The organism is Acidimicrobiales bacterium, from assembly GCA_035547835.1.
GTDB lineage: Bacteria > Actinomycetota > Acidimicrobiia > Acidimicrobiales > Iamiaceae > DASZTW01.
On record DASZTW010000011.1, the window covers coordinates 1 to 55912 of the forward strand.

The window sequence follows — 55912 nt, forward strand, 5'->3', positions numbered from 1 at the left end:
AACACGCCGGCAGCCACGGCCAACGGACTTCGAGGGCATCTCCGGCCTTTCGCTGGTCGCACCGAACGAGATGCCGGACTATCACCGACTTCAGAAGGATGAGGTCTGGACCCTGCTCGGAGCGGGGATCTCCCGCATGAGCCGCGCGGACCGCCGTGCTCAGAGAGGAGACCAAATGTCCTACCCACTCGGCACCAGAGCCCGAACCGGCGAGGTCTGTCCGGTGTCCGGCGTATGGAAGTCGCTCGACACCCCGAGCACCACGGCACCAATCGCCAAGGGGAATCGGATGCCGCCCCACAACAGCGTGGCAGTCACATGGGAGTTGACCCGCTTCGCCTGATCACAGTCCCCGCCTGGCGTCCGCGAAGGAACCTGTCCGAACGGCTCTCCAGGCGGGGATGCTTACAGTGAGGGCCCAAGCTGGCCGCGAGAGCGGAATCAGCATGCTAAGTTGGCTCTGACAACTGAATTGAAGGTCGTTACCTCGGACGAGGCCGCAAAGGCTTCATAAGTAGGAACGGCATACCGCACCTGCACTCATCGGCTGCGACCTTCCACGAGAGAAGGGTCGAACGATGAGTTCTTCTGTTTTTGATGAGTTGCCCGCGGATGGGCGCTTGCGCACCAAGGCCCACCTTGAAGCGTGTCACGCCACGGTACGCGCAGCTAGCCCGCGGTGGTGCGCCAAGGACGCCGACTTTGAGGGCGTAGCCGATGAGGTGGTCGTATCAACCGTGCGCAGCTTCGATCCGAAGCTCGGCGACTTCGCACCACACCTCTTCGCCCGTGCATCGAACCGCGTTGCCCGCAGCCTGAGTCGGCAGATGCCAGTCTTCGAACGCTCACGCACGAGGGAGTCCATCGATGGCCTGGCGCCCAGCGTTCTCGATGATGTCCGCTACGCGGCCCCCGGAGCTGACGAGGAGTTGGCATCCGCGGACGAGTTCACTGTGCATGACTTCTTCGATGGGCTGCCGAAACCGCTCGAGGCGGTCGCCCGACTTCTCTATGCCGGATCGACTCAGGCCGCCGCGGCGGAGCAACTAGGTCTATCGCCGAAGGCAGTCAGTCGACTGGTCGCCCGCCTCAGGCCAATTGCCGCCTCTCATTTTGGCCGCCCCGATCTCCTTGCCGCGTAGCCCCCAGTTCACCTACCTTAAGGATACCAAATGTCACGCGATACCGCGAGTAAAGCCCACAAGCGCCAACTTGATTATGTGTCCGGTTTGCCGGGCGAGGAGGGCAAGCTCGACCTCATCGTTGCGCAGGCCTTCGTACGGTCGATCCGAGATCTTGGCTACCGGAGTGCCGCCACAGCGCTCGATGAGTTGATCGACAATTCGATTGAGGCTGGGGCGGCGAACGTCCACGTAGCGCTAGGCTTCAATGGTAAATCGGATGCTAAACCAACCCAGATTGCTGTTCTTGATGATGGCTTTGGCATGGTTCCCGGGATGGTTGCCGCAAGCGCCCAATGGGGTGGGACGGACCGTGAAGGCAGCCGCAACCTCTTCGGTCGCTATGGATACGGGTTGCCGAGCGCCTCGGTGAGTCAGGGGAAGCGCTTCTCCGTGCTCTCGCGCATCGATTCGGGGACGTTCTACGGCGTGACTCTCGATGTGGAAGAGATCGGCAAGGCGAAGACTGGCAGCCGAGTTCTGATGCCGGAAGCCGCAACCCAAGAGCTCCCTCAATGGATTCAGATGCACGCCGAAGAAGCCTTCCCTGGTGGTATGGATGCTGTTCGCACCGTCATCGTCTGGGACAAGCTCGACCGCATCACCTGGAAGACGGCTAGTTCATTGGAGCAGAACCTGCTCCAACACTTCGGCCTTGTCTACCGCGGGTTTCTTCGACAGACCGCGATCTCGGTCAACCGAAAGGTGGTCGAGCCTATCGACCCCTTGTTCATCACGCCTGGTTATCGCCTCTACGATGTCGATGATGACCGAGCGGAGGCTCTGCCCCCACTCGCCCTAGAGGTCCCGGACGATAACGGAAAGCTGCTCGGCACCGTCACCTTGCGGATCTCATACATGCCACCGGGATTTCTGTCGAAGGACAAATCCAAGAAGGCTACTGGCAAAAACCAGAACGCGCGGTTCGGGGTTCGCAAGGACAACAACGGTTTCATCATCTGCCGTAACGGCCGGCAGATTGACACGGTCACCAAGAACAAGCTCACGACCTTCGTCAACAATGATCGCTACATCGGGCTAGAGCTCGACTTCCCAGCGGCCCTTGACGAAGAGTTTGGTGTCACCACAGCAAAACAACAGATCACGATCTCGGATCGCGTCCTCGATCGGCTACAACAGGCCGGCTTCCTTCGGATCATGGAGCAGCTGCGCAAACGCGTGAAGGAGGAGGTTGCAGATACGGTCACCACGATTGAGGGATCGGACAGCGTGGCGAGCGCCTCTGAGGCAGTCATGGCGGAGGTGTCCGACCTCGTCCGCCAGCGGCCTCCGTCCCCCGAGGCGGAAGAGATCGCCCGCGAGAATCTTGATCGTGAGATTGAGCGGGTTGCGAAGGAGGAGGGTCTCCCTGAGGCGCTGGTCAGGGATGCACATGAGGAGGCGGCGGCTGCGCGCCCCTTTCGGGTGCACCGAGAGAGCGTTGCCGATGCCCCCTTCTACCGGGTCGAGCAGCGTGGTGGACAGTTCATCCTGATCTTGAACACGGCCCACCGATTCTTCACGGACGTGTACGCGGTCGTGGAGGGGCTCGAAGGGGCCAGGATCCGCGCATCGCTTGACTTGCTGCTGTTCATCCTCGGACAATGCGAGTTGGACGCCAACACCCAGGGTCAGATCTGGTATCAGAGCGAGCGTATCGAGTGGTCCCGCCGTCTGAACGCGGCGTTGACCCTGCTCGAGGATCATCTCGATCTCCTCATCGATGAGCCAGACACGCTGCTCGACTCCGAGTAGCGTCCTCCTCGAACGAGACGAGTGCCGTCCGACCCCGGCTCGCGCTCGCGCCTAGCCTGCCTTGCAGTTCGGCGTCACGAACTGCCTCGACCGCCCAGGCAAGCGAAGGTACAGGAGCATGGTCAATCTCAGCGAGCTGCGCCGCATGGTGATCGGCGAGCTGATGGCGGCGGGCTTCGAGTCGAGCGGGGGCCTTCTCGTCCCGCCAGCCGACAGCGACAAGCAGAGCATCCGTGCGCTTCATCAAGCTCAACGCTCTCAGGTACTTGCAAAGGCGGCCAACTTCATCGAGACCTGGGAGAATCGGGTTCTCGGCTCCTTCGCGGATGGCGATGAAGTCGACCCAGAGCAAATAAATCCGGCCGTTGTACAGGTAACGACAGAGGAGGAGGCCGCTATATTTCGGTATGCTTCGCTCCATTGGTCTGTACCTGTCTCGCAAGGTTACGGCCGGCGAACGCGCTTCCTGATTATGGATCAGTCGAATGGGAAACTCATTGGTATCTTCGCTCTCGGAGATCCCGTGTTCAATCTCAAGGTCCGGGATGATCTTATTGGCTGGGGACCCGAGCAGCGTAAGAGGCGTCTGTACAACGTCTTCGATGCGTTCGTTCTAGGCGCCGTGGAGCCCTATCGTCAGCTAATTGGCGGGAAGCTTGCAGCGTTGTGTGCCGTCAGTGATGAAACCCGGATTTTCCTAAAGGAGAAGTACGATGGTACTCGCACCATCATCGATCAGCAGGTGAAGATCGCCACTCCCGTTCTCATCACGACCACATCGGCGCTCGGTCGCTCCTCTGTCTACAACAGGCTTACTTTCGGCGACCGCAAGGTCCTGCAGCCAATCGGTTTTACGGAAGGCTTCGGACACTTCCAGTTCTCGGATGACGTCTTCACCGAACTTGTTGAGCTGGCGAGGCGGGATGACCCGCGGCGCGGCAATGAGTACGGTGATGGGCCCAACTGGAAGATGCGGACGATCCGGAGCTCGCTGCAGAAGCTTGGCTTGTCCGGAAACCTCCTCAAGCACGGGATCAAGCGGGAGGTGTTCATCGCGCCGCTCTCGTTTGGATGGCGGGCATTTCTACGTGGTGAGACAGATGTGATCAGGCCGGTTGCCTACCCACTCGGAGACATTTCCCGTTATTACAGCGAGCGCTGGGCGATCCCCCGTGCTCAGCGGATGCCAGGATTCAGGTCCTGGGATCACCATGGCATGCGGCTGTCTTCGCAAATGGTGACGCTGCGCCGCTAGCCACAGGGCTGCAGAACGGATGCGAGACTGCCGATCATAATGCGAACGATGTCGAAATCGCTCCGAGCTTGACCTCGCCGATCGACCGCCGCCGCGGCCTACGTTGTGGGCGCGGCCAGCCCCTTCACCAGCTCCCCCGCATCCACCTCGAGCGCCTCGGCCAGCTTGAGGATGTTGTGCAACGAGATGTTGCGCTGACCACGCTCGGTTTGTCCGATCATCGTCCAGTGCAGCTGTGCCCTGGCTGCCAGCGCCTCCTGGCTCAGCCCGAGCTCCTGCCGGCGGGCGCGGACGCGCTCCCCGAAGGCCTTGGTAGCAGGTGACAGCGGAGGAGCCATGGCAAGCCCCAACGACATACGCCCCATGGGTCAACATCCAGAGAACATATGTCCCAACTGTTTGCATCCTGGTACGCTCAGGCTCGGACAGCAGGCGCTCTGTCTGCCCGGGCTGAGGGGAGGTGGCACCGTGAGCGGTGGCGGCAACGGCTAGTTGATGGCCGACTCTGAACCCGCGCAGGCGTGCACCCACGAGTCCGGCCGGCTCCCGGTGCAGGCGGCGAGGGGGAGTGACTGATCCCGGCGCGCACGGTGCACCTGCCGCTTGGGGTCGGTCGCTACACGCTATGGAATGTCATGCATGTTTGATACAATTGACACTAGAACATGCGCGACATTCTCGGCCGGTTGTACCGCACCAAGATGGTCCTCAGCTGCCTGATCCTGATCACCAGTGGGACCCTCTTGATCGTGGCCGGCCACCAGGTTGACGCCATGCACGGTTGGGCCTGGCTCAAGACCCTGCCCTTCGGGGAACTCGGCGGCATCCTGATTGGCGCCGGCGTACTCAGCGTCTGGCTTGACCACTTCTTTCAACGCGAGCAATCCGAGATCGATGAGCTCAGGCTCCGCCGCCTGCTCCACGACCAGGCACCCGCCATGCGGGATGCCGTGCTCGAGGCCTTCGCTGCCAACCAGGCCGATCTACGGCGGGTAGCCACACCCGACACCCTCGACCGGATCATCACCAACAGCCTGGCCCTGCGCCTCGATGACGAGCAGTTCGCAGCCGAGGTGTACGCCGACATTCGTGACCAGGCAATCGGTGCTGCTGAGCGTTGGCACGATGCCAACCTGTCTATTCAGCTGTCGCCCCTGCCTGCAGGCAGGGGTACGGCCAAGGGCCGTACCCCTCACCACCCGGGTGGTGGCTTCTTCAGCGTTACCGTTCGCTGGGAGTACACCGTGGTGCCTAAGCATGCCCAGCGCCGCTTCGTCTGCCTGTCCGACCGAACCGAGTACGCCGAGCTGGCAGCCGAGCGAGGCGCGACCTCCGCCTGGTACTTGAAACCCGATCCAGGAGTCGAGGCGGGCTCGCCTGACTCCTTCGAACTGCTGCGCTTCAGTGTCGATGGCGAGGAACGGGCGATCCGGCGCACGGCCCGGAAGCACAGCCAGCTCTACACGGTCAATGTGGGCACAGAGCAGATCGAGGCCGAGGAGCCGGTGACGATCAGCTACACCTACCGCACCATCACGCCAGCCAACGCCCACCTGCTGTTCTTTGACATCGAGCAGCCCACCCGGGACCTGCGGGTCGACTTCGACTACAGCGACTGCGACCTGGCCAGCGTCAGCACGCTCGACCTCATCCCCTCGGTGAGACCAACCCGCATCGAGAAAACCCCCGCTCAACTACCTGACGGGGTCATCCGCGTGGACATCGATGGCTGGGTGTTTCCACGGTCGGGGGTGGCGTTCGTGTGGACAAGTGGCAGCGAGACGACATTGGTCCCGGTCTCAACTGCGAACCACGAGCAGCGAGCTAGGTTACGCAGCGGTGGAGCGACAAGCCGCTCCGGGAGGTGGGCCGATGGCACGCAGTGACGAAGGGGCGCCGACCAACCCGCAGGTGTCGCTGCCGGCCCTGCCCAGCAAGAGCACTCTGAAGTATGGTCGCCGGATCTTTGACCTGAACTTGACGGACCACGTTCAGGGCGTCTGGGATGAGTCAATCCCTCTGGTCCAGCAATGCACGGTGGAAGCGGTTGGAATTTCATCCGACCTCCTCACCGATGGAGAGTTTCTTGCCGATACCTGCGAACGGCTCTGCAGCTCGCTACACCTGACCATTCTACGCTCAATTGCTGAGCCGTTGCCGCCCGGCCACACGCTAGTGTTCATTCTCTCCGAAAGCCACCTTGCGCTTCACTCCTGGCCCGAGAAGGGATACATCAATATCGATCTTGTGACATGCACAAAACGCGGAGTTGACCCAATTCGGTTCTCCGACCTCATTACAGATGCCTTTAAGCCATCAAGCATACGCGTTCACAAGATCTACTTTTAGGCGGAGGAGAGTATGACAGACGATACTTCGGAGCATCAGAGAGCCAAGGGAAAGTCGGTAGTCAGTTACCGGTCTATCGGTGAGTTGGCTGCTGCATTAGACTCCTTGCGTCCGGAACCGGATCCTCAGCTAGAGCAATTCCTAATGATGGCTCCGAACCTCGCCGATCAGGCAGAGTACCTTGGGCGGATCTTCGCCGACCGCAGAGTGCTATTCCTGGGTGACGATGACCATGTGTCCATCCTGGTTGCCGCGTTCTCAACTGTCTCGCCAGTCGTCTACGAGGTCGACCATCGGGTTGTGGCGAGCTTGAAGTCATGGGCGGACCGGCTGCCGCTGCCGAGCTACTCAGTCGCATTGCACGACATACGAGAACCGTTCCGCCAGCCGCCCGAGTGCGATGCGTTCTACATAAATCCGCCATATTCGTCAAAGACTGACGGATATGGTATCAAATTCTGGATCAGCCGTGCGCTTGAGGGTTGCGTCCCATATTGCGAAGGCGTGATTGTCTTGCCCGCCGATAGTGATGGCGGATGGATAGATCAGAACTGGTTGTCAGTCCAGGACTTCCTTACCGCGAACGGGTTCCGGATCGTTAATCCACATAATGATGTGCGCCACATGTACCATGGGACGAACGACCTGGGACTCCGATCCGAGAATTTGCGAGTGAGACGAGTCGACCCATCCCGCCGCCTCCCAATCGAGCCGCGACCTGGTACGCACCTATACCGTTGACGTCCCGGGAGTTGTTTCTTCGTGAGAAGTCTACTAGCGAGTACTTCGCCTGCTCTGGAGCAATGGTACTGGGTATCCCAGATCACTCTGTCGATTATTCTGACGGTATCGGCGGTAGCTGCGGTCGTTCAGATTGTCGGACTGCGCAGGACGTTGCTCAGCCAGGGATTTGAGGAGGACGCAGGTCGGATCAGGCGGCTATCCGACCTCATGTTGAACTACCCGCGAGAACTCAATGAGCTAGGCACATACAATACTTCTGGGAAGCAACTCTCAACTTCAGCCTGCGTTCTGGCGGAAGCCATTCTAGATGAACTAGATACGGTTCTACTCCGTAAGGGCACCTTCGAGAAGCGCTGGGGGGCGCGAAATCTACCGGACCTGCGACTCTGGATGAGAGATATGATGGCCGAGTATCCTGGTCTGATGTGGTGCTTGCAGCGGCGGAGAGAATGGTATACGGGTGGCCTGAGAGATCTCGCGGCTGCCGTAAGCGATACGGACGCGACCAGTTAGCGGATATAATCATTTTAGTTGTTTGGAACTTGCGGCGGCGCCGTATCAGCTATGGTGGTTGGCCGTCCAGACTACTAGCGCAACATCAGCCACTATATTGTCCTCATAATAGCTGCGAAATGTTGACGTCATGATGCCCAGCTGGTCGGCCGCGATCCGGCGGCGATGCTTGAGCAGTTGCCCTCGTGCCTCAGGCGTGACTCCGAAGAGCGCCTGCGTGGCTAGACCGGTGGCTCCCTCACCGAGGGAGCGTACGGCCGCAGTGATCCGATCCGCGAGGTTGAGTGCCCGGAGATATGGGTCGGTCGTGTCACCCGGTGAGAGATCATCGGCAGCCAGGATGACAGCGTCTGGGAAGAGATCGAGGTAGCGGACCATCTGCGCCGGCCTGACGCCCACGCGCAGCAGCTCCTGCAATGCACGCGTGATCACCTCGACCGGGTGCTCAGCCCCGGTGGCGGGTGACGACTCGTCCACATCGCCCTGCGTGCCGCTGGTCGCCCGAACCAGCCGGTACCGCGAGATCGCACGCAGGCCCTTGATCAGCCTCCTGCCACAAAATTAGTCAGGAACTGGTCACTTTCCTCCACGTTTTGTGGCTTTTGGATGCGTCATCGTCTCGGGTGATGACCCGCACCCCTGATTCCGACCCCAACGAAAACGATGTTCCCCACTGGGGCGGCGTCTCGTTCTCCGGGCTCGACACCCGCCACTGGCTCCCCTACCTCCCGCCTGAGGTCGTAGAGCAAGCCGCCAACGACTCTGACTGATCCACCCACAGAGGCCCACGCCCAAGGCGTGGGCCTCTTCTCGTACAGGAGAGATGACCAACATGACTGAACTGCTTCCAACCATTCGTAACGCCACCCAGCCTGCTCGGCTGCCCGGCGCAGCACCCCGCCTCCCTCGCCACACCAGCCGTGCACTGGCGGCGCTGGAACAGCGCACCATGCTGCGCCAGGCCGGCGTTCTGGCCGAGTCGGTCGTGCAGCTGACCAAGCTACAAGAGATCGACCGCCTGGCCCGCGAAGCCGCCAGCGGCCACGCAATGCTGGTGCGCTGGCGCGAAACCCTGGCTGCCGGCGACCCGCTGCTCGATGACGAGCTGCGCTACTTCACGGACCTCGCCCGCCTCGGCAAGGGCGAGATCCTGATGGACACCATCACGACCTACTGCCGCGAGAGCAACCGGTGATCGCCCTCGTCTTCCTGGTGATCCTCTTGCTGCTGGCATTGAGCGGGTTCGTCTTCTTGCTCGGCTTCCGGCTGGGCTCGGCCGGCTGGCTCGAGGAGATGACCCGAGTCCGCGCTCAGGCGATCGAGGCCCAGCGCCGGATGCAAGACCTGACCCGGCAGGCCTTCCAGGCCATGACCGAAGAGCTGGGCAAGCGCCGCCCCCGGTGACTGATCCACTGAAGCCGCTGACCGATCGCCTGCTGGAGATCGCCGTGGTGCTCCTGTTGGCAGCGCTGGCGCTGCGTTGGGCCTGGGCGGTCTTCCAGCCGCTCCTGCCAGTCGCAGTCGGCGGGGGCGTGCTCTACGGCTTCATCGTCTGGCAGCGCCACCGCCGGTAGGCCCCGTCCGTCTGCCGTGGATTTCACAACGAAAGCTTGACTGTTGACATTGAGTATCAGCAAAATGGAGGCTTGTAGATATTCAATGTCAACACAGGAGAGGAGGTGAAATGGACAAGCAAAGCCGCGTTACGGCCATTCACTCCGCCACACCCAACCTGCGCAAGCTGGCCCGGGCGCTCCTGCTGTTGGTCGCCGAGCAATCTCCCAAGCAGACCGCCCAGCCGCCCACAGAACGGAAGGCCAGCTAATGGCCGCCTCGCTCTGGCTGGCCGTGACGGCGGCCGCCGCCTTCGTGGCAGGCGTCCTGCTGCTGCGGGCCGCCGAACAGCGCCGGATCAACCACGGCGCCCGCAGCTTCTGCTTGCGCTTTCCGCGTGACATGGCCGCTGAAGATGTGACGGTGTTCGTAGCCGGCCTGGCCGGCGTCCGGCCGCCTTGGTACTGGCACTGGCTCCGCCTGCCAACCGTCAGCCTCGAGACCCACGCCACCGCCGGTCAGATCGACCACTACCTGTTCATTCCCAAGCCGCTGACCGGCATCGTGCTGTCGCACCTCCGCGCCGCCCTGCCGAGCGTGCGGGTCGAGCTAGCCGAGGCCCCGCCCGCCGCGGATCTCAGCCACGGCATCGAGCTGCGCACCACCAGCCGGCAGCGGCCGCTGCGCACTGACCGGGCGGCAGCCACCTCGGCAGCGCTGTTGACCACGCTGCTGCCGCTCCGACCAGACGAGCAAGTAGTGGTGCAGTGGCTGCTGACGCCGGCCTTGCTGCCGCGTCCGCTGAAGCTGGCCAGCCGGCCCCGCCAACCTGAGCTGCTGACGCCGCTGCGTGAGGATCACGACTACGACATCTCGCCGCACGGCGAAGCGCTCCGAGCCGCCCGCGCCAAGCAGGCCGAAGCCACCTTCTCGTGCGTAGGACGGATCGCCGTCAAGGCAGCCGCCCGCCCACGGGCCCGCTACCTGCTGCAGCGGATACGTGGTGCCTACGAGCTTGTCAGCGCGCCCGGCATCCAGCTCGACCGCCGCCTTGGCGTCAGCAGTCGCTTGGCGGCTCGCTACGCCAGCCAGCGCCGGATCCCGCTGGTGACGTGGCCGGTCCTGCTCAACGCCGCCGAGATCAGTGCCGTCATGGGCTGGCCGGTCGGCGTGACGCAGCTGCCGGGTCTGGTGCTGGGTGCCTGCCGGCAGTTGCCGCCAGCCGCCGACCTGCCGAGCACCGGCTGCGTGGTGGCGCGTGCCACCTTCCCGGGCGCCGAGCGGCCGGTCGCCATCCAGCCGGCGGACCGCCTGCTGCACACGCTGCTGACCGGGCCCACCGGCTCGGGAAAGAGCAACCTGCTGCTGTCGCTCATCACGCAGGACATGCAGGCCGGCCGTTCGGTTGTGGTGGTTGACCCCAAGGGTGACTTGGTAACGGAATGCTTGAAGCGAGTGCCCGCCGAGCGGGTGCGGGATGTCATTGTGCTGGATCCGGGCGATGAGCAGCGCCCCGTTGGCATGGATCTGCTGACTGCCGACCAGGCCTCCGCCGAACTGGTAGCTGAACAGACGGTCTTCATCTTTCATCAGTTGTTCTCGGCCTTCTGGGGTCCCCGGACCGATGACGTCTTGCGGGCGGCGCTGCTGACGCTGATGTCGGAGCCGGGCATGACCTTGGTAGAGGTGCCGCTGCTGCTGACCAACGCCGCCTGGCGCCGCCGCTTTGTGGCCAACGTCCAACACGACAGTGTTGGGCTCGGCCCCTTCTGGTCGTACTACGAAGGCCTCAAGCCGAACGACCAGGCGCAAGTGATCGCCCCGCTTATGAACAAGCTGCGCGCCACCTTGCTGCGCAGCCGGGTCCGCAACTGCGTTGGCCAAGCCGAGCCGCTCCTCAAGCTGGGCGAAGCCTTGGACAGCCGCAAGCTGCTGTTCGTACCGCTGCGCCAGGGCGTGCTCGGCGATGAAGCCGCCGCCCTGATGGGCTCGCTGTTCGTCTCCCGGGTCTGGCAGACCGTCCAGGCCCGCAGCGCCATCCCCGAAGCCCAGCGCCAACCGGTCCACTTCTACATTGATGAGGTTCAGAACTACCTACACCTGCCGAGCAGTGTCGGCGACATGCTGGCGGCCGCCCGCGGGCTGGGGCTCGGTCTGACGGTCGCTCACCAGCACCTCGGCCAGCTCTCCGCCGAGCTGCTGCAGGATCTCCTGGCGAACTGCCGCAGCAAGGTGGTCTTTCAAACCACCGCCAAGGACGCACACCGCTTCGAGCAAGAGTTCACGCCCTACCTGACCGCCGCTGACCTGCAGGGCCTCGGCCGCTTTGAGGTGGTCGCCCAGCTGGCCGTCAACCAGCGGGTGGCCCCGCCGGTCACCGGCGTGACGCTGCCGCCACCCGAGCCCACCAACCATGCGGCTGCCGCCAAGGCCTGGTCGCGCCAGCACTACGGCCGCGACCGCCAAGCCATCGAGGCCGACATGCAGGCGCGCCATGGCACGGTCGCTGCAGCGGCACCAGTCGGACGAGCACCGAAGCGGAGGTCACGATGAGTTGGCCGGTCGCTTGTCCGTTCGGGTTGCCAAGCCACGGCCAGCTGCCGTGGTCAGACGGGCTATCTGCAGCCGATCCGGTAGCGACACATGACGGAAGCCATGGAGTCGAGTCGTGAACGGCCGCCCCTACGTAACCGCCCATTACCTGGCCGACCTGCGCACCAGGCTGACCGAGGTCGACTGGGCAATCGTGGCGGACGTTCGCCAGATGCGGCTGGCCTCAGCCCGAGACCTGCAGGCACTCCAGCAGCTGCGCGCCCCGCTGCAGGTGCGATCGTTTCGGCGCCGCTTGCAGCAGCTGCACGAGCTCGGCGTGCTGGCCCGCCTGGAGCGGACGGTCGGCGGCCAGCGGGCTGGCTCGGCCGGCTTCGTCTACCGCCTCGGCAGTGCCGGCCAGCGGCTGCTGGCGAACGAGCACGGCGGTGCCATCCAGCGGCCGTGGACGCCCCGGCCCGCTTGGCTGCGGCACGCCCTGGCCGCCAGTCACCTCTACGTAGTGCTGCGCCTGGCCGAAGCCGAGCAGCGGCTTCGTCTGCTCGACTATCAGCCGGAGCCGTTGGCGTGGCGGCGCTTCCAGGCAGTCGGCGGCCAAGCGGTCACCCTCAAGCCCGATGGCTTCGCCCGCTACGAGCTGCCTGATGCGCTCGTCAGCAGCTTCCTCGAGGTCGACTGCGCCAGCGAGTCGCCCGCCACCATCGCCCGCAAACTCGGCGTCTACATCGCCTGCTGGCAGAGCGGCCAAGCCCTCGACTCGAGCGGCGTCTTCCCGGAAACGCTCTGGCTGGTGCCAGACCAGCGCCGCCGTGCGGTCTTGCAGCGGGTGATCGATCAGCATCCAGCCGAAGCCCGCCGCCTCTTCCGGGTCGGCTGTTACGACCAGGCCCGACAGCTGTTTACGGAGCCGCCGCCCTGACGCGGCTGGCACTGCAACAGATCAACCGTAAACAGGAGATCGCTTCATGGAAGGAGCACACGAACGAAGATCAGAAGAACAACCCGGCCGCTGGCCGGAACAGCTGCCCGAGCAGCTCACGGTTACGCCGTGGCGTGACGAGGTGGTCGAAGCCCACGGCTACGGCCCGCGCTCGATGTACGTAGAGGTCTGCTGGTTGCCCACGCTGGGACCGAGCAGTACCTGGCTGTACCGGCGGCTTGGCAGCTGGGCCGAGTTCAACCCGGACGGCGTCCAAGTCGACACCGCCGACCTGGCCGCCTCGCTTGGCCTCGGCCAGGGTTTGGGCCGCCACTCGCTGCTGAGCCGCACCGTTGACCGCCTCATCCGGTTCGAGGCCGCCCGCTGGGCTGGCAGCGATCTGCAAGTCAGGACGGCGCTCGGCGCCCTGCCGCTGAAGCTGGCCGGACGGCTCAGCCCCACCGCCCTCAGCTTTCACGAGCAGATGCTGCGCCGGCCGGGCAACAGCATCCCGGGGAGGTCGGCGTGAAACGTACAACACCCGTTGACATTGGGTATCAACAAGCGGACAATACGGTGCTGAAGGAGCAGCGCATGCACATCAGCCGTAAACAACTTGGCCGTCAGATCCGCGAGGCCCGCGAGGCCACCGGCATGACGCTGCGGGCGGCTGCCGAGCGCCTTGGCATCGACTCCGGCTACTACAGCCGCATCGAGACCGGCCAGAACCCGGTCGGCAAGCACGCCCGCAAGATCGCCAAGCTGTACGGCCTGAACGCTGACGAGCTGGAGGCCCAGGCCACCACCAAGCTGCCCAACTACCGGCCGTACCTACGGGCCAAGTTCGACTTGCCAGACGAGGCCATCGCCGAACTGGAAGCCCACTTCGAGGCGGTCACCAAGCAGCACGCCCGTGGGCGCCGGAGGCAGGCATGAAGCTGCTAGCTGACCTGCGCAGCCTGCGGCCGCTCCGGCCACTGAGCACCACCGAGGCCTACTCGATCGCCGAGCGCCAGGCCGCCCGTCTGTTGCGCCGCTCTGGCGTGACCGTAGGACCGGTGCCGAGCGAGATCATCACCGAGCAGCCTTTCATCCGCGTTGGTGTCCGGCGGGGCTTGGTCTCCTCCGGTGCCACCAAGTGGATCAAGCCGCACTGGGTGATCCTGCTCAACGGCATGGAACCGTTGACACGGCGGCGCTTCAGCCTGGCCCATGAGTACAAGCACGTGCTCGACCACCCGTATCACCGGGCGTTCGCCTCACTGAACACGCCAGAACGCCGCCAAGCCAATGAACGCCTCTGCGACTACTTTGCGGCCTGCTTGCTGATGCCACGACCGTGGATCAAGGCGGCTTGGACGGCTGGCATACAAGATCCAGTCGAACTGGCTCGCCGCTTTGAGGTTTCCCCGCAAGCCATGCAGGTCCGCCTGCTGCAGCTGGGCCTGCTTGATCCCTACGCTCGCTGCGCTGGCCTCGATGCGACTTATCTCCGGGCCTTGCCCGTCTTGCCGCCTGAACTGGCGGCCTAAACATTTGCATTATGACGCCTTCGGCGCGTCAATAGATAGGTAAACGAGGAACTACGTCATGAAGGAGCGCCGTCCACAGGAGCGGCCATCCAGCAGTCATGCCGCTGGATCGGCCACGCCGCAGGAGGCCAGCATCAAGCGTGCGGTCGCCTACCTGCGGGTCAGTACCAAACAGCAAGCCGTCCGTGACGGCCACGCCGAGGGTTATTCGCTGCCGACCCAGCGAGCCACCTGCGAACGCCGGGCCGAGCAACTGGGCGCCGTCATCATCGAGGAGTACCTCGACAAGGACACCGGCACCCGCACCGACAAGCGCCCGCAGATGATGGCCATGCTGGACCGCATCACCCGTGAGCGAGATGTCGACTACGTCATCGTCTTCAAGCTCGATCGCTGGGCCCGCAACGCCCGTGAGGATCTGGTCAACGACTACCTGCTCGAGAACGCCGGCGCTGAGCTGGTGTCGTGCTCCGAGCCGATCGACCGCAGCAACGCCGGCCAGATGATGCACACCGTGCTGGCCGGCCTCAACCAGTACCACTCCCGCAACATGGGCGATGAGATCAAGCGCAAGACGCTGATCAAGATCCAAGAGGGCGGCACCCCAGGCGCCGCCCGCATTGGCTACAAGAACATTGGCGAGGGTGGCCGCCGCTGGGTCGAGCCCGACCCGGAGCGTGCCCCGCTGATCCAGTGGTGCTTTGAGGCCTATGCCACCGGCGAATGGACGATGGGCGATCTACTGGCCGAAGCCACCGACCGAGGCCTGCGCAGCCGAGGCGGACCGAACACGCCTCAGAAGAAGCTCTCGCTCAGCCAAATGAACCGGTTGCTGCGCTCGCCCTACTACAAGGGCATCGTGGTCTTCAACGGTGCGCAGTACCAAGGCAAGCACGAGCCGCTGGTCGATGACGAGACCTGGCAGCGTGTTCAGGACATGGTCGCCAGCCGGCGCAAAGGCGAGAAGCAGCGCTCACATCACCACTATCTCAAGGGAAGCATCTACTGCGGACGCTGTGGCTCACGGCTGTGTATCACGTACTCCCGGAGCAAGACCGGCCAGCGTTACCCGTACTACTTCTGCGTGGGCCGGCACCAGAAGCGCACCACCTGCATGCTCACGTACCGGCCGCTCGAGTGGGTCGAGCGCTGCATTGAGGAGCACTACCGAGTCATCCAGCTGACAGCCGAGGGACTCGACTATACGGCTGCGGCCGTCTTGCGAGAGCTCCGTGGCCAGCAGGATACGACAGCCGCCGAGACCGAACGCCAGCAGACCCGCCTCCGCCAGCTCGATGACGAACGCACCAAGTTGCTGCACGCCTACTACGCCGGTGCCGTGCCACTCGACCTGCTGCAGCGAGAACAACAGCGCATCGCCGAAGAAAGCAATGCGGCTGCCGCCCTGATCGCCGCTACCACCCTCCAAGGCGAAACACTCCAGACCACCGCTGATGCTGCCGTCAGCATGGCCCGTGACTGCCATGGCGCCTACCTGGCCGCTTCGCCCAAAGCCCGCCGCCTGATGAACCAGGCCTTCTTCAAGCGAATCATGGTGACCGAGGACGGCGTAGTCGACTGGGAGTACGCTCAGCCCTTCGCCAGCCTGATGGCTGCACACGAGGCCCCCAGCGGTCTCCACGCCCAGCCCCATGACCAGCACGGCGAGGTCGACACCGCCACGGCAGGCACGAGCCGCCAGCGTGCTTCAGGCAACGGCCCGGCATACCAACGACAGAGCCCCCGCCGTTGGGCGGGGGCTCTCTTTGGTCGGAGTTCGAAAGACGAACACTTGGCGGAGGGTGTGGGATTCGAACCCACGGTGGCCCGAAGACCACAACGACTTTCGAGGCCGTCCCATTCGTCCGCTCTGGCAACCCTCCGGCCGCGACACTACTGGCTGGCAACCAGGGCCCAGAACGGGTTGGGCGCCGCTGGCCGTAGCATGCGGCGCGGTGGAACGCCTCGTGTCGTCGGAGCAGTCGGTCGCAGCAGCGCTCGACGTCGCGCTCGACGAAGCGGCGCTCGCTGCCCGCCACGACGACGTGCCGGTGGGGGCGGTGGTGCTGCGCGGCGAGCGGATCATCGCCCGCCGCCACAACGAGCGCGAACTGCGCGGCGACCCCACCGCCCACGCGGAGATGCTGGCTATCCGCGACGCGGCCGACGACCTCGGTCGTTGGCGGCTCGAGGATTGCACGCTGGTGGTCACGCTCGAGCCTTGCCCGATGTGCGCGGGAGCGGCGTGGGCGGCACGGCTCGGCAAGGTCGTGTACGCGGCCGCCGACTTCAAAGCGGGCGCGATGGGGTCGCTGTACAACGTGGCTGCCGACAACCGGCTCAACCATCAGAGTGAGGTGGTGGCCGGGCCGCGGTCGGACGAGAGTGCGCGGATGTTGCGCGACTTCTTCGAGTCGCACCGCGGCACGTCCGTCGCGGAGTAGCGCGAGCGCCGGCGACAGACGTCGGTCCGCGCCTGCGACACTCGGAGGATGGCGGACGACGCGGGGTCGAGCCGCAACGACCTCATGGTCGACGAGCTGGTCCGCCGGGGAGTGATCCGGCGGGCCGAGGTGGAGGCCGCGTTCCGGGCGGTGCCCCGGCACTGGTTCCTGCCGGGTGTCGACGAGCACGAGGTGTACCGGGGCCGCGTCGTCGCGACGCACTGGGACGCCGAGGGGCTCACCAGCTCCGCCAGCGAGCCGGCGATCATGGCCCGGATGCTGGAGCAGCTCGCGCCGCGTCCCGGCGATGCCGTGCTCGAGATCGGCGCCGGCACCGGCTACAACGCTGCGCTGCTGGCCACGTTGGTGGGTGCCACCGGCGGGGTCGTCACCGTCGACATCGACCCCGAGGTGACGGCAGAAGCGGCCCGCAACCTTGCGGCGGCGGGCTTCGACGCGGTCGACGTGCGGGCGGTCGACGGGTGGGAACCGGCCGGGCCGCACGGTGCGTTCGACCGCATCCTCGTCACGGCGTCGGTCTGGGACCTCGCTCCCGCGTGGCTCGACGAGCTGGCACCCGACGGCGTGCTGGTGTCGCCGCTGTGGCTGCACCGCGGCCAGCAGGCGTCGGTCGAACTGCACCGCCACGGTGTGGGGTTGCGGAGCCGGAGCATCGAGCCGTGCGGGTTCATCCCGTTGCGGGGCGCGGGCGCGGTCCCGCCGGGTGCGGTCGCGGCGGACGGCTGGGTCGGGCCGCGCTGGGACCGCCTGGTGGTCGACGTGGTGCCGGCCGCGGCCGTGCCGTCGCTCGACGAGACCGCTACGGTCGGCGCGCTGGCCGTGCTGCAACGGCCGCACTGCACGTACGTGATCTGGGATCGGGGGACGAGATGGGGAACGTGACGCCGCGCGTCGATCCGGAAGAGGTCGGCCTCGACGGTGCGCAGCTGCGCCGGATCGACGAGCACCTGACCACCCGGTACCTCGACCCGGGCAAGATCGCCGGTTGCCAGACCTGGGTGATCCGCCACGGCCAGGTCGCGTACGCCTCGTCGCTGGGCTTGGCCGACCGCGAGCGGGGGCGCCCCGTGGCCGACGACACGATCTGGCGTCTGTACTCGATGACCAAGCCGATCACCGGCGTCGCCCTGATGCAGCTGTACGAGCGCGGCTTGTTCCAGCTCTCGGACCCCGTCCACCGCTTCATCCCGTCGTGGCGCGACGTGACCGTCCGAGAGGTCGACGCCGACGGCCGCGAACGGATCGTCCCCGCCGACCGGCCGCCGTCGATCCGCGACGTGATGATGCACATGTCGGGCATCGGCTACGCCAAGGGCAACGGCGACCTCGACCTTGCCAACGTGAGCCGCTACCACGACCTCGAGGAGCTCGCCTCCGACATCGTCACCTCGCCGTTGCGCTACCAGCCCGGTACCCAGTGGCTGTACTCGTTCGGGATGGACGTGTGCGCCCGCCTCGTCGAGATCCTGGCCGACGAGCCGTTTGACGACTACTTGCAGCGGGAGATCTTCGACCCGCTCGGCATGGTCGACACCGGGTTCTCCGTGTCCGACGACCAGCTCGATCGGTTCGCTGCCTGCTACGGCCGCAACAGCCGAAAAGAGCTCGTGCTGGTCGACGACCCCGAGCGGTCGGCCTACCGGCGCAGGCCGACGCTGTTGATGGGAGGCGGCGGGCTGGTGGGTAGCGGGCCCGACTACGTGCGGTTCGTGGCCATGCTCGCGGCTGGCGGCACGCTCGACGGCGCCAGGATCCTCGGCCCCCGCACCGTGGAGCTGATGGCCACCAACCACCTGCCGGGCGGCGGCCAGATGACCGACTTCGCGCTCCCCGGCGCGTACGGCGAGGTCGGGTTCGAGGGCATGGGCTTCGGGCTCACCATGGCCGTCGGCCAAGGCCCCGCCGCCACCCAAGTGATCGGCTCGGCCGGCGAGTTCATGTGGGGCGGCGCCGCGTCGACCGCGTTCTGGGTCGACCCAGTCGAGGACCTCGCGGTCGTGTTCATGACCCAACTGCTCCCGTCGGGCACGTTCAACTTCCGCGGCCAGCTCCGCACGATCGTCTACCCCGCGATCACCGCCTGACCGACCGATCCCGCCACTGGTTCCTCGTCGCCGCGCCCCCGGCAATCGCACAGATCTGGTCGCGCGGGAGAACGCGGGCGCGTGGCGGAGGGGGTGGGATTCGAACCCACGGTGAGTCTCCCCACACACGCTTTCCAAGCGTGCCGATTCGGCCGCTCTCGCACCCCTCCCAGGGCGCCGGCCGCGGCGCCGGGACGACGCCGGTGGTGGCCGGAGCGGTAGAGGCTATCGTGTCTGCGACCCGCCTCCGGAGGTGGCGGCCGGGTCCTGTGCAACGGCAGCCCGTGAACCGAGTCAGGGCCGGGAGGCAGCAGCTCTCAGCGGAGACTGCGGTGTGCCGCAGATCGCCTGGCCGTCGCCTCCGGGGGCGGGCCTTCGTCGTTTCGTCCCTGTCAGGCCTGCGTCGTGGCGTCGGTGGAGCGGGCGACGGTTGTGACGCCGACGCAAATGGTGACGGTGCCGGGCCCGGTTCCACGTATCCTCCGGCCGATGTCATCGGTGCGGTCGGTCAATGTGGGTTCGGCCACGCCCACGTCGGCGCCGGGGCCGGGCGTCACCGGCATCTGCAAGGCGCCCGTCGCCTCGGTCGACGTGCGGGCACCTGGGCCGAAGCACGGCGGCGAGGGCAGCGGGATCGTCGGCGACGTGGTTGCCGATCGCCGCCACCACGGCGGCGACACCCAGGCCGTGTACGCCTTCGCCCGCGAGGAGCTCGATTGGTGGGCCGCCGAGCTCGCCCGCGAGCTGCCCGACGGCATGTTCGGCGAGAACCTCACCACGACCGGACTCGACGTCGACGCGTCGATCATCGGCGAGCGGTGGGAGGTGGGCGCCGAGGTCGTGCTCGAGGTGTGCGGGCCCCGCATCCCGTGCCAGACGTTCCAGGTCCGTATGGGCGAGCGCGGCTGGATCAAGCGCTTCACGCAGCGAGGTCGGAGCGGGGCATACCTGGCGGTCGTCGAGCCGGGGACGATCCGCACCGGCGACCCGATCCGCGTGACGGCCCGCCCCACCCATGGGGTCACGGTGCCGGACGTGTTCCGCGCCTGGAACGGCGACCACGCCGCGGAGGACAAGGTGCTCGCCGCCAGCTGCTTGTGGCCCGTCGAACACGAGGAGCTCGCGGCGCGCGTCGCGGCGCGGGAGACGGCCCGGGTCGGGCTCGGCGACGACCCCGCCTAGATTCCGAGCCATGACCGACACGACCGCGGCCGGCCCCGCCACCAAGCCCGTCCCTGCAGACGCCGGGCAGGTGGCGCGCCTGTTCCGGCTCGACGGGCGCGTCGCCATCGTGACCGGGGCGTCGAGCGGCCTGGGTGACCGCTTCGCCCGGGTGCTGCGGGCGGCGGGTGCCGAGGTCGTCGTGGCGGCGCGGCGCGTCGATCGCCTCGACACGCTGGCCGCAGAGATCGGCGCGGTCCCCGTCCGCTGCGACGTCGCCGACGCCGACGACCGCGAAGCCCTCGTGTCCACCACCCTCGACCGGTTCGGGCGCATCGACATCCTCGTGAACAACGCGGGCATCTCGTGGGTCGGCGCTGCGGAGGACGAGCCGCTCGAGGAGTGGCATCGCGTGCTCGACGTCAACCTCACCGGGCTGTTCGGCCTCACCCAGCTCGTGGCTCGCCACATGTTCGAGCGCGCCAGCGGGTCGATCATCAACATCTCGTCGATGCTCGGCCAAGTGGCATCGATGCCGGTGAAGCAGGCCAGCTACATCGCCACGAAGGGCGCGGTCACCAACCTCACCCGCCAACTCGGCGCCGAGTGGGCCCGCAAGGGGGTTCGGGTCAACGGGATCGGCCCCGGCTGGTTCCGCAGCGAGCTCACGGTCGACATGGAAGACGATGCGTCGCAGACGTTCATCCGCCGGAACTGCCCGATGGGCCGCATGGGCGAGCCGCACGAGCTCGACGGCGCGCTGCTGTACCTGGCCGGCGACGCGTCGACGTACGTGACCGGCCAGACCCTGCTGGTCGACGGGGGCTGGACCGCCCGCTGACCCGTCACGGGGGGCGCGGGCCATCGGTAGGCTCGGCCCGATGGCCTACCAGTCGCTCTACCGGCGCTACCGGCCGCAGCGCTTCAGCGAGGTGCGGGGCCAGCCGTACGTCGTGGCGGCCCTGCGCAACGCCGTGCGCGACGAGCGGGTCTCGCACGCGTACCTGTTCAGCGGGCCACGCGGTACCGGCAAGACCTCCACGGCCCGCATCATGGCCAAGGCGCTCAACTGCGAGAACCTGACCGACGGCGAACCGTGCGGCGAGTGTGAGTCGTGCCGGGCCATCGAGGCCGGCACGTCGTATGACCTCCAGGAGCTCGACGCCGCGTCGAACAACGGCGTCGACGCCATGCGCGACCTCATCGCCCGCGCCGCGCTCGGGTCGCCCGGCCGCACGAAGGTGTACATCCTCGACGAGGTCCACATGCTGTCGACGGCGGCGTCGAACGCATTGTTGAAGACGCTCGAGGAGCCGCCGCCACATGTGGTGTTCGTGCTGGCCACCACTGATCCCGAGAAGGTGCTGCGCACGATCCGCAGCCGCACCCAGCACCTCGAGTTCCACCTGCTCCCGGCCGACGAGCTCGCCGAGCACGTGCGGTGGGTGGCGGGCGACGCAGGGCTCGACGTCGACGACGACGCCGTGGCGCACGTGCTGCGCGCTGGTGGCGGCTCGGCCCGCGACACGCTCTCCGCGCTCGACCAGGTGGTCGCGGCGGGCGGCGTGGTCGACTCGGCCGGTCGCGCCGACGACCTCGTCGACGCCATCGTGCACACCGACACGGGCGCTGCGCTGCGAGCCGTCGAGCAGGCCGTGCAGGCCGGGCGCGACCCCCGGGTGCTCGGCGAAGCGCTGCTGGCCCGGCTGCGTGACGTGTTCCTGCAACGGATGGGCGTCGCGCTCGACCACCTCCCCGACAGCGAGCGGACGCAAGTCGCGGCCTGGGCCGAGGAGCTCTCCGACCGCGGCGTCACTCGATCGCTCGAAGCGGTGGGCGAGGCGCTGCTCGAGATGCGCCAGGCCCCCGACGTGCGCATCCCCCTCGAAGTCGCGCTGGTGCGCATCACCCGTGTCGAGACCGACGTGTCGCTCGACGCCCTGCTCGCCCGCATCGAGCACCTCGAAGCGCGCCTCGCCGGTTCGCCCGAGCCAGCTGCTGCGCCGCCACCTCCGGCCGGGTCGGGCGCGACCACCCCCGATGCCCCACCGGCGTCAGGTCCACCGCCCGCCCCGGCGCGCCCCGCCCGCGGCCGCCCGGGCGACGCGGCGCGCGCCGCGCTCACCAAGCCCGCACCCGACGCCTCGCAGGGACCCCCGCCCGCGCCGCCGGCACCCGCCACCGCACCTTCGGCGCCGGCGCGGTCGGCGTCCCCACCCCTGGAGCCGCCGGCGTCGACAACGGATGCACCCCCGGCCGAGGCGCCGCCGGCCGACGCTCCCGCTCCCGGTGGCGGCTCCGACCCCGGCGGGCTGCCCGACCGCGACGCGCTGACCATGGCCTGGGGCGACACGGTGCTGCCCGGCCTGCGCGGTCTCACCAAAGCGCTGTACTCCGCGGGGCGCTTCCTCGACAGCGACGGCGGCCACGCGGTGTTCGCACTGCCCGACGAGACCCACCGGGCCAAGTGCGCCGACCGCCTGGGCGACGTCGAAGCCGCGCTCGCCACGCATTTCGGCTTTCCGGTGCCGGTTCAGCTCGTCATCGACCGGGGCGCGACGCGTCCGGCCGACGAAACCGGCCCCGACGAGGGAGGGCCCACGCCGTCGGCGCCCGTAGCATCAGACCGTGCCATCGAGGACCGTGGCACCGAGGACATCGATCTGTCCGAGCTGACCGACGCGCCTGCCGACCAGCGCACCCCGGTCGACCGGGTGAGCGAGGTGTTCCCCGGTGCCGAGGTCGTCGACGGCAACTGACGCGCGACGCCCCCGACTCCCGTCCGCCCCCGACACTTGAGAGCACCGCGATGAACGAACAGCCCGCTGACGAATCCCGAGACGTCGCCCGCCCCGACGAGGTGTTGCCGCAGGGGCCCAGCGCGCCTGGTGGCGGGCCGGGAGGCGACCTCGGTGGACTCGATCTGTCGTCGCTGCTGGGAGCCGCGGCCGAGATGCAACAGCAGTTCGCCGAGGCGCAGGAAGCCGCGGCCGAGACTGTCCTCACCGGCGTCTCGGGCGGTGGCGTGGTGCGCATCGAGGTCACTGGCGCCGGCGAGTTCCAATCCGTCACCATCGACCCGGCCGCCGTCGACCCGTCCGACGTCGAGATGCTCCAGGACCTCGTCCTCGCCGCGTTGCACGACGCGTCGCGCCAGCTCCAGGACCTGCAGGAGCAGTCGATGAGCACCGGCATGTCCGGGCTCGGCGACCTGCTGGGCGGCGGCGGCCTCGGCGGCCTGTTCGGCAGTCCCGGCGAGCAGTAGGGGCTTCGTGGGCGCGTACGCCGCAGCGGTCCAGGATCTGATCGACGAGCTCGGCCGTCTGCCCGGGATCGGCCCGAAGTCGGCTCAGCGCATCGCGTTCTGGTTGCTGAACCGGCCCGAGGAGGACGCCGGCAGGCTGGCGGGTGTGATCCTCGCCGCCAAGGAGCGGGTGTCGTGGTGCCCGCGGTGCTTCAACTTGGCCGAAGGCGGCGAGTGCGACATCTGCACCGACGCGCGGCGCGACACCTCGCTGTTGTGCGTGGTCGAGGAGCCCCGCGACGTCGTCGCGGTGGAGCGCACCGGCGAGTACCGCGGCCGCTACCACGTGCTCGGTGGGGCCATGAGCCCGATCGACGGCATCGGGCCCGAGCAGCTGCGGGTGAAGGAGTTGCTCGCACGCCTGGGCGCGGAGCCGGTGACCGAGGTGATCCTGTGCACCAACCCCAACATCGAGGGTGAGGCCACCGCGATGTACCTCGCCCGCATGCTGACGCCGCTCGGCATCACCGTCAGCCGGATCGCGAGCGGCCTGCCGGTCGGTGGCGACCTGGAGTACGCCGACGAGCTGACGTTGGGGCGGGCGTTGGAAGGCCGCCGCCGGATCGAGCCCTGAGGCCAGGGCCCGATCGGCAGCTCGACCAGCGGTTGGTCAGAGGCTCTTCACCAAGATCGCGTCGCCCTGGCCGCCGCCACCGCACAGCGCCGCCGCGCCGATGCCGCCGCCGCGGCGCTTCAGCTCATGCAGGATCGTGAGCGCCACGCGGTTGCCGGACATGCCGACCGGGTGGCCGAGCGCAATGGCGCCACCGTTGACGTTGACCACGTCGTCGGTGATGCCCAGGTCGGCCATCGAGGCCAGCCCGACGGCAGCGAACGCCTCGTTGAGCTCGAACAGGTCGATGTTCGACAGCTCGACGCCATCGGTGTGGGCCACCGCGTCGAGGATCGCCCGCGACGGCTGGGTCAGCAGCGACGCGTCGGGCCCGGCGACCTGGCCGTAGCCGAGCACTTCGCCGAGCGGCTCGACGCCGAGCTCGTCGGCTTTCGCCCTGGAGACCACGACCACGGCCGAACCGCCGTCGCTGATCTGGCTGGCGTTGCCGGCGGTGACGTTGCCGGCCTTGTCGAACGCCGGGCGCAGCTTGCCGAGCGAGTCGACCGTGGTCTCGGGGCGCACGCCCTCGTCGGTGTCGACCACCAGCGGGTCACCCTTGCGCTGGGGAACCTCGACCGGGACGATCTCGTCGGCGAACTTGCCGTCCTTGATGGCGGCCGCAGCCCGCTCGTGCGACTTGGCGGCCAGCTCGTCTTGGGGCTCGCGGGCCAGACCGGCCGACGCGGCGTACTTCTCGGTGCCGGCGCCCATCGCGACCTGGTCGAACGCACAGAACAAGCCGTCGTACATCATCGAGTCGACGACGCTCGCGTCGCCCAACCGGTAGCCGGCCCGGGCGCCTGGCAGCAGGTACGGGGCCTGCGTCATCGATTCCATGCCGCCGGCCACGACGATGTCGGCCAGACCGGCCTGGATCAGCTGGTCGGCCAAGAAGATCGTGTTGAGGCCCGACAAGCACACCTTGTTGACGGTGGTGGAGGGCACGGTCATCGGGATGCCGCCGTTGACGGCGGCCTGGCGGGCGGTGATCTGCCCGGCGCCGGCCTGGAGCACCTGGCCCATGTAGACGTAGTCGACCTGGTCGCCGGTGAGGCCGGCCCGCTCCAGCGCGGCCTTGATGGCGAAGCCGCCCAGCTCCGCAGCACTGAACGATGCCAGCGCACCGGAGAGCTTGCCGATCGGCGTGCGGGCGCCGGTGAGGATCACAGAACCAGCCATTGACGCATTCCCCCTGGAGGAGTGGAAGAGGCCCACCAGCGTAGTGACCCACCGGTAACTCCGGCCAAGCCGCGTGCCGGCCGATCGGTCGAATAGCGTTCGAGAACCGGCGGAAGTGGGCATGGCGCACGCCTCGTCCGTCGGTGGAAGGGACTTGGGGCGTGGCCGCACTCATCATCGTTGGGGTCGTCGTAGTGGTCGGCGTGATCGCCTGGCTGGCCTATCAGCGGAACAAGAAGCATCGCGAGCAACTGGCCGGGTGGGCCGCGTCGAAAGGCTGGACCTACGCCGAGCGCGACGACTCGTACTGCGACCGCTGGTCGGGGTCGCCGTTCGGGCAGGGGCACTCCCGCAAGGCGAAGAACGTGATGTGCGGCACGTACGCCAACCGCGACGCCGTGGTCTTCGACTACCAGTACAACGAGACCACCAACGACTCCAACGGCACGCACGAGACCACGTACCGGTTCGGCGTCTACGCCCTGGCACTGCCGTGTGCCCTGCCGACCGTGTCGGTGGCGCCCGAGGGGTTCTTCACCAAGATCGGCCACGCGGTGGGCATCCACGACATCGATCTGGAGAGCGAGGACTTCAACCGGGCGTTCCGGCTGACCGCCGACGACAAGAAGCTCGCCTACGACGTCCTGCCCGCTCGCAACATGCAGCTGCTGCTCTCGCAGCCCGACATCCACGTCCGGACGCAAGGTTCGTACCTGCTGGCCTTCGACCGGCGCTGGCTGAACATGACGCTGGTCGAGCGACGCTTGGCGGTGATGGGGCAGTTCGTCGACCAGATCCCCGGGTTCGTGTGGGACGACCACGGCGCCGGCTCACACGAAGGGAGCACCCGATGATCGTGGTCTACGTGGTGATCGCAGTGCTGGTGGTGATCGGCCTCGCCGTCATCGTCAGCCACAACCGGTTCGCCCGCCAGCGGAACCTGGTCGAAGAGTCGTGGCGACAGGTCGACGTCGAGCTGGCCCGCCGCCACGACCTCATCCCCAACCTGGTCGAGACCGTGAAGGGCTACGCGGCGCACGAGCGCCAGGTGTTCGAGGAGGTCACCAAGGCACGCAACCTGGCGGCCGCGCCAGGCTCGACGCCAGCCGCCCAGGCCCAGCAGGAGAACGTGCTGACGGCCGTGCTCGGTCGCCTGTTCGCGGTGGCCGAGAACTATCCCGACCTCGAGGCGAGTGCCAACTTCGGCCAGCTCCAAGACGAGCTGTCCGAGACCGAGGATCGCATCGCGGCCGCCCGTCGCTTCTACAACGGCAACGTCCGGGCCTTCAACACGCGCATCGAGGCGTTCCCGTCGTCGATCGTGGCGGCCCGGATGCACCTGACCAAGGCCGAGTACTTCGAGACCGACGACGCCTCCCGGGCCCGCCCCGACGTCTCGTTCGACGCGAGCGCCCCCGCGCCGCCCCCGCCCCCGCCGCCGCCCTCCTGACCCCTCTCCTCCCCGAACCGGGTGGGGATCCGGTGTCCCTGGCAGCCACTTGTCCCTCCAGTTCGGGTGGCTTCGGAGGTGTCGGGTACCGTCGCGGCCCATGCAGGAGATCCTCGACGCCATCTCGGCCGGTGCGACCGGCGACGACCTCGCCAACGTGGCCATCCCGGGTAGCTATCGGGCGGCCTACGTGCTGCGCGACGAGCAGACCATGTGGGAAGGCGTCGCGTCGGAAGACAAGGACCCTCGCAAGTCGCTCCACGTCGGGGAGATCGCTACGCCGGAACTGGCGCCCGACGAGGTCTACGTGGCGGTGATGGCGTCGGCCATCAACTTCAACACCGTCTGGACCTCGATCTTCGAGCCGCTGCCGACGTTCGGGTTCCTCGACCGCCTCGGCAAGGAGAGCGTGTGGGGCGCTCGCCACGCCCAGCCGTTCCACGCCGTGGGCTCCGACGCTTCCGGCGTGGTCGTGCGGGTCGGCTCCGCGGTGCGCAACTGGAAGCCGGGCGACAAGGTGACCGTGCACTGCAACTACGTCGACGACCAGTCGCCGTCGGCGCACGACGACTCGATGCTCGCCGACAACCAGCGCATCTGGGGTTTTGAGACCAACTACGGCGGCCTGGCCGATCTCGCGCTGGTCAAGGCGAACCAGCTGATGCCGAAGCCCCGGCACTTGAGCTGGGAAGAAGCCGCGTGCAACGCGCTGTGCAACTCCACGTCGTACCGCATGATCGTGTCGAAGCACGCAGGCGACCTCAAGCAAGGTGAGGCCGTGCTGATCTGGGGCGCCACCGGCGGCATCGGTGGCTACGCCGTGCAGTACGTGTTGAACGGCGGAGGGATCCCCGTGGGCGTCGTGTCGAGCCCGCACCGGGCGGAGCTGCTGCGCGCCATGGGGTGCGAGCACGTCATCGACCGCAAGGCCGCCGGCTACAAGTTCTGGGCCGACGAGCACACCCAGGACGAGAGCGAGTGGCGGCGCCTCGGCAAGGACATCCGCGGCCTGATCGGGCGTGACGTCGACACCGTGTTCGAGCACCCCGGCCGCTCCACGTTCGGTGCGTCGGTGTTCGCGGCGGCACGCGGCGGCAAGATCGTCACGTGCGCCGCCACCAGCGGCTACATGATCGAGTACGACAACCGCCATCTGTGGATGAAGCTGAAGTCAATCGTCAGCTCCCACTTCGCCAACTACAAAGAAGCGTGGGCGGCCAACCAGCTCGTGTGCGAGGGCAAGATCCAGCCGTTGCTCAGCCGGGTGTACCCGCTCGAGCAGACGGGTGAGGCCGCCCGGGCCGTGCACCGCAACGAGACCGAAGGAAAGGTCGGTGTGCTGTGCCTGGCCGCGTCGGAAGGCCTCGGCATCGACGACCCCGACCTGCGTGAACAGGTCGGCGAGGACAAGATCACGTTGTTCCGGCGCGCCGAATCTGGCACGGTCTGAACATGCCACTTGCCGCCAGGAACCCTTACGAGCGGGACAACGTCAGCGACCCGTTCGACCGCGACGACGACGAGGTGCTGCAGTCCGACGACTCCGCGGAAGTGCAGCCCTTGCTCACCGAGATCGACCACGTGGCCATCGCGGTGAACGACCTGCCGGAGGCCATCGACTACTACCGGGAGGTCTATGGCGCCGTGGTCGACCACCGCGAGGTGGTCGAGTCCGATGGCGTGGAGGAAGCCCTGCTCAAAGTGGCCGACAGCTACATCCAGCTGCTCACGCCCACCAACGACGACTCGCCGGTGGCCAAGTACCTCGCCAAGAAGGGCGAGGGCCTGCACCACATCGGCTACCGGGTGGCCGATTGCGCCGCCGCCCTCCAGGCCGTGAAGGACGCCGGCGGTCGCGTGATCGACGAGGCGCCGCGTCCCGGTTCGCGAGGCACCACCGTGGCCTTCATCCACCCCAAGACCACGTTCGGCACGCTGATCGAGCTCGTCGAGGAGTAAAGAACCGCGCGATCTTCAGCCGGCACCCAGCTTGGTCCAAGGTTGAGCCGGTTCAATGGGGCCGATGAACGGCGACGAGCCCACCACCCCTGACAACCCGCAAGCCAGCGAGCCGGCGTCCTCTCAGGCCTCGGACCTGCCGGCTGCGGCCACTCCGGCCACCCCCGCCGCTCCGGCGGCACCCGAAGCGGCGGCGCCCGAACCAGGGACGCCCGCGGCTTCTGCTCCTCCGTCGACGGCTCCTACCCCGCCGGTCGAAAGTGCGGCGGCTGCGGTGCCCCCTGCGGCAGCGCCCGCTCCTGGCGCCGTTGCTCCTGGCGCCGTCGCCGCAGCGGCGCCGGTCAAGGCACGCTGGTGGAACCGCACAGCACGCGTGCCCATCGCCGCAGCAGCCCTCGTGGTGGCCGCGTTGATGTTCGGCGGCGTCGCCATCGGGCATTGGGGCTGGGGCTCGTCCGACGGCGGAGGCGGCCACCACGCGCGCCTCGTCCAACCGTTCGACAGCGGTGGACCCATGATGGGCGGACCGCAGTCGGGCCTCCGTCGAGGCGGTGGCCCGGGCGCCACCTTGCGCAACGACTTGCGCCGCTTCTGCAACAACAAGGGGTCTGGTCGCCCGTTCTGCGACGCGTTGAAGAACCGCCAGGGTGGCGGCTCGGGCGGCACCACGCCGTCGAAGCCGTCGTCGCCGTCGACCACCCCTCCGTCGACCACGGTTCCCTCGACGAGCTCCTGATCCGCTGCCCGGCGGTGACAGCCGCCGATGCCAGTGGCAGCGCACCGTCCGGGTAGCGTCGTGAGCCGTGCTGGCGGCTGAATCTCCGTACGACGCGCAGCAGCCCGACTTCGCGGCGGCGCTCGCTGAGCTCCGCGCGGCCCGTCGCCACAAGCGCCTCGAGGACATCCACTGGGTCGACGCCTTCTACAAGGTGTACTTGTCCGCCATCCTCGGCGTCGTCGCCATCGTGGCCATCTCGAGCGTGGTCGGCGGCGACAAGGTTCGTGGTCACGACCTCGTGGAGGTCATCCGTCGGGGCCCCGCCTTCCTCGGGTTGGTCGCCGCGCTGAGCTTCGGCATCGGCCTTCGTTCCGGTAGCCGCGGCGGGCCGATCGCCCTTGAAGCGCCAGACGTGCGTCACGTGCTGATGTCGCCGCTCGACCGGGGAACTGCACTGCGTGCGCCCTCCGTGCGCCAGCTTCGGTTCGCCTTGTTCCTCGGTGCGGTCGTGGGCGCCGCCGCCGGCGTGTTCGCCCATCGCCGCCTTGGTCACAACCCGATCGCCATGGTCGTCGCCGGTGCCCTGTACGGCGCGGTGACGGCCTCGCTGGGCGTCGCCACCGGCTTGGTCGCCAGCGGCCGGCGCCTGAGCAAGTGGCTGGGCACCCTCGGCGCGCTCGTGATCGTCGGCTGGTCGGTGGCCGACGCCGCCGACAAAGTCGGGCACATCCACTCGCCGGCCACCTTCGTCGGCCGCATCGCACTGTGGCCGCTCCATTTCGATGCCTGGTCGATCATCCCGATCGTGGTGGTCGCGGCCTTGGCGTTCTTCGGCCTGCGCGGCATCGCCGGCTTGTCGGTAGAAGCGGCGGAGCGGCGCACTGCGCTGGTCGGCCAGCTGCGCTTCGCGGTCACCATGCAGGACCTCCGGACCGTGCTGGTGCTGCGCCGCCAACTCGCCATGGAGCTCCCGCGCGAGCGCCCGTGGTTCGGCAACCGCCCAAGGGCGCGCCGCCTGCGCTGGCCGGTGTGGCGGCGGGGCTGGAGAGGCGTGTTGCGGTGGCCTGCGACCCGTCTGGTGCGGCTGGTGCTGCTCGCCGCGGTGGCCGGCTTCTGCATGCGGGCGGCCTGGAACGGCACCGTGCCGTTGATCGTCGGCGCGGGCCTCGCGATGTGGCTCGCCGCGCTCGACGGTGTCGAGTCGATCGCGCAGGAGACCGACCACCCGAGCCGTCGCGACAGCTTCCCGATGGAGCGCGGGCTGCTGTACCTGCGCGAGACGGTCGTGGCGTCGATCGTCATGGTGGTGGTCGCGGCGGTCGCCGCGGCGGTCGCCGCCGCCACCGGGCCGTCGAAGACCGCGTTCGCCGTCGCCGCCATCGCGTTCGTGCCGGCCGGCCTCGCGGCGATGGCCGGCGCGGCCGTGAGCGTGGTGGCCGGCGCGCCCAAGATCTCGACCACCGGCGGCCTGTTCCAAGGCATCGGTCCGCCGGAGTTCAGCGGAATGGCCAACGTGCTGCGAGCAGCCATCCCGCCGGGCATCGCGGTGATCGGCACCACCCCGATGCTGGCGGCGCGATCCGCGTACCACAAGGGTCTGCCGCTCTATCGGCCCGAGTTGTTCGCGGTGGTGGGCGTGCTGGTCGTGGTGCTGCTCGCCGTGGCCTGGCTGCGGTTGCACGAGCGGATCCATGAGTGGTGGGTGGTCGTCACCGAGGAAGCCGCAGCTCAGCAAAAGCAGCGGCGCGAAGCCGCCGACGCGGCCCGCTCCCGGGCCCGGAACCACGAGGACGACTGATGGCGAACCCGAAGAACGCACCGACTGACTTCGATGTCGCGGACACCGACGAGGAGACCTGGCCGGCGCTGTACGTCAAGGGTCTGTCGAAGGAGTACGGCGACTTGCCGGCCCTCGAGCCGCTCGACCTCACCGTGGAAGTGGGGGAGTCGCTGGCGCTGATCGGCCACAACGGCTCGGGTAAGTCGACGCTGTTGCGGATGGTGGCCGGGTTGCTCGAGCCCAGCAGCGGTGAGGTGGAGATCGCCGGATGGCCGGTCGGCTCGGAACCGGCCCGGGCCACCACGTCGTACCTGCCGGACGACCCGGTGCTGTACGACGACCTGAGTGTCCGGGAGCACGTCGAGTACATCTCCCGGCTGCACGGTGGCGACGGTTGGGACGACTATGCGCAAGACATCGTGGAACGGCTCGGGCTGTCCGGCCGCGAGGACGACCTGCCGGCGCGCTTCTCCCGCGGCTTGCGCCAAAAGACGAGCTTGCTGCTCGGGCTCACGCGCCCGTTCTCGCTGTTGCTGGTCGACGAGCCGTTCGTCGGGCTGGACGCCGCGGGGCGCGAGACGCTGCTCGAACTGCTGAAGGAAGTCCACGACGACGGCGCAGCGGTCGTCGTGGCCACGCACGACCCCGACTTCGTCGGTCGTGTGCAGCGATGCGTGGCGCTGCGCGACGGCGCGGTGGTCTACGACGGGCTGGCCGGATCGGCCGACGTGCGCGCCCTCGTCTCCGGCTGACGCCCCGCAACGGGCGGTTGCAGGTGCGGGGCCGTTCGACCGGCGGGGCGACGATCGTCGCGCGAGGCTCAGCTGATGGACGTCCACCTCGTCGACGGCACGTACGAGCTGTTCCGTTACTTCTTCGCGCTGCCATCGCACGTGACCGCGGACGGCCTCGAGGTGGGCGCCACCCGCGGGACGGTGGGTACGGTCCTGCAACTGCTCGAGGGTGGCGCCACGCACGTCGGGGTGGCCACCGACCACGTCATCGAGTCCTTCCGTAACGACTTGTGGCCTGGCTACAAGACCGGCGAGGGCGTCGACCCCTCACTCAGATCGCAGTTCCCGCTGCTCGAAGAGGCGCTGGCAGCCGCCGGCGTGGTGGTGTGGCCGATGGTCGAGTTCGAGGCCGACGACGCGCTCGGCGCGGCGGCGGCGAAGGCGGCGGCCGACCCTCGGGTGGACCAGGTGGTGATCTGCACCCCCGACAAGGATCTCGGCCAGTGCGTCGGCGGCAAGGTCGTGCAACTCGACCGTCGCAAGGAGCAGCTGATCGACGTCGGCGGGGTGCGCGAGAAGTTCGGGGTGGAGCCCGAGTCCATCCCTGACTTCCTCGCGCTGGTCGGCGACTCGGCCGACGGGTTCCCGGGCTTGCCCGGGTGGGGCGCCAAGTCGACCGCCGCCGTGCTCGCTCGTTACGGGCGCCTCGACGACATCCCGCTCGACGAGCCCTGGGATGTCAAGGTGCGCGGCGGCGGAGGGCTGCAAGCCACGTTGCGTGAGCAGTTCGACGACGCGTTGCTGTTCCGTCGGATCGCGACGATCGAGCTCGACGCGCCGGTCATGGACGACGTCGAGGAGCTCCGCTGGACCGGTCCGTCGAAAGCGTTCGTCGAGATGTGCGAACGGCTCGAGGCGCCGGGCTTGTTGCGTCGGGCCGTGAAGCTGGCCACCGCGCGTATCGGCTGATGCCCGCACCGATCGTCGACACGGAGCGTGCTGCCGCGGTTCTTCCTGTAAAAGTGGCTATTCGACCACTTCTGCACGAATCGCCGGAATGTGGCGGTCAGTCGCGGTCGTTGCGGGCACGGCTGGGGGCCACGCGGGGCGGCTCGTTGGGCTGCTTGGGATAGACCGGCGGCCACGGCGCGTCCATCAGGCCGTCATCGAGGTCGCGCTCATACCAGGCGAGCAGCGTGTCGATCGACTGGGGGTGGTCGTTCATCTCCGCCCACGGGTCACCACCGCTGGCGACGCGGTCGGGCACGACGAACAACGTGAGCGACTCGGGGTCGATGTCGGTCAGCTCGTCCCACGCGAACGGGGTCGAGACCTGCCCGCCGACCCGGGGGCGGGCGCACCACGCCCCGAACACCGTCTTGTGGGGCGCGTTCTGGTTGTAGTCGACGAAGACGCGAGTGCCGCGCTCCTCCTTCCACCACTTGGCGGTGATGAGGTCAGGGTGGCGGCGCTCGAGCTCGCGGGCCAGGGCGACGGCTGCGGCGCGCACCTGGTACGAGTCCCACTTGCGTTCGAGGCGGAGGTACACATGAAGACCCTTCGAGCCGGTGGTCTTCACGAAGCCGACGAGGCCCAGCTCGTCGAGCAGGTCGTGGACCTTGCCGGCCGCCGCGCGCACGTCGTCGAAGCGGACGCCCGGCGTGGGGTCGAGGTCGATGCGCAGCTCGTCGGTGATGTCGGGCGACGCGGCGAGGTACGGCCAGGGGTGGAACCCGAGGCAGCCCATGTTCACCGCCCACAACAAGTGGGCCAGGTCCTCGACCACCAGCGCGTTCGACGTGGTGCCGTTCGGGGTCGCCACTTCGGTGGTGGTGAGCCAGTCGGGAGCACCTTTCGGCACGCGCTTTTGGAAGAACGACTTCGCGCCCGCGCCGTCGGGATAGCGCTCCATCATCGTGGGACGGCCCGCGATGATGCGCAGCAACGGTTCGGCCACGGCCTGGTAGTACGCGACGAGATCGGCCTTGGTGGCGCCGATCGCCTTGAAGAAGACCTTGTCGGGGTGGGTGATCCGTACGACCCGCCCGTCGGCTACGACTTCGATGGCATCTGCGTCGGCGGCCATCGCGGCGACGCTACCCGAGCAGGCCTCCGGGCCGGCCGGGCCGGCCGTCGCCGCGCCGGTCACTCCGGGAATGTCACACCGAGCTCGGCGGCTTTCGCCTTGGCCTCTTCCGGGAAGATGTTCTTCATGATGAACGGGTCGGTGGTGAGCACGTAGTCAGGTGCCAGCGCGGTCGTGTACCGCTCGATGTAGAGCATCTGCTTGGAGATCAACATCAACTCTTGCGGGGCGACGCCCCCGAACGCCGACAGCATGTCGACGCTCTGGGCGACCATCTCGCTGATGTTGAAGTCCTTCATGCCGCTGGCGAGCACCGGGCCCATCACCGCGCCCAGCCGCTCGGCGATCTCCTCGTCGGTGCCGACGCCTTCGGGGAAGATGCCCACCCGGCGGTACGCGCGGACCACGCGGGTGAAGTCCAAGTCGAACGCGGCGGTGTAGAAGAGGTCGCGCAACACGTTGCGCCACTCGTCGTCGAGCTCGCCCATGATCCCGAAGTCGAGGTAGCAGCCGCGCCCGTCTTCGAGCACCCAGATGTTGCCGGCGTGCATGTCACCATGGAACGGCCCGTGCACGAGCGCGGCTTCGGCCCACACCTTGGCGCCGCGTCGCAAGATCAGCGCCCCGTCGAGACCACGACGCTCGATCTCCTCGAAGTGGTCCATGGGGATGCCCCACACCCGCTCCATGCAGATGACCTGCGGGCCGCACCAGTTCCACAGCACTTCGGGTGCGGTCACCATCGTGTTGTCACCGAACGCGCCGATGTTGGCCCGGAAGCGGTCCTGGCGCCAGGCCTCGAGCGCGGGGTTGAGCTCCTGGCTCGACGTGGCGTGCAAGTCGCGCACCGCAGCTTCGGCGTTGAACGTGCGACCCCAAGGGGTGCGGTGGAGCAAGCGGGCCAGCCGCAGCAGGATCCGCAAGTCGACCAACATGCGATGCCGGATGTTCGGGCGCTGGATCTTCACCACCGCGGCGCGCCCGCCGGGCAGTGTGCACGCGTGGACCTGGCCGATTGACGCTGCCGACAGTGGCGTGTCGTCGAACGACTCGAACAGCGTGGCCACCGGCTGACCGAGATCGGACTCGAGCACCCGGTGCACTTCTTCGACCGGGAACGGCGGCACGGCGTCGAGGCAGCGGCGTGCTGCGTTCGACAAGGTGGCCGGGAACAGGCCGGTGGAGCTGGCGATCACCTGACCGGTCTTCACGAACGTGGGGCCGAGCAGGATGAAGGCGTCGATCGCGCCTTCGGCCGCCGCTTCGGCGACCACGCTCGCCTTGTGCTGGCGCACGATCCGCGGCAGCCCGCGTACCAGCGCCTTCAGCACGCACACGAACAACACGGTCTGCACCACCACGGCGCGCCGGAGCTCGCCGAGACCGAAGTGGTCGAGGTCGGCGATCTCGACTTCGAGTGCCTCGGGCGGCGGGCCGTCGGCGAACGGGCCGCGGAACGGGGGTCGGGAGTCGGTCATGGCGGCTCAGTTCCTGGGGGGTCGAAACTCCTCGACCAGTGCATTTCGCTCGGCCGGGGACCCCTCACTTTCGATCCGCCGCTGCGCGGCTTGCAAGACGGCGCGCTCGACGTTGTAGCCGACGAGCTCGCCGACGATGGTCGCCAGCGCCTGCGCGGACGTGACGACGCGCTTGCCCACTTCCTCTGGCGCGAGGCGCGACCCGCGCAAGTGGCTCGCGACGAGGTCGTTCCACGCGGTCACCGTGTCGTTCGCGAGCCCCTCGCCGCTCTCCACGAACGGGCGGGCGATCTCGAGGAACACGTCGAGCGGCAGCCCCACCCCGAGCAACGTGAGCACGTGGCGCACGAAGCGCACGTCGGCTTGGGTGAACAGCCACTCTCGCCCCACCTGCACCGGCCGCAACAGACCGGACGCTTCGAGCGCCCGGATGAGCTCGGTGGGCACTTCGGATCGTTCGGCCACGTCGCGCAGCTTGAGCAGCTCGCGCTCGTCGGCCGGCCCCGGCGGCCCTTCGTCGCCCTCGCGCAGCGTGTCGGCGATCATCCGCAACGAGTAGCCGCGGTCTTTGAGGTCACGGATGTGCTTGAGCCGGTCGAGGTGCTGCCGTCCGTACCACGCGACCCGGCCCTCATGGCGCGGCGGCGGCACCAGTCCCTTCGACTGGTACGAGCGCAGCAACTGCACGGTGACGCCCGCCCGCGTGGCCAGCTCGTCGGCCCGCATGCGTCCCCGCTCGTCGGATGTCGGTGCGTTGCTCACGGTCCCCCGCTCCGTTGCAGGATGCTGTGGCTCGCGACGGACGCTAGTGCGGGACCCCGTGGTGGGCTGGGGATCGTCAGGAGGCAGAAACAGAACGTTTCCATGCCGTTCGCGGATTGTTCGATGCCATCATGTAACCATTCGTTCAATGGTTGTGTCAGACCTCCCGATGTCGTTTGCTGTCGTCTTCCCCGGCCAGGGCGCGGCCGAGCCCGGCCTCGGGCAGCCCTGGGTCGACCACCCGGCGTGGCAGGTCGTCGAGGAGGCAGAGTCGCTGCTCGACCGGCCGATCGGACGCCTCTTGCTGGCCGCCGACGCCGAGGAGCTCGGCACCACGCGCGCCAGCCAGCTCGCCGTGCTCGTCCACTCCCTCATGGTGTGGGAAGCCCTGTCGCCCTCGCTGCCCGGCCTGCCGGTCGGTTTCGCCGGCCACTCCCTGGGTCAGGTCACGGCGTTGCTGGCCTCGGGCGTGCTGAGTCGGGGCGACGGTCTGCGGTTCGCGGCGGAGCGAGCCGACCGCTCCCAGGACTCCGCCGACGCGAACCCCGGTCGCATGGCCGCCCTCATCGGCGCCACGCCCGAACAAGCCGTCGCTGCGTGCGACGGGGTCGACGGCGCCTGGCTGGCCAACGACAACGCGCCCGGCCAGGTCGTGATCGCCGGCACGCCCGACGGCATTGCCGCCGCGGGCGAGCAGGCCAAGGGGAGCGGGGTGCGGCGGGTGCTGGCCTTGGACGTGGGCCACGCCTTCCACACCCCTCTCCTGCTCGACGCCGCGGAGGCCTTGGCTCCCACGCTCGGCGAGGTGACGTTCCACCAGCCGTGGGCACCGGTGTTCACCAACACCGACGCCGCGCCGCACGCCACGGCCGACGGCTGGCCGGAACTGCTCACCCGGCATCTCGTCGAGCCCGTGCGCTGGCGCGAGTCGCAGCTCGCGCTGGAGGCCGCCGGCGCCCGCCGGTTCCTCGAGGTCGGCCCCGGGAACGTGTTGGCCGGCCTGGCCAAGCGCACCGTGCCCGACATCGACGTGCTCGGCATCCACCAGCCCGACGACATCGCGGTCGCCGTGGCGGCGTTGGGCACCTCGGACCTGGAGCCGACCCGATGACCCTGTTCGAACCACCCACGAGGGTCGAACCCCCCGCGGAGGAGGTCCTGATGTCAGAAGCCGTCGTCGCCGAGGACCTGTTCGTCCCGGAGCGGATCGTGTGCGCGCCCGCAGCCGGGGTGTTCCACCCCTCGCCACCCGCCACGATCACAACCGAGGGCGAAGTCGTGTACGCCGGGCAAGTCGTCGGATCGATCGACGGGCCGAGCTCGTCGGTCGAGGTCGTCAGCCCGTTCACCGGCTTCTTCATGGGGATGCTCGCCCACACCGGCGAGCGTGTCCGCACGGCGCAGCCGGTGCTGTGGGTGCGGGTCACCAACCCGTGACCACCGTCCACGACCTCGGCGCGCCCGCGGCCGCGTCGGGCGCGCCAACCACCGCGCGCGCCACACACGCCGCGTCGCCGCCGAGCCCGCCACGCACGGTCGCGCCGTTCGTGGTGGCGGGCTGGGGGACAGCCCTGCCGCCCACCATCGTGACCAACCGCGATCTCGAGGCACGGCTCGACACCACCGACGCGTGGATCCGCGAGCGGTCCGGCATCGCCGAGCGCCGGCTTGCGTCGCCCGGCCACACCACCGCGGGCTTGGCCACCGACGCGCTGCGCACCGCGCTCGACCGGGCGCACCTCGACTTGGCCGACCTCGATGTGGTGGTGGTCGCCACGTCCACGCCCGAACTGCCCATGCCGCCGACGGCTTCGCTCGTCGCGGCTGCGCTCGCCGGGGGGCGAGACGGAACTGCCGGGGCCGGGACCGCCGGCCCCGGCACCGTCGACCTCAACGGTGCATGTGCCGGGTTCCCGTACGCGCTCTCGTTCGCAGCCGGCCAGCTCGCGACGGGCCAAGCCGACACGGTCGCGGTGGTCGCTGCCGAGACGATGAGCCGGATCATCGACCCCGAGGACCGTTCGACGGCGGTCCTGTTCGGTGACGGGGCCGCCGCCGTGATCTTGTCGCAAGCCGGACAGGACGACCGCGGGTCGGGCGGCGCCGGTGGCTGGGTGGCGGGTGGTGTGCCCGGCCTGCTCGCCATCGACTTGGTGTCCGATCCGGGCGGCGCCGACCTGCTCACCGTCCCTGCCGGCGGCGCGGCACGACCGGCGAGCGAGGCCACGGTCGCGGCGCGTGAGCACTACATGCGGATGGACGGCCGGGAAGTGTTCCGCCGCGCGGTCCGTGCCGTGGTCGACTCGGTCGGGCGCACACTGTCGCGGGCGGGGGTGTCGGCCGCCGACGTCGACGTGTTCGTCCCGCACCAGGCCAACGTGCGCATCGTCGACGCGGTGCTGCACCGCACCGGGATCGACCCGGACCACACGCTCGGCAACATCGAGCGACTCGGCAACACCTCGGCCGCCTCGATCCCGATGGTGCTCGCCGAAGCAGCCGGCTCGGGGCGGCCGGCCCCTGGCGACCTCGTGCTGCTGACCGGCTTCGGCGCCGGCCTCACGGTCGGCACCGCGCTGGTCCGCTGGGGCATCCGATGAGCGGGCGTGTCGCGTTTGTGACCGGGGCGTCCGGCGGCATCGGCTCGGCGTGCGCGGTGGCCCTGGCGGCGGCCGGCAACCGGGTCGCGGTCGGTTACGGGTCCTCGAGCGACGGTGCCGACAAGACCAAGCGCGCGGTCGAGGAAGTCGGCGGCGAGGCACTGGTGGTGCGGGTCGACGTCACCGATGCGTCTGCGGTCGACCACGCCTTCGCCGCGATCGAAGCCGGATGGGGGCCCGTCGAGATCCTCGTCAACGCAGCGGGCGCCAACCGCGACAAGCTCCTCGTGCAGCTCGGCGACGACGACTGGCGCCACACGCTCGACACCGACCTCACCGGACCGTTCCTCACCACGCGCCGAGCCATGCGCCCGATGATCCGCGCTCGGTGGGGTCGCGTCGTGCAGGTCTCATCCGTCGTCGCCAGCACGGGCTCGCCCGGTCAAGCCAACTACGCCGCCGCCAAGGCCGGGCTGGTCGGCTTCTCCCGCTCGGTCGCCCGCGAGGTCGCCAAGCGCAACATCACGCTCAACGTCGTGGAACCCGGCCCGATCGACACCGCGATGACCGCCGCGTTGCCCCAGGGCCGCCAGGACTACCTCGCAACCGCCACACCCGCCGGGCGCTTCGGCACACCCGAAGAAGTCGCCGCCGTGGTGGCCTTCCTGGGGTCGGACGCCGCGTCGTACGTCACCGGCGCGGTCGTTCCGGTCGACGGCGGCCTCGCCATGGGACGCTGACCACTCGGCCTTCGTCCGCAACACCTGTCACCCATCCCAACCACGTCCACACCCAAGGAGCAACACCATGGAGCGATCCGAAGCTTTCGACGCACTGCGCGACGCCGCGGTCGAGGTCCTCAGCGTCGACGCCGGCGCGGTCACCGAGCAGGCCTCGTTCGCCGACGACCTCGAAGCCGACAGCCTCGACCTGGTCGAGCTGGTCATGGCCGTCGAGGACCGCCTCGGCGTCGAGATCGGCGAAGACGATCTCGGCGACGTCGCCACTGTCGGCGACGCGGTCGACCTGATCGTCGCTGCAGCCGCCGCCAAGGTCTGACGTGGCCGGCGCCCGCGACCACCGCGGTCGACCGCGTGTGGCCGTCACCGGCCTCGGGGTCAAGACCCCTGCGGGGCTGACGGTCGACGAGTTCTGGGCGACGTTGCGCGCCGCCCGCCCCACCGCCGCGCCCATCACGTTGTACGACGCATCGGCCCACTCCGTGGGGTTCGCGTGCGAGGTGCCCGACACGTTCGACCCGGCTGTCTACCTCGGACCCAAGGAGCCGCGCCGCACCGACCGGGTCACGCACTTGGGTGTGGGCGCGGCGGCCGACGCCGTCGCCGACGCCACCGGCGGCACCGGCGACTTCGGGTGCGACCCCGCTCGCATCGGGGTTGTTGGTGGCTCGGGCATCGGCGGCATCCGCACCCTCGAAGACCAAGTGCTCGGCTACGGCGAGAAGGGCCCCCGCGGAGTGAGCCCGTTCCTCGTGCCGATGATGATGCCGAACGGCACTTCGGCCCACATCGCCATCCACCACGGCTTCACCGGGCCGAACCTCGCGGTCGCCACTGCGTGCGCCACCGGCACCAACGCGATCGGCGAAGCAGCCCGGTGGGTGCGCGACGGCTCTGCCGACGTGGTGGTGGCCGGCGGCGCCGACGCCTGCGTCGCACCGGTGGCCATGGCCGCGTTCGCGCGCGCGGGCGCCTTGTCGAAACACGACGACCCAGCCGGCGCGTCGCGCCCCTTCGACGTCGACCGAGACGGGTTCGTGATGGGCGAAGGCGCCGCGTTCGTGGTGCTCGAGCCGCTCGATCGCGCCCTTGCCCGCGGTGCCATGGTGTATGCGGAGCTGGCTGGTTACGGCACCACGTGCGACGCGTTCCACATCACGGCACCGCTCGAAGACGGTGCCGGCGCGGTCGCGTGCATCCAGCTCGCGCTGGCCGACGCCGGCCTCGAACCGAAGGCGTTCGGGCACGTCAACGCGCACGGCACGTCGACACCGCTGAACGACTCTGCCGAGGCGGCGGCGATCGCCAAGGTGTTCGGCGACCACGCACTCCCCATCACGTCGATCAAGGGCGTGACCGGCCACCTCATCGGTGCCGCCGGCGCGGCCGAGCTCGTCGCCACCGTGCTGTCGGTTCGCGACGGGGTCGTCCCGCCGGTCGCCAACCACCGCAACTGCGACCTCCCGGTCGACGTGGTGGCCGGCACCGAACGCGAGGTGGCCCCCGCCCCCGCGGTGTCGACCTCGTTCGCGTTCGGTGGCCACAACGCCGCGCTGGTGGTCGTGCCGGGACCAGCGGCTGGCTGATCCCGTGGCCGCGGTGACGCCGATCTCGGTTTGGCGCGACACCCGCGGCGTCTCGGGCGGCGCGCCCGAAGCTCGCATGCCGGTCGCGACCGGCCGGTTGTCGTGCGTCGCCGCCGGCATCGGCCCACTCGAATCGCTCGGCGCCGGACTCGGCGACCGGACCGTCGCGTGGTTCCACACCGATCCGGCACTGCGTCCGCCATCGCTCGGCCACGTGCGTGCCGGCCAGGGCGAGGTCGACACCGACGTGATGGCCCGCACGGTGCGCGCCGGTCTCGAGAGCGGCCTTCCGGTCGTCGGTGTGCTGCGCACCGCAGGGCTCGACACGATCGACGGGCTGCCGGGCCTCGACGGTTGGGGTCGGGTGGCCGCCGCAGCGGCCGCCGCGTCGGGGCTGGTGCCGACCGTGTTGGTGGTCGACGGGCCGTGCGTCGGAGGTCCGGCGCTGCTGCTCGGCCTGGTCGACGTGGTGGTGATGACCGCCGACGCATGGGCCTACCTCAACGGGCCCGCCGCGGCGGCACGCATGACCGGCGCTGCCTTGGGAGTCGGGATGGCCGCCGTCGACGCGCTCGGCGGCCCGGCCGTGCACGCCGCGTCGAGCGGCGCCGCCCACTTGGTGGTTCCCGACCTCGAAGAAGCCTTGGCGTCGGTGGCCGACTTGTTGGTGCACCTCCCCGACAACAGCCACGAGCCGGTCCGGCCGGTTCCGACCGCCGACCCAGCCGAGCGCGCCACGGTGGTGGCCGCGGCGGCCGTCCCGGCCGACACCCGCCGGTCCTACGACGTACGAGACGTGATCCACGACCTCGTCGACGACGGCGACTTCCTCGAGCTCCAGGAACGCTTCGGCACGAGCGTCGTCACCGGGGTGGGACGCATCGGCGGCCAGCCGGTGGGGCTCGTGGCCAACCAGCCCAGCCAGCTCGCAGGAGCGCTCGACATCGAGGGCTCGCAGAAAGGCGCACGGTTCGTGCGTTGGTGCGACGCGTTCGGCCTGCCGCTCGTGACGCTGGTCGACACGCCTGGGTTCCGGCCCGGCAAGGACCAAGAGTGGCGCGGGATGATCCGCCACGGAGCGCAGCTCGCGTACGCGTACGCGATGGCCACCGTCCCCCGGGTGTGCGTGCTGTTGCGCAAGGCGTACGGCGGCGCGTTCATCGTCATGGACTGCAAGACCATGGGCAACGACTGCTGCCTTGCCTGGCCTTCGGCCGAGATCGCGGTGATGGGTGCGGCCGGAGCAGTCGAGATCCTGCACCGGCGCGACTTGCTCGCCGCGCCCGACGACGAGCGCGACACGGTCCGCAAGCAGCTCGAAGCCACCTACGAGGAAACGCATTTGTCGCCCCGGATCGCCGCCGAGCGCGGCTACGTCGATGCCATCATCGACCCCACCGACACCCGCGCTGCGGTAGCGGGTGCCATCGCGGCGTTGACCGCCAAGCGGGAGCACCTGCCGCGCCGGCGCCACGACAACACGCCGCTGTGACCCGCCGAGGAGACCCCGACACGATGCTGCTCGAAGGCAAGAAGCTGGTGATCACCGGCGTGCTGACCAAGGACTCCATCGCCGCGTCGGTGGCCCGCCTCGCGCAGGAGCACGGCGCTGAAGTGGTGCTCACCTCGTTCGGTCGCGCGTTGCGGATCACCGAGCGGGTGGCGCGCCAGCTCCCGACGGTCGCAGACGTGGTCGAGCTGGACGTCACCGACCCGGCCCACCACGAAGCCCTGGCCGCAGACCTCCGGGCGCGCTGGGGCCGGGTCGACGGCGTCCTGCACGCCGTCGGCTTCGCGCCCGAGCGCTGCTTGGGGTCGGGCATCCTCCCCGCCGACTGGGACGAGGTCTCGGTGGCGCTGCACGTATCCGCGTACTCGCTCAAGTCGCTGGCGGCCACGGTCGCACCGCTGATGACCGCGGGCGGCTCGATCGTGGGTCTCGACTTCGACGCGTCGCAGGCCTGGCCGGCGTACGACTGGATGGGGGTCGCCAAAGCGGCACTCGAGGCCACGTCTCGCTACCTGGCCCGCGACTTGGGCGCGCAGCGCATCCGGGTGAACCTGGTGGCCGCTGGTCCGTTGCGCACCGTGGCGGCCCGGTCGATCCCGGGGTTCGACGCGCTCGAAGCGGCGTGGGCGTCGCGGGCGCCCTTGGGTTGGGACACCAGAGACCCCGAGCCCACCGCGAAGGCATGCGTGGCGCTGCTGTCGGACTGGTTCCCGGCGACGTCGGGCGAGATCGTGCACGTCGACGGCGGCGCGCACGCCGTGGCCGCGGGCGCGGCCGAGGTCGGGCTGGCGACCGGTGCGGACCCCGACGAGGCAAGGCGATGACGCTCGACCCGCACGTGGCGCTGCTGCCGCACCGGCCCCCGTTTCGGTTCGTCGACCGCGTCGAGGAGCTGGTGCCCGCCGAGCGGGCGGTGGGCGTGTACCGGGTGACGGGCGACGAACCGTTCCTCGCCGGCCACTTCCCCGGCAACCCGGTGTTCCCGGGGGTGCTGCAACTCGAGGCGTTGGCCCAGGTCGGCGCGATCGCGGTGCTGGCCGACGACCGCTACGCGGCCACGCTGCCGCTGTTCGGCGGCGTCGAGCACGTGCGGTTCCGGCGCCAGGTCGTGCCCGGCGACGAGCTTCGTCTCGAGGTCGTGGTCGAACAGCTCTCGGCCCGAGCCGGTTGGGCGCAAGCGACGGCCACCGTCGACGGCTCCAAGACGTGCGCGGCGCGGATCCTGTTCGCACTCGCCAAGCCCTGATCGGCCGTCCCGCGGTCGGCGTCCTGGCTGGCGGCGCGCGCCTCGATGCCCGCGGATAGGTTGACCGCCGTGCAGCGCGAGTGGCGGCGGTCGCGGGTCCTGGCAGCGGCGACGGCCTTGGCCGTCGCGGTGGTCATCGGGGCGGGGTGCAGCGGCGGCAGTGGTGGGCTCGGCACGTCGGGCTCGTCGTCGTCGACTTCGCCGGCCCGCGCCGGGTCCACCGCGGGATCGACTCCGGTGACCGACGGGTCCACCACGACTCAACGGTCATCGACGTCGACCACGCCCGTCGATGCCGGCGACCACGGCCCTGATTACTTCACGTCACCGTCGAAGAACATCGGCTGTTACCTCGACGCCGCGCAAGTGCGCTGCGACGTCGGGGACAAGACCTGGACGGCGCCGCCCCCCGACACGCCGTGCCCGCTCGATTACGGCCACGGGGTGCTGATGGAGGCGGGCAAGGCCCCCGTCTTCAGCTGCGCGGGCGACACCACCCTCGGCGGGCCGGACGTGCTGGCGTACGGCCAGACCGCACAGCGCGGCCACTTGGTGTGCGCGTCGACCGAAGGCGGCATGACGTGCAGCGATCTCACGTCGGGTCACAGCTTCACCGTCGCCCGCGAGAGCTACGCGCTGCACTGACCTCCGCCCGTCACGCCTCCGGCGGCCGGGGCTCGCGCCACATCAGCCAGATGCGAGGCCCGTCGGGGAAATCGTGGGTCTCGGTCACCTCGAAGCCGTGCCGCTCGTAGAACGGCACGTTCGACTCCTTCGAGGACTCCAGATACGCAGGTAGGCCATCGGCGTCGCAGCGCGCCAGCGTCGGCGCCAGCAGCGACGAGCCGACGCCGCGGCCTTGGTGATCGGGGTGCGTGCCGAGGAACCCGAGGTAGTAGTGCGGTTCGGTGGGGTGGCGCTTGTCGATCTGGTCGAGGCTCGACAGTGCCCGCGGCATGCGGACGCCGAACAAGCGGAGCGACGCGGGCGCCAGGCCGAGGATGCCGACGAACCCCAGCTTCCAGCGTCCCGGCGGCGCCCACAGCGCGCCGCCTTGTTGCGCGTCGTTGGTCCAGCAGCCGTCGAGCTTGTGATAGTGCCGAGCCTCGGTGCGGAAGAACGGCACCGCACGCTCGGGGCGCTGGCGCATCCGGTCGTCGGTGAGCCACGCCCAGATCGGGTCATCGTGGAACGCCATCGCCAACGCGTGGGCCACCGCGCCGATTTCGTCGCGCGTGCCGAGCCGGGCGGGGGAGGACTCCGCTCCCGCGGCGCCGGCGCCGCTTGCCGCGCTCATTGCTGACCTGCCGCGAAGATCTGCCGTAGCTCGATCGGCGGTGCGACATCGAGCTGGTCGTAGCGGCACGACTCCGGCTCGCGGTCGGGACGCCAGCGTTTGAACCGAGCGGTGGCACGGAACCGGGCGGGCGGACCCCACGACCCCGACGGGTCGCCTTGCAGCTGCGTGAACGACACTTCGGCCACCAGGCCCATCTTCAGCGGAACCCACGACAGATCCTTGGTGCCGGTCCAGCGGCTCACCCCGCCGGGCAATCGGGCGCCGCTGGCGACCGCTGCGGTCTGCGCCTCGATCCACCCGGCCCACGGGTGGCCGTCGAGGGTGTTGGTGGCCCACGGTTCGAGCTCGGCGACGAGGGCCTTGCGGCGGGCCGCCGAGAACGACGACGCCACGCCCACGTGGTGCAGGGTGCCGTCGTTGTCGTACAGGCCGAGCAGCAACGAGCCGGGGCCGTCACCGGACTTGTGGAGCCGGTACCCCGCCACCACACAGTCGGCCGTCCGCTCGTGTTTGACCTTGACCATCGCCCGCTCCCCGGGCCGGTAGCAGAGGTCGCCGCGCTTGGCCACGACCCCGTCGAGCCCCGCACCTTCGAACCGTTCGAACCAGTCGCGGGCTTCGTCGGCCGACGACGTGATCGGGGTGAGGTGCACTCTGGTGTCCCCCGACGGGACCGCGTCGAGGACCGACTCGAGAAACGCACGTCGCTGGTCGAACCCGAGCGGTCGGCAGTCCTCGTCGCCGATGGCGAGCAGGTCGAAGGCCACCAACGACGACGGGGTCTCCGCAGCCAGCCGGTTGATGCGCGACTCGGCAGGGTGGATGCGATTGCCGAGCGCGTCCCAGTCGAGGCCGTGTGGGCCGGTGACCACGAGCTCGCCGTCGAGGACGCACCGCGGCGGGAGCGCTGCCTTCACGGCCGCGACCATCTCCGGGAAGTAACGCGTGAGCGGCTTGGTCGAGCGACTGCCGAGGGCGACATCGTCGCCGTCGCGGTAGACGATGCAACGGAAGCCGTCCCACTTCGGCTCGTAGCGCCAGCTGGCTTCGGCATCGTCGGGTACGTCGGGCGCCGCCTTGGCCAGCATCGGGTCGAGCGGCGGCATCACGGGGAGATCCACGTGGGAGCACGCTACAAGGGCGCGCCGTGAGCGCGTGTGGCCGCCGTGGTCGGTGCTTGCGAGGTGGCGGGCCGCGTCATAGGTTCGGCCAGCGAGCAACCGGGCGACGGCGGGACGGGAGACGCATGGCGGGTTCAGCGAGGTGTACCGACAAGCGGCAGCGCGCCGGCGGCGACATGGCCGATCGAGTGGCCGATCGCCTAGCTGATCCGCGTGCGGGTACGGCTGGCCTGGTCCGGCACCGAGTGCTCGTCGCGTTCGTCGTGGTGACCTCGCTGGTGTTCGTGCCGGCGTTGGTGGCCGCCTGCGGGTCGAGCTCGAAGGGCTCGGCAGACTCAGGCGCCACCGACACGACCGCCGAGCCGGCAGGGTTCGGTACGCCGGTCAGCGAGCCCGGCTCGTCGGTGACGATCGACGCGATCGACAACGACTTCGAACCGAAGAACATCGAGATCCACGCCGGCACCAAGGTCACGTTCACCAACAAGGGCCGCAACCAGCACGACGTGGTGGCCGTCGATCCCGCCAAGTTCGACTTCGGGATCGACGAATCGAAGTTCGCACCCGGCGACAGCGAGACATTCACCTTCGCCAAGCCGGGCGTCTACCCGTACTACTGCTCGCTGCACGCCACGGCCACGGTGGGCGACATGCGGGGACAGGTCATCGTCAAGTGAGCCGGTCGGATCCGCCGTGGGTCCGTCGATCAAGGGGGCAGTCATGAAGGCAACGAGGCCGAGGACCACCGGTCGCAAGGCGACCGCCGCGCTGCTCGGCATGTTGTTGGCGGTGAGCGTGGTGGCCGCCTGCGGGTCGTCGAAGAAGGGCGCCGCCGGCACGTCCGGCCGTACGTTGAAGGTGCCCTCGGACTACAAGACGATCACCGCCGCGGTGCAGGCCGCCAAGCCGGGCGACCTCGTCTTGGTGGCGCCGGGCGTGTACCACGAGGCGGTCGACGTGACCACGAACGACATCGTGATCCGCGGCGAGGACCGCAACAAGGTCATCCTCGACGGCGACTTCACCAAGGCCAACGGCATTCGTGTGCTGAACGCCAAAGGCGTGGCCGTCGAGAACATGACCGCCCGCGACTACAAGAGCAACGGGTTCTTCTGGACCGGTTCCGACGGCTACCGCGGCTCGTACCTCACTGCCTACCGCAACGGCGACTACGGGGTCTACGCGTTCAAGTCGACGCACGGCCTGTTCGAGAACAGCTACGCGTCGGGGAGCCCGGATGCCGGTTTCTACATCGGTGGCTGCCAGCCGTGCGACGCGCTGATCCGCAACGTCGTGTCGGAGTACAACGGCCTTGGCTACTCGGGCACCAACAGCGGCGGCAACCTCGTCATCATGACGTCGACGTTCCGTCACAACCGTGCGGGCGTGGTGCCCAACACCGGCAGCTACGAGCCCTGCTACCCCGAGCGCGACAACACGATCGTCGGCAACCTCGTCTACGACAACAACTACGACCAGGGTCCCGCCATCGACAGCGCGCGCCTCGCGCAGGAGAACGGCATCCTCATCGCGGGTGGCTGGAACAACAAGGTCCTGCGCAACTTGGTGTACGACCACAAGCTCACCGGCATCGCGCTCGTCCCGTACCCGGAGACGAACCCGTCCGACGTGGTGCCCACCAACCCGCCCAAGACCTGCGCGGAGCAGGCCCAGCAACCCAAGCCCACCAACGTGCCCGCTGCCGAGCTGTGGCCGTCGAAGGGCAACACCGTCGAGGGCAACGTCGTGCGCGACTCGGGCCTGGCCGACCTGGCCACGGCCGACAGCGACGCCAGCGCCAAGAACTGCTTCGCCGACAACACGTCCAAGGTGACAGCACCGCTCGACCTCGAGACGCTGCTGCCGTGCAGCGGAACGGGATCCGGCGACTTCACCAAGGGACCGCTCGACCTCGCCAAGTTGGTCGCTCGTGAGACCGCGCCGTCGGGCGACTACAAGACCCAGCCGGTGCCGGCACCACAGCCGAACATGCCGGACGCCAAGTCCGCCAAGGCGGTGCCGGCCACGAACGTGCCGCCGACCGTCGACATCGACGCGGTCAAGGTTCCCAAGGCCCCGAGTTGACGGCTCCCGGTGCAGCCGCCCGCCGGGCGGCGGTGGGCGTGCTGGCCGTGGTGCTGGTTGCGGCCGCGGTCGGCCTCGCGGGCTGGGCTGCCGCCACCGGCTCCGGTCCCACGACGGCCGCGTCGGCGGCCCCGGTGAACCCCAACCAGTCACTCACCTCCTTCGGCGGGCAGTTCCTCGCGTCGTGCCCGTACAGTCACACGCGCCCCGACGACCCGATCGTGCACATGGGCATGCCGGGCATGTCGCACTTGCACGAGTTCTTCGGCAACGACACCACCGACGCGGCCACCACGTTCGCCAGCTTGCGTCGCGGTTCGAGCACCTGCAGCGAGGCCGGTGACCGATCCGGCTACTGGGTGCCGGCGCTGTACGTCGGCGCGAAGCGAGTACCGCCGGTGCGGGTCGACGCGTACTACCGGGTCCCCAACGGCGTGAAGCCGGCGGCCGTCCGCCCCTTCCCCGACGGCCTCGAAGCGCTGGCCGGCAACCAGCACGCCACCGCCACCCAGTCGCTCGACGTCGTGGCGTGGACGTGCGGCTTGTCGCCGGACCTGACGACCTCGCCGCCGTCGACCTGCGGGCCCGACCGGCCTCTGCAACTCCGCCTGACGTTCCCCTCTTGCTGGGATGGCCATCACGCGGCCAGCGCCGACCACGTGTCGCACCTCGCGTACCCCACGGCCGCCGGCTGCCCCGGGTCGCACCCGGTGCCCATCCCGCAACTGACGCTGGCGGTGCACTACCCGGTGTACGGCAAGCTCGGCGAAGTGCACCTCGCCTCGGGATCGACGGTCACCGCACACGGCGACTTCTTCGACGGTTGGGACCCGGCCCGGCTGCGGGCGCAGGTCGCCGGCTGCCTGAACCGCGACGTGACCTGCGGGATCGTGGGCGGCACGTTCCACACCGGCCCGGGCTCGGGCGACCGCGACACGTACAACCTCCCGGCGTACTCCGGCGACGAGTCGTGATCGGCGAGGACCAACCGGGAGCGCTGCCAGCTTCGTTGCGGGGATGAGTCGGGGATCACGAACGTGATCTCCGCGGTGTGGCCCGACTGAAGTCCGCGTGGGCCTGCAGCAGTCTTGGTGGGACCCCCGAACGACAGGAGGTCCGCCTGCGACGGGTCGGCCATGCCGCACTCGGCGCTCGCGTGGATGTTCGCCGGCCCGGTCTCGAGGCTGCCTACGGAGGAGTTGCCCTCCGACCTGGCGCGGCGCCGTCCCCAGCGGCTGGGGTCACCAGGTGTCGTGGTGGATCACGCGGTCGAGGGCGCGGCGGGGGCCCGGCTTGAAGTCGGTGCCGATGGTGTGGGCGACGGGGATCAGCGCGGCTTGGCACACGTCGTCGGGCAGGCCCAGCAGCTCGGCGGTGTCGCGCTCATGCAGCAGGTGGAGCGAGGTCCAGCAGGTGCCCAGGCCACGGGCGCGCGCCGCCAACATGAAGTTCCACACCGCGGGCATGATCGAGCCCCACACCCCGGCTTGCATGGCAGGCGGGGCGTTGTCGAGCCGCCCGGTGATGCAGGGGATCACCAGCACCGGTACTTCGCCCATGTGCTCGGCGAGGTAGGTGGCCGAGTCGATGACCCGCTTGGTGGCCGCCACGTAGTCGGGGTCGTCGGCCGGCAGCGCATCAGTGACCGCGTCGGGGTTGCCGTAGAACATCTGGAACGCCTCGCGGTACCACTCGCCGAGCTGGCGCCGCTTGGCTTCGTCGGTCACCACCACGAAGTGCCAGCCTTGCGAGTTCGACCCGGTGGGCGCTTGCGTGGCGAGCTCGATGCACTCGCGGATCAGCGCCGGATCCACCGGTCGGGAGAGGTCGAGCCGCTTGCGCACGGCGCGGGTGGTCGACAGCAACTCGTCGGGCGTGAGGTCGAGCGTTGCCATGGTGGGTTCCTCGCAGTTCGTCGGCGATCGCCCGAGCATGCTCGCAGGTTCGCCCCCCGGCCGTCTCGCCATCCCCGGCTGCGTCGGGGCGGCGGCGAGCTCGCCGCCCGACCGTGTCCCGCCGTTTGCTTCCGATTCGTGCAGCAGTGGCGACGGACGCGGCCCGATGAGGTGGGGGTGGGGTCAGGGCACGGCGACGGACCGCACGTGCGACGCGGCCACGGCGAGTTTTGCCGCCTCGAGCGCACTGGCCCACGACACCTCGGCGAGGTGGCCAGGCGCGGCCATCTGGTCGCCGCACACGAACACGTCGTCGCCTCGGTCGACCGCGGGCCGGTCACGCCAAGTGTGTCCCGGCAGGTCGAGCGCGCCTGAGCGGTGCTCCACCACCGACCTACGCCGCCAGACCTCCCGGTCGCGCCAGCCGCCGAACGTGTCGTCGAGCAGCCCCTCGAGCGTGGCCACCCCGTCGGCGAGCGCCACGCCTGGCTCCAATCCCACCAGCAGCTGCACCAGTTCGTCGCGGTCGGGTGCCAGGTCGGGCAGGACCGACGTGACGCGGGTGGCGAAGCCGGCGAGGTCGAGGTCGACGACCGCACTCGGGTCGTCCCAACGATGGCGGAGGCCGACGTCGAGCAGGGCCGTGCGCGTCCCTCGCGGCGCGAGCTCGTCGTCGCCGAGCAGGCGCGCGGCCGACTGGGCGCCGACCCCCACGATGACGGGTCCACTGCTGGGCAGCTCGGCCACGTGCTCGCCGGTCTGGATGAGCACGCCACGGTCGCGCGCCGCTGCGGCGAGGCTGGCCACCAGCGCGGACCAACCGCCGGCCACGTAGCGCGCCACCGGCTTGGCGTGCAGGGCGATCTGCTCGAAGCGGTCGGCCACGAACCTGGCCGACAGCCGACCGGGGTCGGCGTCGAAGGTCAACACGCCAGCGGCCCCCCACAGCGCGGCGACGGTCTCGTCGGGCAGGAAGCTGCTGGTCCACTCGCGGAACGACTGGTCGACCGGTGCGCTGGCGAGATGCTGACGGAAGCGGGGGAGCTGGCGGGCCAACGGCGGCATGACCCGCCGGCGACCCTGCCAGCGAAAGCGGGCCCGTACCGTGCTCGGCGTGACGACCGGGGGCAGGAGGTCGTGGTCGACGAGCCAGGTCCACAGGCCAGTGGTGGTGTAGAGCGCGTGCGGGCCAAGGTTGGCGATCCACGGTCCCGGAGTGGAGCGGGCCGTCCCGCCCAGGCCCGCGTGGGCCTCGACGAGTCGCACACTCGACGCGCCGGCGTCGACAGCTGCGATGCTCGCGATCAGCCCGGCGAGGCCGCCGCCGACCACGGTGATGGGTGCCGGAGCGGAACCGCCCGTGCGGCGGAGGTGGGTCACGTTGTCGGAGGAGTTCGCGGTGGTCATGTCCTGTAGAGGGAGGGAACCTTTCAAAGGTTCCCTCCCTCTTTGGTCGTGATGGACGAGCCCGCCGGCGGCTGGGAGCCGCTGATCCGCCGCGCCGGTCGCGGCGATCCGCTCGCGCAGGACCGTCTGGTCCGGGTGCTGAGCCCGTACGTCGCGCGCGTCTGTGGCGCGATCGCGCTGCAGCACGGCGACGACGCCATGCAGGAGACGTTCATCGCGATCCTCCGTGGTGTCGGCGGGGTGCGGCACCCGGCCGCGTTCCCCGGTTGGGTGCGGCGGATCGCGGTGCGCGAGTCGATTCGGGTTGCGCAGCGCGCCACGAAAGTCGTGCCCATAGACCCCGAGGCGCCCGGCTTCGCCGAGTCCGCCGCCGCCGCAACGCTGCCCGACCCCTCGACGGTGCTCGACGTGCGCGCCACGCTGGCCGCGCTGCAACCGGCACACCGCGCCATCCTCGTGTTGCGCGACCTCGAAGGTTGGACCGAGGAGCAAGTCGCCGAAGTGCTCGACATCGCGCCCGGCACGGCCAAGTCGCGCCTCCATCGGGCTCGCACTGCGTTCTCCAGGAGGTGGACGGCATGACCGACACGAGCGACGCGCACGTCGGCTGGCCGTCGGCCGAGCTCGACGCCATCGCCCGGCTGCGGGTGATCGAGGCGGCCAACCCGTTCGTGGCAGCAGCCGAAGGCGTGGTCGACGCGCCGTTCGACGACGTGTGGACGTGGATCAGTGACCTCGAGCGCTCGGTCCCGGAGTTCGACGGGTCGGTGAGCCGCATCCGGATCAACCGGCGCGACGGCGCCGACCTGGCGATCTCTGCGTGGTCGGGGAAGGTGCCCGTCCCGCTGCCGTTGCGGGCCCGCCTCGAAGAGGGCTTCTGCCTCATGCAGGGTCGCGGTCGTATCTATCTCGTGGGGATGGCGGCCGTAGCCGAGGGCGACCGCACCCGCGTGCGCCACGTCGAGGGCGTCCCGCTGCCGGGGATCGGCCGTCTCGCGCGGGCCGCGGTGCAGCGCGAGGTTCGCCACGACCTGAAGGGCATGATCCGTCACTTCGCCAGGGGTTGAGCTCGGCGTTCGCGGCGTGGCCGTGGGTTGGGCGGAAATCCGGCCCTCGCCTAGCCTGCGAACATGCCCGAACACCCCATCGCCGAGCGGCTGGTGCAGCTCAAAGAACGCAAAGCCGAAGCGCAGCAGCCCGGCTCGGAGCGTGCGGTGGCCCGCCAGCACGAGCGCGGCAAGATGCTCGCCCGCGAGCGCATCGAGTACCTGCTCGACGACGGATCGTTCAACGAGCTCGACCTCCTCGCCCGCCACCGTGCGCCCGAGGGCGCGCTGGCCGAGCGGCCCTACACCGACGGCGTCATCACCGGCTGGGGCACCATCGACGGTCGCAAGGTGTTCGTGTTCTCGCAGGACTTCACGGTGTTCGGCGGGGCGCTCGGCGAGGTCTTCGCCGAGAAGATCCACAAGATGATGGATCTGGCACTCAAGGTGGGCGCACCGGTCATCGGCCTCAACGACGGCGCGGGCGCCCGCATCCAGGAAGGGCCGGTCAGCCTGGCCAGCTACGGCGGCATCTTCTACCGCAACGTGCAGGCGTCGGGTGTGACGCCGCAGATCAGCGTGATCCTCGGCCCCTGCGCGGGCGGCGCGGTGTACAGCCCGGCCATGACCGACTTCATCTTCATGGTCCGCGAGTCGAGCCACATGTTCATCACTGGTCCCGATGTCGTGAAGACCGTGACCGGCGAGGAAGTCACCCTCGAGGAGCTCGGTGGCGCCATGAGCCACGCCACCAAGTCAGGCGTGGCGACGTTCGTGTCCGACGACGAGAAGTCGTGCCTCGACGATGTGCGCTTCTTGTTCAGCTACCTGCCCTCCAACAACTTGGAGGAGCCGCCGCACTTCGCGTCGTCTGACGACCCGAACCGCCTGTGCCCCGAGCTGATCGACCTGATGCCGGCCAGCCCCAACATCCCCTACGACATGAAGACGGTCGTCGAATCGGTGGTCGACGACGGCGAGTACTTCGAGTACTTCCCCCACTGGGCCGGTTCGATCGTGTGCGCGTTCGCCCGGCTCGACGGCCACCCCGTCGGCATCGTCGGGAACCAGCCGATGATGCTCGCCGGCGTGCTCGACATCGAGAGCTCCGAGAAGGCCGCCCGCTTCGTCCGCACATGCGACGCGTTCAACATCCCGCTGGTGACGTTCGTCGACGTGCCCGGCTTCCTGCCCGGCGTCGACCAGGAGTACGGCGGCATCATCCGTCACGGGGCCAAGCTGCTGTACAGCTACTGCGAGTCGACCGTGCCGCGGATCCAGGTCATCACCCGCAAGGCGTACGGCGGCGCCTACGTCGTGATGAACTCCAAGTCGATCGGCGCCGACCTCGCGTTCGCGTGGCCGTCTGCCGAGCTGGCGGTCATGGGCCCCCAAGGCGCGGTGGAGATCGTGTACCGCAAGGAGCTGGAGGCCGCCGATGACCCGGAGGCCAGGCGCGCCGAGCTGGTCGACGAGTACACGGAGAAGTTCTGCAACCCTTACGTGGCGGCCGAGCGAGGGTTCGTCGACGACGTGATCGACCCGGCCGAGACCCGCGTACGTCTCATCAACGGGCTCGAGCTGCTGCGCTCCAAGCGCGAGGAGCTCCCCAAGCGCAAGCACGGGAACGTCCCGCTGTGACCCCGCCCGCTTCGGCGGACTCGACGTCGTCGAGCGCGGGCTCGGCCTCGCCGGTGGTCCACCACGTGGCGCCCGAGCCGACCGACGAGGAGATGGCCGCGATCGTCGCCGCGTTGGAGGTCGCCACCGAGCGTCCCGTCATGGCCGCGGCTCCCGAGCCCCCGCCCCGCTGGCGGTTCTCCGGCCGCTGGTGGACCAAGCCCATCCCCGTCCGCCGCGACCGCCCCTTCTGACCGTCCGGCCCTCGCCGCTCCAAGCGCCCATTTCCGGGGCAGGTGACAGCGCCCCCGGGGGCACGCTTGGGCGCCCAGAACACCGGTCGGTGGACGATCGGTAGGGTCGCTGCCGTGGCGCAGCGCGAACACGTGGAACACGTACCGCCGTCGGGGCCGGAGCTCACCACGGTCGGCACTCACGAAGCGGTGATCCACGACGGGACCAGTGTTCGTCGCTACGACGGGCTCGCGCCGGACACCGAGTACGAGATCGAGGGGTTCACGTTCCGCACCTTGCCGGAACCGGGGGAGCTGCTCGCCACGTTCGCGACGGTGAACGACGTGCACTTCGGCGAAGTCGAGGCCGGGCTCATCGAGGGTTCCGACGTGGGCCCGACGTTCCGGTCCGCGCCCGGCGAGGAGCCGTATCCCGAGTTGATGAACCGGTGCGCGGTGGCCGAGATCGCCGCGCTCGACCCGCCGGCGGTCATCGTCAAGGGCGACCTCACCAGCACCGGCACGGTCGAGGAGTACGACCGGTTCCGGGAGGTCTACGAGCCCGCGTTCGGCGAGCGGCTCACGTACGTGCGGGGCAACCACGAGAGCTACTACGACACGGACCTCGGCGCGATCCCGCACCAGGAAGTGGTGCTGCCAGGCGTGCGGATCGCGCTGCTCGACACGTCACGCCAGCGCGCACCGGGTGGCGGGGTCGACCGCGACCAGCTCGACTGGCTCGACGACATGGCGTCGGCGAGCGACCGGCCGGTGATCGTGATGGGTCACCACCACCTCTGGGATCCGAGCCACACCGAACGACCCGCGGACTACTTCGGCATCCGCCCCGACGACTCCATCGCGCTGGTCGACCTGGTGGCCGGCCGACCGTCGATCATCGGCTACTTCGCCGGCCACACCCACCGCAACCGGGTGCGGCGCTTCGCGGTCACCGGCGACGTGCCGTGGGTCGAGGTGGCGTCGGTCAAGGAGTACCCGGGGACTTGGGCGGAGTACCGGGTGTACGACGGCGGCGTGCTGCAGATCCACCGCCGGATCTCCGACCCGGAAGCGTTGGCGTGGACCGAGAAGACCAAAGGCATGTACGCCGGGCTGTACCACGACTACGCCTTCGGTCAGCTCCCCGACCGCTGCTTCGCCTTCGGCCTTCGCTGACCGGCGAGCGCGTTGACGCTCGGGTGGACCACGACTTCGGGGTTGGTCACCACATAGGGCCGGAGGGCGGCCCACACACGTCGCAGCGGGAAATAACCGCCGCCGACCGCGACCGTGCGACCCGCCGCGTCCTGCACCACGAGCGTGGCGCCGCCCCGCCAGGCAGAGCCGGGGTTGAGACCCACCAGCCGGACCCGGTCCATGGACAGGATCTGGCTG

At 69.0% G+C, this 55912-nt stretch carries 62 protein-coding genes, 2 tRNA genes and 1 other RNA gene (1 of these 65 cut by a window edge); 50 read left to right on the forward strand and 15 right to left on the reverse strand.

All coding sequences use genetic code 11. The features are described 5' to 3' along the window. From VHA73_10055 to VHA73_10070, 4 genes are all read left to right on the forward strand, one after another. Positions 1-343: hypothetical protein (locus tag VHA73_10055; GenBank protein ID HVX18362.1), on the forward strand; the 343-nt coding region annotated here is incomplete at its 5' end. A gap of 235 nt (positions 344-578) precedes the next feature. Beyond that, complete coding sequence (locus tag VHA73_10060; protein HVX18363.1) at positions 579-1142, forward strand: sigma-70 family RNA polymerase sigma factor; 564 nt, start codon at positions 579-581, stop codon at positions 1140-1142. A 30-nt stretch (positions 1143-1172) separates the two neighbouring features. Next, on the forward strand, positions 1173-2936 hold the full coding sequence (locus tag VHA73_10065) for an ATP-binding protein (GenBank protein ID HVX18364.1): 1764 nt from the start codon (positions 1173-1175) through the stop codon (positions 2934-2936). Between the two features lie 118 nt (positions 2937-3054). Then, on the forward strand, positions 3055-4191 hold the full coding sequence (locus VHA73_10070) for a Druantia anti-phage system protein DruA (protein ID HVX18365.1): 1137 nt from the start codon (positions 3055-3057) through the stop codon (positions 4189-4191). 98 nt (positions 4192-4289) lie between these two features. On the opposite strand, the gene VHA73_10075 is transcribed toward VHA73_10070, so the two are convergent. Continuing rightward, positions 4290-4529: a helix-turn-helix transcriptional regulator gene (locus VHA73_10075; protein ID HVX18366.1), complete on the reverse strand. Its 240-nt coding sequence runs from the start codon at positions 4527-4529 to the stop codon at positions 4290-4292. A gap of 327 nt (positions 4530-4856) precedes the next feature. Here VHA73_10075 and VHA73_10080 point away from each other — a divergent pair, with 327 nt between their 5' ends. Further along, a complete protein-coding gene (locus tag VHA73_10080; GenBank protein HVX18367.1) occupies positions 4857-6077 on the forward strand; it encodes a hypothetical protein in 1221 nt (406 codons plus the stop codon). Beyond that, positions 6064-6540 carry an S-adenosylmethionine decarboxylase gene (locus VHA73_10085; protein ID HVX18368.1) on the forward strand — a complete coding sequence of 159 codons (477 nt, stop codon included), beginning with the start codon at positions 6064-6066 and terminating at the stop codon, positions 6538-6540. The genes VHA73_10080 and VHA73_10085 overlap by 14 nt, the downstream gene beginning before the upstream one ends. 1302 nt (positions 6541-7842) lie before the next feature. Here VHA73_10085 and VHA73_10090 read toward each other — a convergent pair. Then, a complete protein-coding gene (locus VHA73_10090) occupies positions 7843-8274 on the reverse strand; it encodes a hypothetical protein (GenBank protein HVX18369.1) in 432 nt (143 codons plus the stop codon). Between the two features lie 149 nt (positions 8275-8423). Between VHA73_10090 and VHA73_10095 the strand changes: the two genes are divergently transcribed. The 9 genes from VHA73_10095 to VHA73_10135 all read left to right on the forward strand — a co-directional run bounded on the left by VHA73_10095 (position 8424) and on the right by VHA73_10135 (position 14352). Further along, entirely contained in the window at positions 8424-8567 is a 144-nt protein-coding gene (locus VHA73_10095; GenBank protein HVX18370.1) for a hypothetical protein, read from the forward strand. Positions 8568-8629: 62 nt separating this feature from the next. Then, the gene (locus VHA73_10100; GenBank protein ID HVX18371.1) at positions 8630-8992 is read left to right on the forward strand and encodes a hypothetical protein; all 363 of its coding nucleotides are present in this window, start codon (positions 8630-8632) and stop codon (positions 8990-8992) included. After that, a complete protein-coding gene (locus VHA73_10105; GenBank protein ID HVX18372.1) occupies positions 8989-9201 on the forward strand; it encodes a hypothetical protein in 213 nt (70 codons plus the stop codon). The genes VHA73_10100 and VHA73_10105 overlap by 4 nt, the downstream gene beginning before the upstream one ends. Further along, positions 9198-9371, forward strand: coding sequence for a hypothetical protein (locus VHA73_10110; GenBank protein ID HVX18373.1), 174 nt, complete (start codon positions 9198-9200; stop codon positions 9369-9371). Before VHA73_10105 ends, VHA73_10110 begins: the two co-directional genes overlap by 4 nt. A gap of 250 nt (positions 9372-9621) precedes the next feature. Continuing rightward, positions 9622-11904: a type IV secretion system DNA-binding domain-containing protein gene (locus tag VHA73_10115; protein HVX18374.1), complete on the forward strand. Its 2283-nt coding sequence runs from the start codon at positions 9622-9624 to the stop codon at positions 11902-11904. Between the two features lie 115 nt (positions 11905-12019). Beyond that, entirely contained in the window at positions 12020-12820 is an 801-nt protein-coding gene (locus tag VHA73_10120; GenBank protein HVX18375.1) for a replication-relaxation family protein, read from the forward strand. A gap of 46 nt (positions 12821-12866) precedes the next feature. Continuing rightward, the gene (locus VHA73_10125; GenBank protein HVX18376.1) at positions 12867-13349 is read left to right on the forward strand and encodes a hypothetical protein; all 483 of its coding nucleotides are present in this window, start codon (positions 12867-12869) and stop codon (positions 13347-13349) included. Positions 13350-13414: 65 nt separating this feature from the next. Further along, positions 13415-13756, forward strand: coding sequence for a helix-turn-helix transcriptional regulator (locus VHA73_10130; GenBank protein ID HVX18377.1), 342 nt, complete (start codon positions 13415-13417; stop codon positions 13754-13756). Beyond that, positions 13753-14352, forward strand: coding sequence for an ImmA/IrrE family metallo-endopeptidase (locus VHA73_10135; GenBank protein HVX18378.1), 600 nt, complete (start codon positions 13753-13755; stop codon positions 14350-14352). The genes VHA73_10130 and VHA73_10135 overlap by 4 nt, the downstream gene beginning before the upstream one ends. 28 nt (positions 14353-14380) lie before the next feature. Here VHA73_10135 and VHA73_10140 read toward each other — a convergent pair whose 3' ends face one another. The 3 genes from VHA73_10140 to VHA73_10150 form a co-directional block, all read right to left on the reverse strand. Continuing rightward, positions 14381-14944, reverse strand: coding sequence for a hypothetical protein (locus tag VHA73_10140; GenBank protein ID HVX18379.1), 564 nt, complete (start codon positions 14942-14944; stop codon positions 14381-14383). A gap of 429 nt (positions 14945-15373) precedes the next feature. Further along, positions 15374-15838 (reverse strand): hypothetical protein, encoded by a 465-nt coding sequence (locus tag VHA73_10145; GenBank protein HVX18380.1) that lies wholly within the window; start codon positions 15836-15838, stop codon positions 15374-15376. Between the two features lie 307 nt (positions 15839-16145). Then, positions 16146-16235: transfer RNA gene (locus VHA73_10150), tRNA-Ser, on the reverse strand. Positions 16236-16307: 72 nt separating this feature from the next. Between VHA73_10150 and VHA73_10155 the strand changes: the two genes are divergently transcribed. Genes VHA73_10155 through VHA73_10165 form a run of 3 tightly spaced genes read left to right on the forward strand, consistent with a single transcriptional unit; the run spans position 16308 to position 18901 of the window. Further along, on the forward strand, positions 16308-16796 hold the full coding sequence (locus tag VHA73_10155) for a nucleoside deaminase (protein HVX18381.1): 489 nt from the start codon (positions 16308-16310) through the stop codon (positions 16794-16796). Between the two features lie 48 nt (positions 16797-16844). Further along, on the forward strand, positions 16845-17699 hold the full coding sequence (locus VHA73_10160) for a methyltransferase domain-containing protein (protein HVX18382.1): 855 nt from the start codon (positions 16845-16847) through the stop codon (positions 17697-17699). Then, positions 17696-18901 carry a serine hydrolase domain-containing protein gene (locus VHA73_10165; GenBank protein ID HVX18383.1) on the forward strand — a complete coding sequence of 402 codons (1206 nt, stop codon included), beginning with the start codon at positions 17696-17698 and terminating at the stop codon, positions 18899-18901. Before VHA73_10160 ends, VHA73_10165 begins: the two co-directional genes overlap by 4 nt. Positions 18902-18983: 82 nt before the next feature. On the opposite strand, the gene VHA73_10170 is transcribed toward VHA73_10165, so the two are convergent. Then, positions 18984-19071, reverse strand: a tRNA-Ser gene (locus VHA73_10170). Between the two features lie 88 nt (positions 19072-19159). Here VHA73_10170 and ffs point away from each other — a divergent pair. The 6 genes from ffs to recR all read left to right on the forward strand — a co-directional run bounded on the left by ffs (position 19160) and on the right by recR (position 23940). Further along, positions 19160-19258, forward strand: an RNA gene (gene ffs / locus VHA73_10175) — signal recognition particle sRNA small type. A 132-nt stretch (positions 19259-19390) separates the two neighbouring features. Beyond that, a complete protein-coding gene (locus VHA73_10180; GenBank protein HVX18384.1) occupies positions 19391-20083 on the forward strand; it encodes an MOSC domain-containing protein in 693 nt (230 codons plus the stop codon). A gap of 10 nt (positions 20084-20093) precedes the next feature. After that, on the forward strand, positions 20094-20903 hold the full coding sequence (locus tag VHA73_10185) for a glucose 1-dehydrogenase (GenBank protein ID HVX18385.1): 810 nt from the start codon (positions 20094-20096) through the stop codon (positions 20901-20903). Between the two features lie 40 nt (positions 20904-20943). Beyond that, positions 20944-22821 (forward strand): DNA polymerase III subunit gamma/tau, encoded by a 1878-nt coding sequence (gene dnaX, locus VHA73_10190; GenBank protein ID HVX18386.1) that lies wholly within the window; start codon positions 20944-20946, stop codon positions 22819-22821. A 50-nt stretch (positions 22822-22871) separates the two neighbouring features. Further along, positions 22872-23327 (forward strand): YbaB/EbfC family nucleoid-associated protein, encoded by a 456-nt coding sequence (locus tag VHA73_10195; protein HVX18387.1) that lies wholly within the window; start codon positions 22872-22874, stop codon positions 23325-23327. Positions 23328-23334: 7 nt separating this feature from the next. Further along, complete coding sequence (recR, locus tag VHA73_10200; protein HVX18388.1) at positions 23335-23940, forward strand: recombination mediator RecR; 606 nt, start codon at positions 23335-23337, stop codon at positions 23938-23940. Positions 23941-23976: 36 nt separating this feature from the next. Here the strand turns inward: recR and VHA73_10205 are convergent, their stop codons facing one another. Then, positions 23977-25161, reverse strand: coding sequence for an acetyl-CoA C-acetyltransferase (locus VHA73_10205; GenBank protein HVX18389.1), 1185 nt, complete (start codon positions 25159-25161; stop codon positions 23977-23979). A gap of 161 nt (positions 25162-25322) precedes the next feature. Here VHA73_10205 and VHA73_10210 point away from each other — a divergent pair, with 161 nt between their 5' ends. The 8 genes from VHA73_10210 (at position 25323) to VHA73_10245 (ending at position 32771) form a co-directional block, all read left to right on the forward strand. Beyond that, positions 25323-26015: a hypothetical protein gene (locus tag VHA73_10210; protein HVX18390.1), complete on the forward strand. Its 693-nt coding sequence runs from the start codon at positions 25323-25325 to the stop codon at positions 26013-26015. Continuing rightward, positions 26012-26611, forward strand: coding sequence for a LemA family protein (locus VHA73_10215; protein HVX18391.1), 600 nt, complete (start codon positions 26012-26014; stop codon positions 26609-26611). The genes VHA73_10210 and VHA73_10215 overlap by 4 nt, the downstream gene beginning before the upstream one ends. Positions 26612-26711: 100 nt before the next feature. Continuing rightward, the gene (ccrA, locus tag VHA73_10220; GenBank protein ID HVX18392.1) at positions 26712-28061 is read left to right on the forward strand and encodes a crotonyl-CoA carboxylase/reductase; all 1350 of its coding nucleotides are present in this window, start codon (positions 26712-26714) and stop codon (positions 28059-28061) included. 2 nt (positions 28062-28063) lie between these two features. After that, on the forward strand, positions 28064-28570 hold the full coding sequence (gene mce / locus VHA73_10225) for a methylmalonyl-CoA epimerase (protein HVX18393.1): 507 nt from the start codon (positions 28064-28066) through the stop codon (positions 28568-28570). A gap of 274 nt (positions 28571-28844) precedes the next feature. After that, positions 28845-29306, forward strand: a complete 462-nt coding sequence (locus VHA73_10230) for a hypothetical protein (protein ID HVX18394.1) — start codon at positions 28845-28847, stop codon at positions 29304-29306. A 67-nt stretch (positions 29307-29373) separates the two neighbouring features. Beyond that, the gene (locus VHA73_10235) at positions 29374-31086 is read left to right on the forward strand and encodes a hypothetical protein (GenBank protein HVX18395.1); all 1713 of its coding nucleotides are present in this window, start codon (positions 29374-29376) and stop codon (positions 31084-31086) included. Beyond that, a complete protein-coding gene (locus tag VHA73_10240; protein HVX18396.1) occupies positions 31086-31820 on the forward strand; it encodes an ABC transporter ATP-binding protein in 735 nt (244 codons plus the stop codon). The genes VHA73_10235 and VHA73_10240 overlap by 1 nt, the downstream gene beginning before the upstream one ends. A 75-nt stretch (positions 31821-31895) precedes the next feature. After that, positions 31896-32771 (forward strand): 5'-3' exonuclease H3TH domain-containing protein, encoded by an 876-nt coding sequence (locus VHA73_10245; GenBank protein ID HVX18397.1) that lies wholly within the window; start codon positions 31896-31898, stop codon positions 32769-32771. Positions 32772-32868: 97 nt separating this feature from the next. Here VHA73_10245 and ligD read toward each other — a convergent pair whose 3' ends face one another. The 3 genes from ligD to VHA73_10260 are packed head-to-tail and all read right to left on the reverse strand — an operon-like array spanning position 32869 to position 36128. Continuing rightward, the gene (ligD, locus tag VHA73_10250; protein HVX18398.1) at positions 32869-33888 is read right to left on the reverse strand and encodes a non-homologous end-joining DNA ligase; all 1020 of its coding nucleotides are present in this window, start codon (positions 33886-33888) and stop codon (positions 32869-32871) included. Positions 33889-33947: 59 nt separating this feature from the next. After that, entirely contained in the window at positions 33948-35366 is a 1419-nt protein-coding gene (locus VHA73_10255; GenBank protein HVX18399.1) for an AarF/UbiB family protein, read from the reverse strand. A 6-nt stretch (positions 35367-35372) separates the two neighbouring features. After that, a complete protein-coding gene (locus VHA73_10260; protein HVX18400.1) occupies positions 35373-36128 on the reverse strand; it encodes a MerR family transcriptional regulator in 756 nt (251 codons plus the stop codon). Positions 36129-36276: 148 nt separating this feature from the next. Between VHA73_10260 and VHA73_10265 the strand changes: the two genes are divergently transcribed. From VHA73_10265 to VHA73_10310, 10 genes are all read left to right on the forward strand, one after another. Continuing rightward, positions 36277-37239, forward strand: a complete 963-nt coding sequence (locus tag VHA73_10265; GenBank protein ID HVX18401.1) for an ACP S-malonyltransferase — start codon at positions 36277-36279, stop codon at positions 37237-37239. 50 nt (positions 37240-37289) lie between these two features. Beyond that, positions 37290-37565: a hypothetical protein gene (locus VHA73_10270; protein ID HVX18402.1), complete on the forward strand. Its 276-nt coding sequence runs from the start codon at positions 37290-37292 to the stop codon at positions 37563-37565. Next, complete coding sequence (locus tag VHA73_10275) at positions 37562-38728, forward strand: beta-ketoacyl-ACP synthase III (protein ID HVX18403.1); 1167 nt, start codon at positions 37562-37564, stop codon at positions 38726-38728. The genes VHA73_10270 and VHA73_10275 overlap by 4 nt, the downstream gene beginning before the upstream one ends. Further along, positions 38725-39468, forward strand: a complete 744-nt coding sequence (locus tag VHA73_10280) for a 3-oxoacyl-ACP reductase family protein (protein ID HVX18404.1) — start codon at positions 38725-38727, stop codon at positions 39466-39468. Before VHA73_10275 ends, VHA73_10280 begins: the two co-directional genes overlap by 4 nt. Positions 39469-39535: 67 nt before the next feature. Next, positions 39536-39787 (forward strand): acyl carrier protein, encoded by a 252-nt coding sequence (locus VHA73_10285; protein HVX18405.1) that lies wholly within the window; start codon positions 39536-39538, stop codon positions 39785-39787. A 37-nt stretch (positions 39788-39824) separates the two neighbouring features. Continuing rightward, positions 39825-41054: a beta-ketoacyl-ACP synthase II gene (locus tag VHA73_10290; GenBank protein HVX18406.1), complete on the forward strand. Its 1230-nt coding sequence runs from the start codon at positions 39825-39827 to the stop codon at positions 41052-41054. A 13-nt stretch (positions 41055-41067) separates the two neighbouring features. After that, positions 41068-42546, forward strand: a complete 1479-nt coding sequence (locus tag VHA73_10295) for a carboxyl transferase domain-containing protein (protein ID HVX18407.1) — start codon at positions 41068-41070, stop codon at positions 42544-42546. Then, entirely contained in the window at positions 42543-43388 is an 846-nt protein-coding gene (gene fabI / locus VHA73_10300; GenBank protein ID HVX18408.1) for an enoyl-ACP reductase FabI, read from the forward strand. The genes VHA73_10295 and fabI overlap by 4 nt, the downstream gene beginning before the upstream one ends. Continuing rightward, complete coding sequence (gene fabZ / locus VHA73_10305; GenBank protein ID HVX18409.1) at positions 43385-43810, forward strand: 3-hydroxyacyl-ACP dehydratase FabZ; 426 nt, start codon at positions 43385-43387, stop codon at positions 43808-43810. The genes fabI and fabZ overlap by 4 nt, the downstream gene beginning before the upstream one ends. Positions 43811-43879: 69 nt before the next feature. Next, the gene (locus VHA73_10310; protein HVX18410.1) at positions 43880-44455 is read left to right on the forward strand and encodes a DUF6636 domain-containing protein; all 576 of its coding nucleotides are present in this window, start codon (positions 43880-43882) and stop codon (positions 44453-44455) included. Positions 44456-44465: 10 nt separating this feature from the next. Here the strand turns inward: VHA73_10310 and VHA73_10315 are convergent, their stop codons facing one another. Together VHA73_10315 and VHA73_10320 are read right to left on the reverse strand one after the other, a co-directional pair. Continuing rightward, entirely contained in the window at positions 44466-45107 is a 642-nt protein-coding gene (locus tag VHA73_10315) for a GNAT family N-acetyltransferase (protein HVX18411.1), read from the reverse strand. After that, positions 45104-46231 carry an ATP-dependent DNA ligase gene (locus VHA73_10320; GenBank protein HVX18412.1) on the reverse strand — a complete coding sequence of 376 codons (1128 nt, stop codon included), beginning with the start codon at positions 46229-46231 and terminating at the stop codon, positions 45104-45106. The genes VHA73_10315 and VHA73_10320 overlap by 4 nt, the downstream gene beginning before the upstream one ends. Positions 46232-46407: 176 nt before the next feature. On the opposite strand from VHA73_10320, the gene VHA73_10325 reads away from it, so the two are divergent. The 3 genes from VHA73_10325 to VHA73_10335 are packed head-to-tail and all read left to right on the forward strand — an operon-like array spanning position 46408 to position 49290. Next, positions 46408-46908: a plastocyanin/azurin family copper-binding protein gene (locus VHA73_10325; protein ID HVX18413.1), complete on the forward strand. Its 501-nt coding sequence runs from the start codon at positions 46408-46410 to the stop codon at positions 46906-46908. A gap of 43 nt (positions 46909-46951) precedes the next feature. Further along, positions 46952-48316 carry a right-handed parallel beta-helix repeat-containing protein gene (locus VHA73_10330; GenBank protein HVX18414.1) on the forward strand — a complete coding sequence of 455 codons (1365 nt, stop codon included), beginning with the start codon at positions 46952-46954 and terminating at the stop codon, positions 48314-48316. After that, positions 48313-49290 carry a DUF1996 domain-containing protein gene (locus tag VHA73_10335; GenBank protein ID HVX18415.1) on the forward strand — a complete coding sequence of 326 codons (978 nt, stop codon included), beginning with the start codon at positions 48313-48315 and terminating at the stop codon, positions 49288-49290. Before VHA73_10330 ends, VHA73_10335 begins: the two co-directional genes overlap by 4 nt. A gap of 267 nt (positions 49291-49557) precedes the next feature. Here VHA73_10335 and VHA73_10340 read toward each other — a convergent pair whose 3' ends face one another. Both VHA73_10340 and VHA73_10345 read right to left on the reverse strand, forming a co-directional pair. Further along, complete coding sequence (locus VHA73_10340) at positions 49558-50211, reverse strand: nitroreductase family protein (protein ID HVX18416.1); 654 nt, start codon at positions 50209-50211, stop codon at positions 49558-49560. Positions 50212-50394: 183 nt separating this feature from the next. Continuing rightward, positions 50395-51618: an FAD-dependent oxidoreductase gene (locus VHA73_10345; GenBank protein ID HVX18417.1), complete on the reverse strand. Its 1224-nt coding sequence runs from the start codon at positions 51616-51618 to the stop codon at positions 50395-50397. A 51-nt stretch (positions 51619-51669) separates the two neighbouring features. On the opposite strand from VHA73_10345, the gene VHA73_10350 reads away from it, so the two are divergent. The 5 genes from VHA73_10350 to VHA73_10370 all read left to right on the forward strand — a co-directional run bounded on the left by VHA73_10350 (position 51670) and on the right by VHA73_10370 (position 55693). Continuing rightward, a complete protein-coding gene (locus VHA73_10350) occupies positions 51670-52200 on the forward strand; it encodes a sigma-70 family RNA polymerase sigma factor (GenBank protein HVX18418.1) in 531 nt (176 codons plus the stop codon). Then, positions 52197-52685, forward strand: a complete 489-nt coding sequence (locus VHA73_10355; protein HVX18419.1) for a hypothetical protein — start codon at positions 52197-52199, stop codon at positions 52683-52685. The genes VHA73_10350 and VHA73_10355 overlap by 4 nt, the downstream gene beginning before the upstream one ends. A gap of 63 nt (positions 52686-52748) precedes the next feature. Next, complete coding sequence (locus VHA73_10360; protein HVX18420.1) at positions 52749-54305, forward strand: acyl-CoA carboxylase subunit beta; 1557 nt, start codon at positions 52749-52751, stop codon at positions 54303-54305. Then, positions 54302-54538 carry a hypothetical protein gene (locus tag VHA73_10365; protein HVX18421.1) on the forward strand — a complete coding sequence of 79 codons (237 nt, stop codon included), beginning with the start codon at positions 54302-54304 and terminating at the stop codon, positions 54536-54538. The genes VHA73_10360 and VHA73_10365 overlap by 4 nt, the downstream gene beginning before the upstream one ends. A gap of 114 nt (positions 54539-54652) precedes the next feature. Then, a complete protein-coding gene (locus VHA73_10370) occupies positions 54653-55693 on the forward strand; it encodes a metallophosphoesterase (GenBank protein ID HVX18422.1) in 1041 nt (346 codons plus the stop codon). Here the strand turns inward: VHA73_10370 and VHA73_10375 are convergent. Next, positions 55654-55912: the end of a hypothetical protein gene (locus VHA73_10375; protein ID HVX18423.1), read on the reverse strand. The gene runs 260 nt beyond the window's last position; 259 of the gene's 519 nt are visible here — the last part of the coding sequence; its start codon lies off the right edge, out of view — the gene reads right to left on this strand; the stop codon is at positions 55654-55656. The genes VHA73_10370 and VHA73_10375 overlap by 40 nt on opposite strands.

Coding starts and splice junctions, on each gene's coding strand:
- VHA73_10145 (HVX18380.1), bottom strand. CDS start 15,838: ATGGCAGTCACGGGCCATGCTGACGGCAGCATCAGCGGTGGTCTGGAG.
- VHA73_10340 (HVX18416.1), bottom strand. CDS start 50,211: ATGGCAACGCTCGACCTCACGCCCGACGAGTTGCTGTCGACCACCCGC.
- VHA73_10215 (HVX18391.1), top strand. CDS start 26,012: ATGATCGTGGTCTACGTGGTGATCGCAGTGCTGGTGGTGATCGGCCTC.
- VHA73_10180 (HVX18384.1), top strand. CDS start 19,391: ATGTCATCGGTGCGGTCGGTCAATGTGGGTTCGGCCACGCCCACGTCG.
- VHA73_10325 (HVX18413.1), top strand. CDS start 46,408: ATGGCCGATCGAGTGGCCGATCGCCTAGCTGATCCGCGTGCGGGTACG.
- VHA73_10240 (HVX18396.1), top strand. CDS start 31,086: ATGGCGAACCCGAAGAACGCACCGACTGACTTCGATGTCGCGGACACC.
- VHA73_10085 (HVX18368.1), top strand. CDS start 6,064: ATGGCACGCAGTGACGAAGGGGCGCCGACCAACCCGCAGGTGTCGCTG.
- VHA73_10205 (HVX18389.1), bottom strand. CDS start 25,161: ATGGCTGGTTCTGTGATCCTCACCGGCGCCCGCACGCCGATCGGCAAG.
- VHA73_10065 (HVX18364.1), top strand. CDS start 1,173: ATGTCACGCGATACCGCGAGTAAAGCCCACAAGCGCCAACTTGATTAT.
- VHA73_10195 (HVX18387.1), top strand. CDS start 22,872: ATGAACGAACAGCCCGCTGACGAATCCCGAGACGTCGCCCGCCCCGAC.
- VHA73_10255 (HVX18399.1), bottom strand. CDS start 35,366: ATGACCGACTCCCGACCCCCGTTCCGCGGCCCGTTCGCCGACGGCCCG.
- VHA73_10130 (HVX18377.1), top strand. CDS start 13,415: ATGCACATCAGCCGTAAACAACTTGGCCGTCAGATCCGCGAGGCCCGC.
- VHA73_10270 (HVX18402.1), top strand. CDS start 37,290: ATGTCAGAAGCCGTCGTCGCCGAGGACCTGTTCGTCCCGGAGCGGATC.
- ccrA (HVX18392.1), top strand. CDS start 26,712: ATGCAGGAGATCCTCGACGCCATCTCGGCCGGTGCGACCGGCGACGAC.
- VHA73_10315 (HVX18411.1), bottom strand. CDS start 45,107: ATGAGCGCGGCAAGCGGCGCCGGCGCCGCGGGAGCGGAGTCCTCCCCC.
- VHA73_10160 (HVX18382.1), top strand. CDS start 16,845: ATGGCGGACGACGCGGGGTCGAGCCGCAACGACCTCATGGTCGACGAG.
- VHA73_10115 (HVX18374.1), top strand. CDS start 9,622: ATGGCCGCCTCGCTCTGGCTGGCCGTGACGGCGGCCGCCGCCTTCGTG.
- dnaX (HVX18386.1), top strand. CDS start 20,944: ATGGCCTACCAGTCGCTCTACCGGCGCTACCGGCCGCAGCGCTTCAGC.
- VHA73_10350 (HVX18418.1), top strand. CDS start 51,670: ATGGACGAGCCCGCCGGCGGCTGGGAGCCGCTGATCCGCCGCGCCGGT.
- VHA73_10095 (HVX18370.1), top strand. CDS start 8,424: ATGACCCGCACCCCTGATTCCGACCCCAACGAAAACGATGTTCCCCAC.
- VHA73_10265 (HVX18401.1), top strand. CDS start 36,277: ATGGTTGTGTCAGACCTCCCGATGTCGTTTGCTGTCGTCTTCCCCGGC.
- VHA73_10100 (HVX18371.1), top strand. CDS start 8,630: ATGACTGAACTGCTTCCAACCATTCGTAACGCCACCCAGCCTGCTCGG.
- VHA73_10060 (HVX18363.1), top strand. CDS start 579: ATGAGTTCTTCTGTTTTTGATGAGTTGCCCGCGGATGGGCGCTTGCGC.
- mce (HVX18393.1), top strand. CDS start 28,064: ATGCCACTTGCCGCCAGGAACCCTTACGAGCGGGACAACGTCAGCGAC.
- VHA73_10280 (HVX18404.1), top strand. CDS start 38,725: ATGAGCGGGCGTGTCGCGTTTGTGACCGGGGCGTCCGGCGGCATCGGC.
- VHA73_10080 (HVX18367.1), top strand. CDS start 4,857: ATGCGCGACATTCTCGGCCGGTTGTACCGCACCAAGATGGTCCTCAGC.
- VHA73_10360 (HVX18420.1), top strand. CDS start 52,749: ATGCCCGAACACCCCATCGCCGAGCGGCTGGTGCAGCTCAAAGAACGC.
- VHA73_10245 (HVX18397.1), top strand. CDS start 31,896: ATGGACGTCCACCTCGTCGACGGCACGTACGAGCTGTTCCGTTACTTC.
- ligD (HVX18398.1), bottom strand. CDS start 33,888: ATGGCCGCCGACGCAGATGCCATCGAAGTCGTAGCCGACGGGCGGGTC.
- VHA73_10135 (HVX18378.1), top strand. CDS start 13,753: ATGAAGCTGCTAGCTGACCTGCGCAGCCTGCGGCCGCTCCGGCCACTG.
- VHA73_10285 (HVX18405.1), top strand. CDS start 39,536: ATGGAGCGATCCGAAGCTTTCGACGCACTGCGCGACGCCGCGGTCGAG.
- VHA73_10075 (HVX18366.1), bottom strand. CDS start 4,529: ATGGCTCCTCCGCTGTCACCTGCTACCAAGGCCTTCGGGGAGCGCGTC.
- VHA73_10070 (HVX18365.1), top strand. CDS start 3,055: ATGGTCAATCTCAGCGAGCTGCGCCGCATGGTGATCGGCGAGCTGATG.
- VHA73_10185 (HVX18385.1), top strand. CDS start 20,094: ATGACCGACACGACCGCGGCCGGCCCCGCCACCAAGCCCGTCCCTGCA.
- VHA73_10330 (HVX18414.1), top strand. CDS start 46,952: ATGAAGGCAACGAGGCCGAGGACCACCGGTCGCAAGGCGACCGCCGCG.
- VHA73_10355 (HVX18419.1), top strand. CDS start 52,197: ATGACCGACACGAGCGACGCGCACGTCGGCTGGCCGTCGGCCGAGCTC.
- VHA73_10125 (HVX18376.1), top strand. CDS start 12,867: ATGGAAGGAGCACACGAACGAAGATCAGAAGAACAACCCGGCCGCTGG.
- fabZ (HVX18409.1), top strand. CDS start 43,385: ATGACGCTCGACCCGCACGTGGCGCTGCTGCCGCACCGGCCCCCGTTT.
- VHA73_10345 (HVX18417.1), bottom strand. CDS start 51,618: ATGACCACCGCGAACTCCTCCGACAACGTGACCCACCTCCGCCGCACG.